This is a genomic window from Gemmobacter sp. LW-1 (assembly GCF_001303875.1).
GTDB lineage: Bacteria > Pseudomonadota > Alphaproteobacteria > Rhodobacterales > Rhodobacteraceae > Gemmobacter > Gemmobacter caeni.
This window is the reverse complement of sequence record NZ_LJSC01000027.1, coordinates 1-53,954: the sequence shown is the minus strand read 5'-3', so window position 1 is coordinate 53,954 and position 53,954 is coordinate 1. Positions and strand designations below refer to the sequence as shown.

Here is a 53,954-nt window from a genome sequence, read left to right as displayed (position 1 = left end):
ACCGCACTGGCGCAGACCGAAGACGACCGCCCGCTGTGGCCCGCTATTGTGCGTGGCTGGCGGCGGCGCTGCCCGAACTGCGGGGCGGGGCCGGTGCTGCGCGGCTATCTGACGGTGCGCGAAAGCTGCCCCGTCTGTCATGAGGCACTGCACCACCAGCGCGCAGATGATGGCCCGGCCTATATCACCATTCTGATCGTCGGGCACATCATGGGACCGGCGCTGCTGTGGGCCTTTGTGAAATGGCGGCCCGATCCGCTGATTCTGGTGTCGATCTTTTCGGTGATCGCGGTTGCGATGACCCTCTGGCTTCTGCCGCGCGTGAAAGGCGCCTTCGTGGCGCTGCAATGGTCGCGGCGCATGCATGGATTCGGCTCAAGTGACTGAGCGGCCAGCCGATACGCCGGTACGGCCTGCGGCAACCGTGGTGCTGACCCGCGCGCGGGCCGGTGGCCCCGAGGTACTGATGGGCCAGCGCGGCGCCGGTGCGGCCTTCATGCCTTCGAAATACGTCTTTCCTGGCGGTGCGGTGGACCGCGCCGATGCTGCCGTTCCGCTGGTCGCGCCGCTGGGTGAGCCCTGTCGCAGTCGGCTGGCCGGAACGGACATCGCACCCGACACGCTGGCCGCCGCCGCAATCCGCGAATTGTTCGAGGAAACCGGCCTGGCTTTGGGCCAGCCCGCCACCTGGGCCGATCCGCCCGCAGACTGGCAGAGCTTCGCCGCGCGCGGTCTGCGCCCCGATGCCTCGGGTTTCCGCTTCATCTTTCGCGCCATCACGCCGCCGGGCCGGCCGCGCCGCTTTGACGCGCGGTTCTTCCTTGCCGATGCCAGCGCCGTTCAGGGCGATGTCGAGGATTTCTCGGCCGCCTGTGACGAGCTTTCGCATCTGCACTGGATCTCTCTGGCCGAGGTGCGGCGGCTGGACCTGCCCTTCATCACCGAGGTCGTCCTGTCTGAAGTCGCCCTTCTGATGCGCGGCGGCCAGCAACCCGGTGTGCCGTTCTTCGACAATTCCGGCACCCGGCCCACCTTCCGGCGGATCACCTAACGCCGGAACGGCCAGAGCGGGTGCGGCACCGGATCTTTTGCCGTCACCAGATAGCGGCGAAACACCTCGGCATAGCTGCGGTAGACATAGCCATCGTTGCGTCGCTGATAATGATCCCGATGCGCGTGATAAAGCGCAGGCAGGGCATACCAGGGCACATTCGGGTGCATGTGATGCACCACATGAAGGTTGTTGTTCAGAAACAGCAGCGCCAGCGGGCCGCGATCTTCAACGATCACGGTGCGCGCGCGCGCAGCCTCATGGGCGCGGTGTTCCAGAAAGGTGCGGATCTTCAGCAGCGCATGGCCGATATAGGCCGCCATCAGATAGGCCCAGCCGCTCATCGGGGCGACCCAGATCCACCAGATCACCGGCACCAGCCCCGCCAGATGCAGCAGCCAGTCGCGGATCACCACCCGGTCGCCACGCAACGCGAGCCCGGCCTCGGTGCGCAGCCACAGCAGATTGCCGATCAGCGGCCCCAGCAGCACCCGCCCAGCGAGGGTGTTGTTCATCTCCAGCAGCCAGCGCGCCGGGCGGGACAGCCGCGCCCAGACCGCCGGGTCGAAATAGTTCGATTCAGGGTCATCATAGGGGTCAGTCAGGATCGGGTCGTGGTGATGCGCCAGATGGGTGTCGCGGAAGCGGCCATAGGGCACGGTCAGGTTCAGCGCCGGGAAGGCCAGCGCCTCGTTGACCAGACGTGAACGGAAGGGATGGCCATGCAGCATCTCATGTTGCAGCGAAGAAAACTGAGCGATGGCAAGCCCGGTCAGCACCACCCCCAGCACGGGCGACAGATCATAGGCCCAGGTCGTGCCCAACGCCCAAAGCACATAGGTCGCCGCCAGCAGCGACAGGGTGATCCATTCAACAGTGCGGGGGGTGTGGCGCATGGCGGCTCCGGTTTTTTCAATGGCTTAGCACCGGGCACGACTTGCGAGAATGCGGAAGATGCGCATGACAAAGTCATCATTATTGATTATACTCACCAATGATGGAAAAGATCGACAAACGCGACCGCGCAGCCCTGTTCCGCACCCGACTGGCCGAGGCCATGTCCGCGCGTCAGATGACGCAGGCCGCGCTGGCGCGCGCGACCGCGGCGGACCGTTCCACCATTTCGCAACTTCTGGCCGATGGGGTGCGACTGCCCAATGCCCAGCTTGCCGCCGATTGCGCGCAGGCTCTGGGGATCAGCGCAGACTGGCTTCTGGGGCTGACCGAACGGCCCGAGCCGCTGGCCGACCTGCTGGCCACGCAACTGACCATGCGCGAGGCGCCACGCGCCCTGTTCGACGAGGCGATCTTCGGCTGGCACCGCGAGGCGGCGGGCTACAAGATCCGGCATGTCCCGGCGACGCTGCCCGACATGCTGAAAACCCGCGCTCTGGTGGAATGGGAATATCGCCCGCAACTGGGCCGCACCGCCGAACAGGCGATCGGCGCCTTCGAGGATCAGCTGGCCTGGCTGCGCACCGCGCAATCGGATTACGAAATCGCCCTGCCGCTGCACGAGATGGAGGCGTTTGCCACCGGCACCGGCTATTACGCCGGGCTTCCGGTTGAGGTACGGCTGGGTCAGATCGAGCGGTTCGAGACGCTGGCGGATCAGCTTTACCCCTCGCTGAGGCTGTATCTCTTTGATGCGCGGCGGGTGTTTTCAGCGCCCGTGACGGTGTTCGGCCCGCTGCTGGCGGTGGTGTATCTCGGCCGCCATTACATCGCCTTCCGGGACCGTGCGCGGGTCGAGACCATCAGCGCGCATTTCGACTGGCTGGTGCGCGAGGCAACCCTGGGCGCCCGCGATTTTGCCGCGTATATGCGCGATCTGCGGACGCGCGTTCAGAACATCTGAAGCCCGGCAAGGCTATAGCCGTTCCAGTCGAGGATTTCGCGCGCAGCCTTCAGCCGGTCGGGCGAGGTTACGCCACCGCGTTCCAGCACAAAGCCCATGCGCCCCGACGGCGTGCCGATGACCAGCGTGCGGCTGTCGGCATCGGCCCACAGCACCCACCACGGTTCGGCCAGCGCACCTTCCGCAGCCTCGAGCTGCAAACGACCGGGCGCAACCAGCCGGGCGTTACCGCGATAGCGCGCGCGCTGCCCGTCAAGGCAAAGATCGGCTTCCACCGGCAGACCCTGCGCGCCCGACGGGCCGAAACTGACCATCCCGCCCCGGCAGCCCCCCGCCTCTGCCGCGAAGGTGCCGACCTGCTGCCAGCGACCGGCAAGACTTGCCGCATCCAGCACAGCGCTGGAATAGATCGGCACCGCCGTGTTGCGAAAGGCGCGTTCCGGCTCCGGTGTTTTGGCACAGGCGGACAGCGCCAGCAGCAGTGCAAACATCAGTCGAGACACAGCGTCACCTCGCGCCCGTCGGCCTGAAGGATGGGGTTGCAGCCGAAAAGCGGCGTGACCGGCGCGCAACTGCGCGAGCGGGCAAGACAGAATCCCTCGCAATCGCTTTCGCGGCTGCATTGCTTGCCCGCGTCCCGCGTGCGCCGCACGCAGGTCCGGGCCTGCGACAGCCCGGCAGCGGACCAGGTGCCCCCCGCCTTTTCGCAACTGATCTGCGCGGCGGTCTTCGCGGCAGGCTCAGGTTGAGGCGCCGTTACAGGCCTGGGCGGTGCGGCGGTGGGAGGCACCCCGGGTTGGGCCTCTGGCGCAGCCTTCGGCGCTGGGTCAGGCGCGGCGGCCGGTTTGACATCTGACGCCGGGGTTGCCGGGGCCAATGTCGTGGTCGTCACCGGACCGCCGGTGATCGCCCCCGGCGCGGCAGTTACCCCAGCTTCAGGCGGCGGCGCAGTCTTGCCGCCCCCAAGCCCCGCAGGCAACTGGCAGGCCGCCAGCAGGCCAATCGTCAACAGCGCTGCAATCCGGCGCATCCCGTCCCCCACTCATCCCGCCCCAATAGGCCCGAAGCCCGGCACGGGCGCAACCCGTTCAGTAAGGCGCAGGGTAAAGACGGTGCAAGGCGTCAATATCGGCCAGAACCTCGTCCGACAGCGTCAGATCTGCCGCACCGATATTGCTTTCAAGCTGCGCAAGTGTCGTGGCGCCGATGATCGGAATGCAGGCAAACGGCCTCTGACGGGTGAAGGCAATCGCCATCTGGCAAGGATCAAGCCCATGATCGCGCGCAAGGCCAAGATAGGCCGAAACGGCAGGAAACACCTGCGCGGTGACACGTCCGCCCAGATCGGGCGTTCGTTCACGCCGCGTGCCTTCGGGCACCACATCCCCGGCATATTTGCCCGACAGCAGCCCCGTTGCCAGCGGCGAATAGGCCAGCAACGGCATGTCCTCCAGCACCGAAAGCTCGGCCCAGTCGGTATCGAACTGGCGGCAGAGCAGCGAATATTCGTTCTGCACGCTGGCCATGCGCGGCAGGTTCTCCATCCCGGCCAGCCGCAGCCATTCAGCCGCGCCCCAGACGCTTTCGTTCGACAGGCCCAGCGCGCGGATCTTGCCTTCAGCCACCAGATCGCCCGCAGCGCGCAGCACTTCGGCCATGTTGTCGCGGATCGCGGCCGGGTCGTCAAAACGCGGCGCATAGCGCCACATCTGGCGGAAGTGATAGCTGCCGCGATTGGGCCAGTGCAGTTGGTAAAGGTCGATGTAATCGGTCTGCAACCGCCGCAACGAACCTTCGACCGCCGTTCGCAAGGTGGCGGCGCTAATCGGCTGATCGGCGCGCACCGTCTTGCCCTTGCCGGTGATCTTGGTCGCCAGAACCACACGCTCACGCCCGCCGCGCGCGGCGAACCAGTTGCCAATGATCGTCTCGGTCCCGCCGACGGTTTCAGCGCTGACCGGGTTGGTCGGGTACATCTCGGCGGTGTCCCAGAAGGTCACGCCGCGCTCTGTCGCCATATCCATCTGGGCAAAAGCCTCGGCCTCGGTGTTCTGGGTGCCCCAGGTCATCGTGCCGAGGCAGAGTTCCGAAACCATGAGCCCGCTGCGGCCCAGTGCAACCTGTTTCATCACGTTTCTCCTTGTCGGGCATCAGCTTAGAGCGGATCGCAGCAGTGGCAAGACCTGCGCCACCTCACGCGCTGTTACAAACTGTGATCATTTCACCCTGTCATCCGGGCGCAATCCGGGCCAACCTGCCCGCCAAGCCCTGCCGGAATGACGAGCCGATGCGCCTGCTGATCTCTTTTGCCGCCCTGTTCCTCGCTGTCGTGCTGCTGCAACTCGGTTCGGGCGGGGTCGCGCCGCTGGACGCGATTTCGGGCGCGAGCCTCGGTTTTTCCACCGAACAGCTTGGCCTGCTGGGCTCGGCCCATTTCTTCGGCTTCTTCATTGGCTGCTGGTGGGCGCCACGGCTTATGGGGTCTGTCGGACATTCGCGCGCCTTCGCGGCCTTCACGGCGGCGGGGACCATCGGCATTCTGGCGCATATGCTGATCGTCGATCCGCTGGCCTGGTCGGTGATGCGGATGGCTTCGGGCCTTTGTGTTGCAGGCTGTTACACGATCATCGAGGCATGGTTGCAGGACAAGGTGACGAACGCGACCCGCGCCCGCGCCATGGGGGTTTACCGGGTGGTGGACATCGCAGGCAGCCTTGGCGCGCAGCTTATGATCGGCGTGCTGGAGCCTGCCTCCTACGTTTCCTACAACCTGCTGGCGCTGCTGTGCTGCTGTGCCATCTTCCCGCTGACCCTGACCCGCAGCGAGGCGCCCCCTACCCCGCTGGCCCCCCGCCTGCGCCCCGGTCTTGCATGGCGCAAATCACCATTGGCCAGCATGGGGGTGGTGGTATCGGGTGTGACCGGCGCAGCCTTTCGCATGGTCGGCCCGGTCTACGGGCTGGAGGTCGGTCTGGGGGCCGATCTCATCGCGCTGTTTCTGGCGGCCTATGTGCTGGGCGGGGCCGTGGCGCAGATCCCGGTCGGCTGGCTCGCCGACCGCTATGACCGCCGGTCCGTGCTGATCTGGATATCGGTCGCGGGCATCTTCGCCTGTGGCGCCACCATCGCTCTGGCGGCCTCCGGCATTTCCGGCGTCTTTGCTGCCGCCGCGCTGTTCGGCTTTGCCACCTTGCCCGTCTATTCCATCTCGACCGCGCATGCCCATGATTATGCCGAGCCGCAGGAACGGGTGGAGCTTTCGGCGGCGCTAATGTTCCTATATGCCGTCGGCGCTATCGCCAGCCCCTATGTCGCCTCGCTGGTGATTGAACATTTCGGGCCGGAAGCGATGTTCGTGATGATCGGAATTGCGCATGCCGGACTGATCGTCTTCGGCTTCGCCCGGATGCGGGTGCGCCCGTCGCAGACCCGCACCGCCTATACCTATGAACCGCGCACGTCATTCCTGATCGGGCGCCTGTTGCGCCGCGACCGCACGGGAGAGTGATCGGCCATTTGCGCCGGATCAACGCGATCGCCCGCCGCCTGTGCCATACTGCCCCCACAAACAGCGACAGGAGGCAGAAATGCAGATTTCCTTTAGTGGCAAGACGGCCCTTGTAACCGGAGCGGGCTCCGGCATCGGCGAGGCCATCGCGCTGGAACTGGGTCGCGCCGGGGCGCGGGTCATTGTGGCCGACCTGCACCCCGATACGGCTGCGGCCGTCGCCGACCGGATCGTCGCGGCGGGTGGACAGGCCCAGCCCGGCGCGGGCGATATCTCGGACCCGGCGGTGGTGGAGCGCCTGGTGGCCGAGGCGGTGGCGGCGGACGGCAGGATCGACCTGCTGGTGAACAACGCCGGAATCGGCGGGCCGACAGCGCCTTTGGGCGAGTATCCGCTGGAGGGCTGGCGACAGGTGATGGGCGTGAACCTTGACGCCGTGTTCTACGGGTTGCGCTTCGCCATTCCCGAGATGCTGAAATCCGGTGGCGGCGCCATCGTCAACATGGCCTCGGTTCTCGGCTCGGTCGGCTTTGCCAATGCGGGCGCCTATGTGGCGGCGAAACACGCGCTGCTGGGGCTGACCCGCACCGCCGCGCTGGAATATGCGGCGAAAGGCATCCGGGTAAATGCCGTCGGCCCCGCTTTCATCGACACGCCCCTGCTGGCCAACCTGCCCAAGGGCGCGAAAGAGGCGCTGGTGGCGGCGCATCCGGTGGGGCGGCTGGGACAACCGGCGGAGGTCGCGGCGCTGACGCTGTTCCTCTTGTCGGATCAGGCGAAATTCATCAACGGATCGTATCACCTGATCGACGGCGGATACTGCGCGCAATAGGCCGAAAGCCCTTTTCCCGCCTCGTCTGCGGCGCTAAACAGCGCCGGAACGGAAAGGCCCGTGGCGCTTGGCGGCGCAGCAATGGAAAGGCCCGCGGCGCAGGATGGTGCCGCAATGGAAAAGGGGACGCGACATGGCTCGGATTCTCATCACTTCGGCTATTCCCTATATCAACGGGATCAAGCATCTGGGCAATCTGGTGGGCAGCCAGCTGCCCGCCGACCTGTTCGCCCGCTACATGCGCGCGCGCGGCAACGAGGTCATGTTCATCTGCGCGACCGATGAACATGGCACCCCGGCCGAGCTGGCCGCCGCGAAGGCGGGCAAGCCGGTCGCAGAATATTGCGCCGAGATGCACGAGGTTCAGGCCGATCTTGCGCGCGGCTTCCGGCTGTCCTTCGACCATTTCGGGCGATCCTCCAGCCAGCGGAACCACAGGCTGACCCAGCATTTCGCGGGGCAGCTGGCTGATCACGGGCTGATCCGCGAAGTTTCGGAAAAGATGATCTTTTCCATCGACGACAACCGCTTCCTGCCCGACCGCTATATCGAGGGCACCTGCCCGAACTGCGGCTATGACAGCGCGCGGGGCGACCAGTGCGACAACTGCACCAAGCAGCTTGATCCGACCGACCTGATCAACCCGCATTCCACGATTTCCGGCTCCACCAATCTGGAAGTGCGGGAAACCAAGCACCTCTATCTGATGCAGCGCGCCCTGCGCGACAGGCTGGAAGCCTGGATCGACAGCAAGGCCGACTGGCCGGTGCTGACCACTTCCATCGCGAAGAAATGGCTGAATGACGGCGACGGCTTGCAGGATCGTGGCATCACCCGCGACCTGCATTGGGGTATCCCTGTGATGAAGGGCGATCAGTCCTGGCCGGGGATGGAGGGCAAGGTCTTCTACGTCTGGTTCGATGCCCCCATCGAGTATATCGCGGGCACCGCCGAATGGGCCGATGCCAATGGCAAGCAGAACGCCGATTGGGAACGCTGGTGGCGCACCGACAAGGGCGCCGAAGACGTGACCTATTACCAGTTCATGGGCAAGGACAACGTGCCCTTTCACACCCTGTCCTTCCCCGCCACGATCCTGGGGTCGGGCGAGCCGTGGAAGCTGGTCGATTACCTCAAGTCCTTCAACTACCTGAACTATGATGGCGGCCAGTTCTCCACCTCGCGCGGGCGCGGGGTGTTCATGGATCAGGCGCTGTCGATCCTGCCTTCGGATTACTGGCGCTGGTGGCTGCTCAGCCACGCCCCTGAAAGCGCCGACAGCGAGTTTACATGGGAGAATTTCCAGGCTTCCGTGAACAAGGATCTGGCCGACGTTCTGGGCAATTTCGTCAGCCGCGTGACCAAATTCGCCAAGTCCAAGCTGGGCGAAGCGGTGCCGGAGGGCGGCGAATTCGGCCCGCAGGAAACCGCGCTGATCGCGGAACTGGGCGCGCGCATCCGCGATTACGAAGGCTATATGAACGCGATTGAGGTCCGCAAGGCGGCGGCCGAGTTGCGGGCGATCTGGGTGATCGGGAACGAATACCTGCAAGCGGCGGCACCGTGGAGCGCGATCAAGACCGATCCGGCTCGGGCCGAGGCGATGATCCGCCTCAGCCTGAACCTGATCCGGGTCTATGCGATCCTGTCGCAGCCCTTCATCCCCGATGCAGCGCAGGCCATGATGGCCGCGATGGGATCAGACGACTGGACCTGGCCCAGCGACGTGCCGGAGGCCATTCGCGCCCTGCCCGCCGGGCACGCGTTCACCGTGCCGGAGAACCTGTTCCGCAAGATCACTGATGAGGAACGCGCCGATTGGCAACAGCGCTTTGCGGGCAAGCGCGAGTGATCGGGACATCATCATCGCCGTCGCAGAAAGCTGGTCACCATCGCTAACGCGTGGTGCAGGGACCGTCAGAAATGGGCGGCCCCGATGTGCTGAGAGCTACAGTTGCCAGAGCCGCTGACCGGAGAGCCTGTTGGGACGGGCAGCAATCGGATTTCGGCGACAGACCGCAGATCAATGGCCCCCAACGTGGGGGCCATGATGGCGGCGCGAACTGGGTCAGATCACCGCGCGCAGTTTTTCCTGGGCCTCTTTCGAGAAGGGGGCAAGGTGGACCGTGGCGCGGATCGTCGTTTGGTCGTGCCGTTCGACATGGGGTTTGCGCGAGCCGCCGCCCACTTCGCCCCAGGTCAGCACGACCTCGGTGCCTGGTTCGGCAAAGGCTTCGTCGACACAGGCCAGTGACAGGAATTCGCGTTCGTTGATGTTGTAACCGCAATATTGCGACATGCCGATCAGCGCGCCATCGGCGCTGCGCAGTTCATCTGCCTGGGGCCAGCCGTAATAGGAGGTGGGCATGTCGATCGCCTTGTAGATCGGCCCGTCGCCGGTCTGAGAGGCGAAGATCCTGGCCACATCGTCATGATGCCAGCGCAGCACGCGCTTGACGCGGCGCGGGGCCTGCATCTGCGCCTCAAGCGCGGCGCGACCGATGAAATCATGGTCGAACTTGACGAAGTTCTCATATCCCAGCGCCGAGGGCGTCCAGTAATAATCCTCGATATCCCGGCTGTAGAGGCTGCCGCCCAACTGCATGTTCGCCTCCCAGCTGTCGGCCGGCAGCCATTCGCGATAGGCGCGCAGCTCGTCGCCGGTATAGATGCCGGGCAGCGGATAGGGAATCCAGCCGTCTTCAAGCGGGGTGGAGTAATAGGTCCGGGTGCCTGCCTGGCGCAGGCCGCGCTTTTCGCCCGCAGCAAGGATCGCATCGCGCACCCGGTCGAGTTCGGCGAAGGGGCCCGAGAGTTCTGCCCCGGCATGTCCGGCCATGCCATGCCGCAGCACATGCACCCGGCAGCCCGCGATGGTGACATACGCGGTGTGGAAGAACCTGATCTCGGGCCAGCCGCCCTCGCAGATCTCGTCCAGAATGTCCCGGGCATTGGGGCCTTCAAGCTGAAAGCGGTACTTCTCGCGCTGGCCGTCCCTGGCGTAGGGTGTGCTCGGATCGAAGCGCATCTGCACGTCATAGCCGCCGGTCTCGCCGTGGAAGCGGACCCAATTCAGAACCGGCATGCCAGAGATGAGTTCGAAGCCCTCTGCCTCGCCATAGTAGTTCAGCACGCAGTCGCCGACATGATGGCCGCGCGGGGTGACGCAGAAATACTGCTTCGCCCGGTCGGTCGAGAGGTTCGAGAAGGTGCAGGGGCTGAGATATTCCAGAAGCTTGCGGGCATCGCGGCCTTTGACGAACAGGACCGGCATGTGATGCGACTGATTGAACAGCACCGCCGTTTCGCGCCAGGCGCGCTGTTCTTCGCGCCAGGTCGTGTATTCGGGGGCGATCAGCGTGGCGAGGAGGCCGGTGCGCGACTTGTGATACTGCGAGATCGTGTCGTTGTAGAGGTGATCAACCAGATCGGGCGTCTGGTCGATCAGGTCCTGAAGCGTTTTCATCTTTCTGCTCCGCATGTCGGGTATGGACGGCTTTTGGGGTGAATTCGGGCATGCATCTTCGATCACACAGCGCCCTTTGGCTGCGCGGTTCGGACCCTGCGCTGCTCCTCCTCTGATCGCGCGGGTGCGGGGTTATCGTGCGGGCAGGATAAGGCAAGACGGGCGAAAACGCAACTTACAAGGAGCATTCCTTGTTTTTGAAGTAGCTGAGAGCGTGGGCAGAATCAGCGCTGCAACCATTTGTTTTTGAAAACTTAAAGCCCGGAAGCCAGCAAGGCGCGCGAGGCGTCACGCCATTGTGCGATGATCTTTTCGCGTTCGTCTCCCTGGGGCAGCCAGGTCTCGGCAAGATAGAGACCGCGCATCAGCACATGCGACAGGTCGACATAGCGCCGGGCGACGGCAGCCTCCTGACCCAGGCGGACCAGGACCTCGGTCCAGACATCGTCGAGCCGCCGCCTCGCATCAAGGACGATCGGGTGGATCACCCCGGCCAGCGCGCTGTCGGCACGGGCGGCGATGAGAAGCTCGATCTGGGCGGCATAGGCGGGGGCGAAGAAGAAGCGTTCCGAAGCGGAAAGGAAGGTGCCGACCGGATCGCCCGCCATGTCCGGGCTTGCGGCCGCTTCGCGCGCTTCGGCCACGGAACGTTCAATGGCATGGTGGCAGGCGGCGGCGATGAGGTCGATCTTCCTGGGATAATAATGCTCAAGCGCCCCGCGCGAAATACCGGCCCGCGCAGCGACCCCGCTTGAGGCGAAGGCGACGTAGCCCTCGGTCGCCAGGATCTCGAGCGCCGTGTCGAGGACCGCGGCCTGCGTCGCCTCGCGCCGTTCGCTTTGGGTACGCCGCCGGCGCGCCGGTTGTTCCGCCATCTTCCCGCCCTTCGCCGAAGCCACCTGCCCCTGCCTAGCGGGACAGGAAGCCGCCGTCGACGGGCAAGTTATGGCCGGTGATCATCGCCGCCGCATCCGAGGCAAGGAACAGGATCGCCGCCGCGACCTCGTCCGCCTCGGCCATGCGGCCAAGCGGCATCGTGGCCTGCATACGCTGCATAAGCGCCGGATCGCTCTCAAGCTTGCCGATAAAGCCGGTGCGCACCCAGGTGGGGGCGACGGCATTGACGCGGATCAGCGGCGCCCATTCATTCGCCATGGCACGGGCCATGCTGGCAACCGCGCCCTTGGTCGCGTGGTAGGACAGGTTCGGGTAGAGCCCGCCGCCCGAGAAGGCGAGGATCGAGGACAGATGCACCATGGCCGCCGGGCGGCCGCGCGCCAGCATGCCGCGTGCGACCGCGCGGGAGACCAGAAAAAGCCCGGTCTGGTTGACGGCGACGACCCGGTCCCAATCGGCCTGCGGCATCTCGGTCGCGGCCATGCGCAGCGCGATGCCAGCCGAATTGACCAGAATGTCGATGCCGTCCAAAGCCGTTTCGGCCTGCACCACGGCAGCCTCGACCTCGTCGGCCCGGGTGACATCGGCGGCAAGCGCCAAAGTCAGCCCCTCGGCCGAGCAAACGGCCCGGACCGCCGCTACGTCGCGATCCAGGATCGCCACCCGCGCGCCGGCCCGGTGAAACAGCCGCGCCGTGGCAAGGCCAATGCCACTCGCCCCGCCTGTGATCAGGGCCGCCCGACCCTCCAGCCGGAACAGGTCCATCACGCCTCGCGCAGCGCGTCGCGCACAGACCTTGCGGCGGCGACCAGCAGGCCCAGATCGACGCTGCCCGCGACGAAGGCATAGCCCCAGGACAGGTAGCGCCGCGCATCAGCCGGATTGGTGGCCAGGATGCCGCCGGGCTTGCCCAGCTTGTGCAGCCGCGCGATGGCGTCTTGCAGCGCGGCCTGCACATCGGGATGGGCCGGATTGCCCAGATGCCCCATTGAAGCCGCAAGGTCCGAGGGGCCGATGAACACGCCATCGACGCCCGGAACCGAGGCGATCTCTTCCAGACGCGCCAGCGCCTCGCCGGTCTCGATCTGCACCAGCAGGCAGATCTCGGCATTGGCGACGCTGAAATAATCCGCGGTCTGGCCATAGCGGCTGGCCCGCGTGCCACCGGCCACGCCGCGGATGCCGTGCGGCGGGTAAAGGCAGGCGGCGACAGCGGCCGCCGCCTCCCCGGCCGTCTGGACGAAGGGCACCAGCAGGGTCTGCGCCCCCATATCAAGCGCGCGCTTGATCAGCACCTTGTCGTTCCAGGCCGGACGCAGCACATGGGCCGAGGGCCCCGCAGAAGCCGCCTGCAGCAAGGGTTGCAGATCGGCCAGATCGACGGCCGCATGTTCGGTGTCGAACAGCAGCCAGTCGAAGCCCAGGAGGCTCAGCGCCTCGGCCGTCACCGCATTGGGGATCGACAGCCAAAGCCCGTGCAAAGCCTCGCCCGCCGCAAGCCGCGCCTTGAAGGCGTTGCGCGGGGCGGAAACCGGGCCGGTGGTCAGCGGGTGATGCGGCAGGCCGGTCATGTGAACTGCACCGAAACCGAGCCGAGCGGGCCGAAATCGGCATGCAGCGTATCGCCCTTTTTCGCATGGACGGGCCGGGTGAAGCTGCCCGACAGCATCATATGGCCGGGTTCCAGCACCGTGCCATACTGGCCGACCTTGTTTGCCAGCCAGGCGATGGCCATGGCCGGATGGCCCAGCACACCCGCCGCAAGTCCGGTCTCTTCGATTTCCGAATTGCGATAGAAGATCGCGCCGACCCAGCGCAGGTCCACATCGGTGGGCCGCACCGGCCGACCGCCCAGAATGATCCCCGCCGCCGCGCCATTATCGGCCACGGTGTCGAAGATCCGGCGCGGTTCGGTCACGCGGGCGTCGATGATCTCGATCGAGGGCACGACCCATTCGGTGGCGCGCATCACGTCGATCAGCCCGATGCCCGGGCCTTTCAGCGGTTCTTTCAGGATGAAGGTCAGTTCGGGTTCCACCCGCGGCACGCAGAAACTGTCGAAGGGCACTTTCGCGCCATCGTTCAGGATCAGGTCGTCGAACATATAGCCGAAATCCGGCTCGTCGATCTTGGATGCCGCCTGCATCGCCTTCGAGGTCAGGCCGATCTTATGGCCGATGATGCGGGCGCCAGCCTTGACCTTGGCCGCCGCCACGGCCGAGGAAATCGCATAGCTGTCTTCAAGTTCGATCTGGGGAAAGCGCTCGGACGGGCGCATGCCCTGCACCTTGCTGCGGTGGCTTTCCAGAAGCGAGGCGACGCATTCCGCCCGCTGGTCTTCGGTCAACATGGGGCTTTCCTTAAAGCTTGATGCAGATGTTGCGGAGTTCGGTGTAGAACTCCATCGAATGGACCCCGCCCTCGCGCCCGATGCCCGAGGCCTTGGCGCCCCCGAACGGCGTGCGCAGGTCGCGCAGGAACCAGCAGTTCACCCAGGAAATCCCCACCTCGACCTGACGGGCGACGCGATGGGCGCGGCCCAGGCTTTCGGTCCAGATCGTGGTGGCAAGCCCGTAGGGTGAGTTGTTGGCCAGGGCGATCGCCTCGTCCTCGGTGTCGAAGGGTTGCAGATGGGTGCAGGGCCCGAAGATTTCCTCGCGGATCACCGGACTGTCTTCCGCCAGGCCGGTCCAGACCGTGGGTTCCACCCAATAGCCACCTTCATAGCCCTGGATCGACGGCACGCCGCCACCGGCCAGGATCTGCGCCCCGCCCTTGGCCGCGCGGTCGTAATAGGACAAGACCTTGGCGCGATGTTCGGTCGAGATCACCGGACCCATGGTCGTCGCGGGATCGAAAGGGTCGCCGAAGCGATAGGCTCGCGCCTTGGCGGCCAGACCCTCGGCCACGCGGTCGAAAATGCCGCGCTGCACATAGATGCGTTCGGTGCCCAGGCAGACCTGCCCGGTATTCGCGAAACAGGCGCGCCCGATCCCTTCCATCGTCTTGTCGAAATCGGCATCATCAAAGATGATCCCGGCATTCTTGCCGCCCAGTTCCAGCGACACCGGCCGCACCCCCTTGGACGAGGCCGCCATGATCGCCTCGCCGGTCGAGGTCTCGCCGGTGAAGGTGATGCCGTTCACGCCGGGATGGCGGGTCAGGAATTCGCCGGCCGAGCCGGGGCCATGGCCATGCACCACGTTATAGACGCCGGGCGGGATGCCGGCGGCATTCATCACCTCGCCCAGAAGCGTCGCGGTGGCCGGGGTTTCCTCGGACGGCTTCACCACCACCGTATTGCCGCAGGCCAGCGCGGGCGCGACCTTCCAGGTCATCAGCAGAAGCGGCAGGTTCCAGGGGCAGACCACCGCGATCACGCCGCGTGGGCCGCGCACGGCATAGTTCAGCGCGCCCGTGCCATCGGGCGTGGCCATCTCGAAGCTTTCATTCGACAGCGTCATCACCTGATCGGCGAAGACGTTGAAATTCGCGGCCCCGCGCGGGATGTCGATATGGCTGGCGATCGAGCGCGGCTTGCCGGTGTCGAGGATCTCGGCGGCCAGGAATTCGTCGAAGCGGGCATTGATCCCGTCGGCCACCTTGCGCAGCAGGGCCACCCGTTCGGCTAGCGCCATCCGGCCCCAGGGGCCTTTCAGCGCCCGTTGCGCCGCGCCCACTGCCTCGTCGACCTGATCGCGGTCGGCGGCGCGCACTTCGCCCAGCACTTCGCCCGTCGAGGGAAAATGGTTGGCGAAGGCCTCGGCCCGGCCGGGGACGAAACGCCCGTCGATGAAGTTCAAAAACTCAGTCATCACGCTCTCCTTGCGGACCTGCTTGCCGGGCGCCTTCAGGGTCGCCTTCGGTCAGGTAGTCCCACATCCGTTCAAAAATCCGTCCGGCCTTGGTCGCCCGTTCGGCTGCGGCCTCAGGTCCGATCACCGGCGCATCAGCGAGGCCCGAGGCCAGCGCCGCCAGTTCGATCCGGCAGGCATCTTCCAGGTAGAAGGCCAGGCCCAACGCCTCGGTCAGGCTGTCGCCCGCCACCACCGCGCCATTGCCACGCATCAGCAGGCCCCGGCTGTCGCCCATGGCGGCGATCGCGCCCTTGGCCTTGGCATCATCGCGCACCAGCTGCGGATCATCCCACAACCCGACGCGTGGGGCAAAATAAGTGCCGAAGCCATGGCGCATTGCAGGCACGCGGCCCAGCGCCGCCAGGGCCATCGCCTGAGGCGACATGAAGCGGATCACGCCGCCCGCCTCGGGCCGCAGCGCATAGATCCGCTGATGCAGCCGCACCTCGCCCAGCACGCCCTCGGGCAGAGGGCCATTCACGGGCACCACGGTGCAGGCCTCGCCCGGGCGGACATGGGCCAGGGGTTTCGACGGCGCGACCAGAAAGTGATCGGCGTCGATCCGGGCCGAGCAATGGCCATAGGCATGGGCCAGCCCTGCCCGCCCCAAGGCCCGCGCCGCGATCCGCACCGTGCGGGCCAGCGTTTCAATCTGCGCCGTCATCATTTCTTGAACGCCGCAATCTGTGGAGCAGAGCCCCAGTGGCAGAAGCCCTTCGGCTCGAAATGGAACTGGCGGTCGCGCCACGCCGGTTCGTCATGGATTTCGCGCACGCCGGTCGAATATTCGAAGGTCATGCCCTCGGGCCCGGTGAAATACAGGAATTCCGCCGAAGAGGTCGGATGCGCGCCGGGGCCGAAGGTGATGTTCACCTGGTTCTCGCGCACGAAATGGAACGAGCGCTGGATGTCGTCAGTCGATCCGACCTGGTGGTTGATGTGCTGGATGCCCGCGCGGTGAAAAGGGAACAGCGCAATGGAATGGTGGATCGTGCCCAGCCGCATCAAAGGCGCATCGCCGATCCGGTCCGACACCCGGGCATTGCAGACCGAGGTCCAGAAATGTTCGTCCCGCGCCAGGTCGGAAGAGCACAGGCCCACATGCGAGAAGCCGGTGATCCCGGCATTGCGGCTGCCGTGATAGTCAAGCCCGGTGGTTTCCGGCCGCAGCACGAATTCGATCACATTGCCGGTCGGGTCGCGGAAGCGGATGAATTCGCGCACCATCCGTGCTTCGCATTCCGCGCGGGTGCCGTAATAGACATCATGGCCCAGCGCTTCCAGCGTGGCGCCGGCTGTGTGCAGATCCTGCGCCGTGCCGATCTCGAAGGCCGTCATCTGATCGGTCGGGTCGCCCTCGAAATAGCACAGCGTATGGGCGCGGGCGTCGGATTTGAAATAGACCGCGCCCTTGCGCCGCTCGGCCACTTCAAGCCCCAGGATATTGACCGCATACCATTCGGCGCCCGCCAGATCGGTTGTGCCCAGGCGGCAATAGACGACATCGCGAAGTTCGATCATCCTTCGGTCCTTCCCTGAAATTCCGGCTGCGTGCTGGGCGAGCCCCAGGCGCAATGCGACCGGGCGGCATCGGCGAATTGGCGCGGGCCGCGGGTTGCGATCTGCGGGCCCTTCTCCATGCCGTGGATATAGGAGAACAGAAGCCCCCCCGGCCCGCGCGTGGTGACGAAACTGGCGCCCGAAGTGGGCTGGCGGCCGGGCCCGGCCACGACGGGCAATTGCAGCTTCTGGAAATGATACCAGTTGCGCATGATGTGATCGCGGGTCGCGACCTCCCAGCTTGCGCCCAGGATGCCGTCCCGCTCCGACGGATAAAGCGCGATGCGGTGATGCGCCTCGTCCAGCGCGAGGAAAACCGCGTCACCGGCATAGTCGCTGACGCGAAGGCCCAGGCCCCTGACCCAGAACTCCTCGCTCGCCGCGATGTCGCGGCAGCACAGCGAGACGGCGGCGAAATCGCTGATCCCGGCATCACGCCCGCCATGATAGGGCCAGCCCGAGGTCAGCGGCCGCCACACCAGCTCCACCGTCACGCCATTCGGCGCGGCGACCGACAGCCCCTGTTTGACCTGCCGCACCGCGCAGGCCTCGGCCGAGAGCCGGGCCGATGGATGGCCCGCTGCGGCCAGCCGATCGGCCAGGGCATCCAGATCCTCGGGTCGCGCCACAGTCAGCGCCACGGCATTACCGTCGCCCCGCGCGCAACACAGCGCATAGTTGCGCGCGTCCGAGCGGAACAGGGCACGGTTGTCGTCGCGGTCCATCGGCATCAGCGCAAAGACATCGGCGGCGAAGGCGCTCGCCGCCTCAAGGTCTTCGACATCGACGCGCAGATAGCGCAGGTCACGATAGGTCATCTTCGTCTCCGCAGGGCTTGGCGGAGGCCGGGCAGGCTGGCGCCCGGCCCCCTAAAGGTCAGTTTGACGCCAATTCGGCTTCCAGTTCGACAAGAAGCGGGGCTTTCACGCGCCAGTCTTCATACCATTTGTCGACCGCCGGGCCGAACCAGGCGCGGTCCACCGTCACGACCGGGACCGGGGTCGTCTTGAGGTCTTCCATGTATTTGTTATCGAGTGCGCCATAGGCGTCGATGATGTCGGTGAAGTTCGCGGTCATGATTTCCTGGATCGCGGCGCGATCTTCTTCGGAGATCGCCTGCCATTTGCGGCCCGAGGCCACGGCGACCATGGGGAACATCATGTGGCGCGAGTCGATGATCGTGCCGGCATGATCGTAATATTTGGTGTTCCAGGTGCCTTCATGGTCCAGCTGCGCGCCATCGACCTGGCCATTGGCCAGCGCATCATAGAGCGCGGGCAGCGGCATCGGCGTAGGGGTCGCACCCAGAAGCGTCCAGAAATCCAGTTCCGGCGCGTTCGGCACGGTGCGAATCTTCTTGCCTGCCAGATCCCCCACATTGGCGATGGTGCCGCGCATGACGACGGTGCGCATCCCGGCCGAGCTCCAGCCCAGACCGACCAGCCCGAACTTGTTCATGTCGGCCAGAAGCTTGCCCGCCGTGGCCCCGCCGAGAACCGTCTTGGCACCCTCGATGTCGCTGACCAGATAGGGGGCAAGAAAGATGCCGTAATTCGGATCGCGGTTGGCGAATTCGCCGACTGTCAGAAAGGCGAAATCCAGCGCGCCGGTCTGCAGCTGCTGCAGCATCTGCGCCTCGGAGCCAAGCTGGCCCGAGGGGAAAAGGCTGATCTCAACCCGGCCTTCCGTCTTTTCCTTGATCGCATCCGCCGCCTTCTGGGCATGGACACTCCATTGATGCGAAGGCGGGGTGATCAGGCCCAGCCGGTATTGTTCCGCCGCGGCCATGCCACCGGACAGCAGAAGCGCCAGCCCCGCCGCCCATCCGATCGTCTTAAACTTCATCTTGTCTTCCTCCCTTGGGCCCGTCAGCGCGGGCCAGCTCCTCCAGAAACGTCAAGACTTGCGGCAGGCGCCGGTCGCGCGCGGCACCGATCTCAGCCACGCTGCGCGGATCGGCCTCCGCCATACCCTGGACCAGCGCGGCGCGGGTTTCGGCATCGAAGCGGGGCGCGCCCAGCGTGTCCCACCAGCGTTCGAATTCCGGGCCCAGCGCGTCGAAAAAACCTTCAAAGCCGCGCGGCCCGCCCGAGACATGGAACACCGCCGAAGGCCCCATCAGGCACCAGCGCGGCGCCAGACCCAGCGTCACCGCATCTTCCACATCGGCAAGTGAGGCCACGCCTTCGCGCACCAGATGCACCGCCTCGCGCCACAGCGCCGCCTGCAGGCGATTGACCAGATGGCCCGGCATCGGCCTGGCCAGGGTCAAGACACGCTTGCCCAGCCCTTCATAGAAAGCGCGGGCCCGCGTCAGCACCTCGGGTGCGGTCGCCGCCCCGCCCGACAGTTCCACCACCGGCATCAGCCAGGGCGGATTGCAGGGATGGGCGATGAACAGGCGCTCTGCGCCCTCCAGCCCTTGTTGCAGGGTCTCGGGCGACAGGCCCGAGGAGGACGAGGCGATCAGCGTCTGCGGATCCAGAAGCGGCAGGATTTCCGTCAGGGCGGCGCGTTTCAGCGCCAGCCGCTCGGGCAGGCATTCCTGCACCAAAGCCGGGGCCGGACCTTGCGGAGCCACCGTGACGCGCGGCAGCGCCGCCCCTTTGTCGCCCATCGCCGCCGTGGCACGGGCCCAGACCTCGTCCAGCCGCGCCTGTGCCGCCGCCATGTCGGGATCGATCACCTGCACGGCATGACCCGCCAGCCCGAAGGCCGCGGCCCATCCCGCCCCGATCAGCCCGCCGCCCAGAACCCAGACCGTCGCCATCACAGCACACCGGGCAGGAAGGTGACGGTCTGCGGGAAACACACCATCAGCAGAATCACCGCCAGCACCGCCACGAAGAAGGGCAGCAGCAGCACCGCCAGCCGTTCGGCCCTGACGCCGCCCATCAGCGCGGCGGTGAACAGGCCCGTGCCGACCGGCGGCGTCAACAGTCCCAGGGTCAGGTTGACGCAGACGACGACGCCGAAGAATACCGGGTCGATGCCATAGACCCCGCTCGCCACCGGCAGCATCACCGGCACGATCAGGATGATCGCGGGGATCGGGTCGGTGACCATACCGATCATCAGCAGCAGGACGTTCAGCATCAGCATGAACACCAGGGGCGAGGCCGTCATCGCCTGCATCGCCGCAGCGACCTGTGCCGGGATGTTCTCGAAGGTGATGACCCAGGAAAACACCGTAGCGGTGGCGATCAGGAACAGCACGATTGCCGAGGACCGCGCGGCATTGCCGAAGGCCACCAGAATGTCGCGCCATTTCAGCTCGCGATAGATGAAGGCGCCGACGATGATCGTGGCGATGCTGCCCAGGGCGGCGCTTTCGGTCGGATGGGCGATGCCGCCCAGGATCGTGCCGATGATCGTCGCCGGGATCAGTGCCGCAGGCAGTGCCTCGGCGATGGCGCGCAGGCGGGCGGGCAGCGGCAGCGACTCGCTGCGGGGAAAATCGTGTTTATGACCAAGCCAGCCGATCACCGCCAGGAAGGCGAGAAATATCAGAATGCCCGGCACGATGCCCGCAATGAACAGATCGCCGATGGGCAGCTGCGCGATGACGCCATAGATGATGAACAGCATCGAGGGCGGAACAATTGGCGCCAGCAGCCCGCCCGCCGCGGTGATCGCCACAGAGACATCGCGCGGATAGCCCTGCTTTTCCATCTCGGGCACCGCCAGGCGGGACATGATGGTGATCTGCGCCACGGTCGAGCCCAGAATCGCCGCCATCATCATGTTCGCGCCGAGATTCACATAGGCCAGCCCCCCCTTGACAGAGCCAAGGATCGCCACGGCCAGCGCCATCAGCCGCCGACCGATACCGCCCACATTCATGAACTCGCCCAGCAGGATGAAAAGCGGCAGCGACAACAGGCCGTAATTTTCAAGCCCGCCGAACAATTGCTGCGGGAAGGATTGCAGAAGGACGGTGTTGCCGCTGACGAAAATGTAGATCAGCGCACAGATCGCCAGGACGAAAGCGATGGGGACCGACAGGATGACAAGTCCGATGAAGCTGCCGCCGACGATCATCGCCCCGCCCCTTTCAGCAGCCGCAGATCAGCCTCGATCTGGGCGAGGCAGTGGATGGTCGCGGTGACGGCAAAGACCGGAAGGATCAGCCAGAACCAGACCTTGCGGACGCCAAGCGTCACGGTCGGTTCCTGATAGATGAAGTTGAAGCTTTGCGCCGCGAAGGCATCCAGCGTTTCGGCAGCGGCAGCGGTCAGCGGATCGAACCAGATCCAGACCATCCACGCCAGTGCCAGAAGGAAGGCCAGCAGGATCAGGTCGGCCAGAAGCCGGAGCAGGCCAGCGGCGCGGGGCGACATCATGTCGGACAAAAGCGTGACCGCGATATGCTGTCGCGCGTCCAGCGCGGCGGCGGCGGCCAGGAAGGCCACGATCACCATCAGGTAGACCGCAAGCTCATCAACCCAGATCAGCGGCACCCCGAGGAAACGGCCGGTCACATTGGCCAGAAGCAGCACGAACAGGAGGAACATCAGCACCCCCGCCAACAGGATTTCGGCCTGCGCCAGCCCGGTGCTGAATCGGGCCAGGGCCGAAGGCGGCCTGACCTGCCCGGCAAGCCCTGCCGATGATTGAACGGTGTTTTCCATATTTTCCTCCCCGTCAGCAGAAAATATTGATATTATAACCATGTCAAACTAAAATTTGATTTTATTGCGATGCGCTCTATGATCGGGTTCACCGCAAGCCCACACTTCAACCCCGGCAGCCCGCATGCAGCAGACGATTGTCCTTCCCCAAGATGCCTTTGAGTCCAGCGACAAGACCCTTGCGGAAAAGGCCTATCGCCTTTTGCGCGAAGATATCGTGGCGGGGCGGCTTGCACCGGGACTGAAGCTGAAGATCGAAATGCTGCGCGACCGCTATGGCCTGGGCGCGGGCCCGCTGCGCGAGGCATTGGCGCGGCTCTCGGGTGACCATCTCGTCACGCTTCTGGGCCAGCGGGGCTGCATTGTGGCGCCGCTTTCGGCGCAGGACGCGCGCGAAATCGGCGAGCTCCGCAAGCAGCTGGAGGCCGAAGCCATCGCGCAGTCGCTGCCGCGCGGCGACCGCGCCTGGGAAGAGCGTCTGATCTCGGCCTGGTATCGGCTGGAACGGCTGGAACGCAGCGCCGAGCCGCGCGACCTGACCGAGTGGGAGGGGCTGAACACCGAATTCCACGAGGCGCTGGTCGGCGCGGCAAGTTCAGTCTGGCTTCTGCGGATGCGCAGCATGATGTACAAGCATCACGAACGCTATCGCCAGTTGTCACGCAGCCGCCCTGCACTGTCGCGAGACGTGCATGAAGAACACCGCGCCCTGTTCGAAAGCGCGATGGACCGCGACGTGCCCCGCGCGATCGAGGTCACCCTCGCCCACATCCAGCGCACGACCGACCGCGTCGTCGCAGCACTTGAAGCCGGAGGGACGGCGCCCACCACGCCGTAACGGGCGACGGGGTGCTGTCAGAGGAAATGCGCTTGCCGACGTGCTGGACGTCCGCTGACCTCGTCGGAAGTCCAGGCGTTCCCCGTTCCACTGTTTCAAGAAAAGCCCGTCGATCATCCGCCTTGCATTGATGCTCTGCTGGCAGCCTTCCAGCGCAGAAAGCCGCCTGCCCACAACGTATCGCCGGGCTTCAGGGGCAACCCGAACCAGGCAAGCGCACCGGCTTCCGGCACGCGGACCTGCCGTGCCGGGTCCGGGCGAACCTTGGTGAGCTGATCTGGGCGTTGCCAGTGCTGATCCAGAACTGGATCGAAAGGGCAAGCCCGCGCCAGTGAACACAATCCGATGGGGCTCCTACGACGCCCACCACGCCGCGCGGGATCTGCTGCTGGAAGCGGCCAGCGAGATGGGCGAGGCGGGCAGCGCTGCGCGTCAGGGCAACCCCATGCTCGCACGCGCAATCGCCTTCGGGGCGGAAGCTGACCTACTCAAAGCGTAGATCTTGTCAAGGCAATCGGGGCGCTGCAACGGCTTGGGTATCAGACAGAACTCCTGTGGTCGCCCGGAAGGGCCGAGAGTCGGCCCTCGCTGCAGTGTTAGCCAAGGTCAGCTATTCCGGACAAAGCGGACGTTGCGCAGCTATTTGCTCTCCTCTGTTAGCTCAAGCTTTGTCCTCAATTCGTCGCTATCCCTAAACCAGAACGTGGTTCCACAGTTGTAAGATGTTACACGGAACTGTTCCGAGGCTTGAGAAAACTCTGCGCCGCGCGAAGCACTGTCAAGATCAAGGGCGGTGATCGCAACCAAGTAGGGGATCTGATAGCCGTCCTTATCTTGTAGAAAACGCAAGTAACGAAGGTCGATGTGATCCACCCGCACACCTATGCGGTCATCTATAACTGCAACTGACAGAACGGGTTGAACAGCCTCCCCCTTCAGCACCTCATCCACTTGGATGTCAAAACGGGCCAGCCTTCTGGAGACGTCCAGTATTTGATAATCGGAGATTCGACCCACCACGACAAGCTCGACGCCCTCCAAGTCTCTAGGAAGTGGCGGCATGTGAGTTCTGCAAGCCGTGGCCATGCCCTAAGTCGCCGCCATCAAGATACTGGCGAAAAGAACCGAGAGTATGGGCTGTCTCATTCGCGTCTTCCCGAAAGCTGGGTATCACTAATGTTTACCCAAGAGGCTCATGGCCGCAATGGGCTTAGGCTGTGTGGAAACTCTTCGCCGAAGACCAGTTAGCTGCTGCGAGGGCAAGGATAGCGCGCCACGCGACGGATTTCGGCAGAGCATGGTTTTGTGCTCTCTTTCAGCCCTTCACCGCTGTCATTAGCCCTCGGATACCAATCAGCGCCACCATCCGCTTGATGTTGTAGGCGAGGACGTTCAGCGCCATTTCGGTTCTCACATTTCTCAGCCGTCGGGTCAGGAAGCGGGTTGCGCCCATCCAGGCCTTGATGGTGCCGAAGGGATGTTCAACCGTGCCACGGCGGACCGTCATCGGCTCTGTCGGTCCGATCAGTCTGGCCCGCGCCGCTTCGATCAGGTGCTCGCGTGCCCATCGCGTGATCCTGCGTTCCTTGCCAGTCGTGCAGCGCGCTTTAATCGGGCAGCCACCGCATTCGCCGGTCCAGTAGCGGCGCAGTTCCAGCCCGTCTTCCTCAGTGGTGTAGCGGTAGGTCAGCGCTTCGCCGGCAGGGCAGCGGTAAACGTCTGCATCAGCCTCGTAGGCGAAGTCGGCCTTCACATACAGGCCCTTGGCCCGGTTGCCCGACGTCTCGGGGCGCGGAATCGTGGTGGTGATTCCTGCCTCGTAGCAGGTCAGGATCTGCCGCCCGCTGAAGTAGCCCTTGTCAGCCAGCACGTGTATCTCGTCGCGGTGAAGCGCCTCTTTCGCAGCGGCGGCCATCGGCACCAAAAGGTCGCGATCATGGCCTTGGTTGGTGACATCGTGTGCGACGATCAGATGCGTCTCGGCATCGACGGCAGTCTGGACGTTGTAACCGACCATGCCGCTGTTGCGGGCACTGGTCGCCATGGCACGGGTATCGGGATCGGTCAGGGATATCTGTCCGTCCGGCGCATCGGCCAGCGCCCGATCCATCGCTTGCAGATGCTGGATGTGCTGCCGGACCCGCCCGTAACGCTTGGCCAGGTGCGCGACTTTCTCGGCTCGGACCTCGCCTTCTTCTTGTCGATCAACGCGGACCATCTCGGCGATGTAGCGCCCGGCGTCCGCCTCCAGATCGGCGATGCGGTTCGCGATCTTGCCCTTGGTGAAGATTCGGTCACGGGAGTTCACCGCCCGGAACTTGCTACCGTCGATGGCAATGCACGCGCCCTTAAGCACACCGATGCGGCGGCACAGTTCCACAAACTGGGCGCAGGTGCGGCGGATGCCGGGCCCATTGTCGCGGCGGAAGTCGGCGATGGTCTTGTGATCGGGAGCGAGGCGGCCGGTCAGCCACATCAGCTCGACATTCCGCCCCGCCTCCCGTTCCAACCCGCAGCTCGACGGGATGCGGTTCAAATAGCCGTAAATGAACAGCTTGAGCATAACAGCAGGATGGTAGCCGGGGCGGCCCGTGCGTGCCGCTGCCGAGCGCACGAAACCAAGGCCCGCCAGATCAAGCTCATCTACGAAGAAATCAACCACCGGACCAGATGATCCTCATGAATCCAGTCATCGAGCCGATCAGGGAAAAGGACCGTCTGTCCACGCGCAACGCCTTCGATGAAACCCGACATGCCGATCCCCCGCAGCTATGCAGAAGCTTAACACAGGCCGGAGTTCGCACACAGCCTCGGCTCTAAGCTGCCATTCGATGCATCGACCATGAAAATCAACTCTGGGCTGTCTTGGCTGTGTTGCACAAATCGGGTGATGGCCGGGCCTCCCCTTTCCCCGGACAGACCTATCCTGCGACCTCTGTAACGGGTGTGCCGAGTGCGGTGAAGCCGTTCAGGACGGCGACACGGACCTGGAACTCTGCCACCTGACGGTCGAAGTCCCGCGCGGACAGGCGCTGCCCGAGAAGCTTGATGCAGTGCATCTTAGTTTCAGCGCGGCTTCGGCGGTGGTAACCGCTCCATCGACGCCAGGTCGTCCGGCCAACCCGCTTCGATGTCCGCAGGATTTCGTTCCGGGCCATGGCTCCCGCAGTGTCGGGTTTCCAGGGTTTGGCGTTCTCGCGGGGCGGGATGATCGCGGCCGCGCGACGGGTGGCGATGGCGTCGTGGCACTTGCGGGTATCGAAGGCACCATCGGCGCTGACGGAGGCGATCTCTTGCTCCGACGGGATCTGGTCGAGCAGTTCGGGCAGCATGGGCGCATCGCCCACGTCGCTGGTGGTGAACTCCGCAGCCCGGATTTCCAGCGTTTGCTCGTCGATCCCGATGTGGATCTTCCGCCAGACGCATCGCTTGCCACCGCCATGCTTGCGGGCGTTCCACTCCCCTTCACCCTCGACCTTGATGCCGGTGCTGTCGACCAGCAGGTGCAGCGGGCCATTCGAACCAGGATAGGGGATGTTGACCTTCAGCATCTTCTGGCGTCGCGACAGCGTGCCGAAGTCGGGCACCGTCCAGTCCAGGCCGATCAGCCGCAACAGGCACTCGACGAACCCGGTCGTTTGCCTGGGCGCCATGCCAAAGAGGACCTTCATCGTCAGGCAGGTCTGGATCGCGGCATCGCCGCAGTCGCGCTGTCGACCACGCTTGCCGGTCGGCGCCGCTTCCCAAGTCATGGCGGGATCAAACCAGATCGTCAGCGAGCCGCGGCGCTTCAGCGCTTCGTTATAAGCTGGCCAGTTCCTGGTCTTGTAGGTCGGGGGCGTTGGCCTGCTCATGCAGTCCAGCTACCACGCCGGATTCACGAGATGAATCCCTCGCGCGATTTGTCCAACAGAGTCGTTTCCGGTCCAAAAACAGGGGTTTCGGGGGCGAAAGACCGGGTGAAATCCCCGTAAGCCATGAAAAGACGTAACTATGAACCGAGTTGAAAAATCCGCGCACGAGTTCCGTGTTTCGCACTTTCCCCGGATTGGCTGAATCGCCCTGAAACAGCCGCTAAGGCCAATTTTTATTGATGTTTTCGGGCGATTGGCAGCTCGGGTCCGGGCGCCAGCGAGGGGGCGGATCACGCTCTGACCACCTGTTTGGCGCAATATTTTCGTCGCGACCGACATGGACGACCCGAAGCCGCCCAGACACGCCACCAGAACCTATCAACCTCGGCAAGCGCCTTATTTTATTGAGGAAAGACGGATGGCGACGGGTAACGACACCTAGCGACGGATGGCGGCGCCCAGTCCCCCGAAAACACCCTTATTTTTTGTCGGGTTACGGTAAGGCGCTCCACGCGGAGCCACACGCATCCTATACGCCAATGGATCAGAAACCGGCGTTGGCAATTTCGCTTTAGGATGAGATTCCCTTCAGAACGGTTCAGACAACCCAAGTAGCCATCACGCGCGACCAGATGCGTAATGTAGCCCAGCGAACCAACAGCACGAAAATCAACGAGCAATGTCGAAGCTATTTTCTCTTATTTTTAAGGGAGATTTAAGTGGTGCCCAGAGCCGGAATCGAACCAGCGACACGCGGATTTTCAATCCGCTGCTCTACCAACTGAGCTATCTGGGCACTGTCAGCCTGTGGCTGCTTGGTGGGGCGGTATTAAGCGAGGGCGCAGGGGCTGTCCAGAGGGTTTTGCGAAAAAAGTTCAGTGCTTCGGCGGTTCTTCGGATGGGACAGCCTCGTCCTCTTCCTGCGCGGTAGCGGGGATCACATAGCCGCCTTTCAGCCAGCGACCGAGATCGATATCGGCACAGCGCTTGCTGCAGAAGGGGCGGTACTTTTCTTCCGCAGCCTTGCCGCAGATCGGGCAGCTCATGCCCGATCCTCCAGCAGGGTGGCCAGCGGCGCGCGGTCGCGTTTGCGCACCAGTTCGAACAGACCCAGCGTGGTCCATCCGGAGAGACTGGTCTCGGCCGCCTCACCCTTGAATGCCGCGCGCAACACCTGTTCCAGAACGGCACGGTCCTTCTTCGGCATCGGCGCGAAATCGACCACCACCTGCCCGCCAAAGCCGCGCAGACGCAACTGGCGCGGCAAATCACGCGCGGCGGCCACATTGGCCTTCAGCGCAGCTGCGGGCGAGGTATCGGGGCCGGTGTTCACATCCACCGCCACCAGCGCACGGGTCGGCTCGATATACATATGCGCGCCAGCAGGCAGCGCAACGCGGGGGGTCAGCGCGCGGTCCAGCATCTCCGCCACGCCATGCGACCCGAAACTGCCTGCGTTGTCGTCAAAATCATCCGGAACCGGATCGCACCAGTCGCGCCACGCGGTTTCATGCGCGGTCGCGCCCTCGACCAGAAGCTCGGGCTGGCCGTCAACATCAGACAGCACCGCAACGGCAAGCTCGCGCATCGCGAGAATGTCCTCGGCGATCTCGGCCTCGTCAGCGCCTTCGCAGGCGGAGCGCAGGATCAGCCCGAGGTCACGGGGGGCGCCCTCCATCCCCGCCTGCGCCAGCGCGTCGAGGTCGGCACGCAGATCCTCGTCGCGGATGCGACGGCTGATGTTCAGCCCCGGTGCGCCGGGGGTAATGATCGCGTAGCGGCTTTTAAAGAGCAGGCGCGCCGCTACGGGCACCGCCTTGCCCGGCTCCGCCGTGCCCGACACCTGCACCAGCAGCGGCTGGCCAGGCGCGAGACCCGACACCTGCCGCAGGAACCCCGAACGGCCATCCGGCAGGCGCAGGAACACCCCGCCCTGCCCTTTCACCGGCCGGTCGACGATGCCACGATAGATGGCACCGGGCAGCGGTGTATCATCTGCCGGGTCGATAAGGAAATCCTCAAGCTGACCATCGACGATCAGCGCCGCCGCCTCGCGGTCGCCAATCCGGTCCAGCGCGATCGTGCGGCCTTTCATGCCGTCTCTCCATAAAGGGGGTAGCCCGCAGCGGCCAGCAGCGCGGCGGTTTCCGCGACTGGCAGGCCGACCACGCCAGTGAACGAGCCGGAAATCCACGGGATGAAGGCACCGGCGAGGCCCTGAATGGCATACCCCCCCGCCTTGCCCTGCCATTCACCCGAGGCGAGATAGCTGTTCAGTTCGACATCCGAGAGGCGCTTCATCTTCACATCGGTCACGACCTCGCGCGACCAGAGCCGCGCCCCGCGCCGCACCGCGACAGCGGTGATCACCTGATGACGACGCCCGCCCAGAAGGGTCAGGAAAGCCGCCGCCTCACCCGCATCCGCAGGCTTGCCGAGGATACGGCGCCCCAAAGCCACGGTCGTATCAGCGCAAAGCACGATGTCATCGGGGTCTGCCGCCACCGCAGCCGCCTTTTCGCGGGCCAGACGCGCGCAATAGGGGCGCGGTAGTTCGCGGGGTTTCGGGTCTTCGTCGATGTCAGGGGGCAGAATCGCGTCAGGCACGACACCAAGCTGCGCCAGAAGATCTTTCCGGCGCGGGCTGGCAGAACCGAGGATCAGCTTCACTTGAAGCGATAGTTGATGCGGCCCTTCGACAGGTCGTAAGGGGTCATTTCCACCTGCACCTTGTCGCCTGCCAGAACACGGATGCGGTTCTTGCGCATCTTGCCTGCCATCGTCGCGATCAGTTCATGGCCGTTTTCCAGCTCGACCTTGAACGTCGCATTGGGCAGGAGTTCCTTCACGACGCCGGGGAATTCGAGCAGTTCTTCCTTGGCCATGGTCACTCCAAATAGGTATCGCCCGCGATCCATGCGCAGGCATGGGCGCTAGATGCGCCTCTTTCCCCTGATTTTCAAGGGGGAATTGGAGTTGTCCTGAAACTAGGTGCGAATGACGCCCCGTTCAACCCGTGCGCCCTGCTCATGCCAGTGCAGGTTGTTCAGCACGCCGCCATTACGGCGGACATCGGCCACCGCCTCCAGTGAGACATCGGCGAAGGCCCAGCCGGGCTGGTTGAGCGGGGTCTGCGCGAAGATCCCGTCATCGGGAAATCCGATATCCGGCGGGCCATAGATGGCGGCGGCGCCGACGTTCTCATCCACCGCCGGGCAGAAATCACACAGGCCCACGGTGGGGGAATGGACGACAATACACTGGTTCTCCAGCGCCCGCGCCATGGCACCGACCTTGACGCGGGTGAAGCCCCGGAACGTGTCGGTGCAGGAGGGCGCCAGCAGGATTTCGGCCCCTGCCTCAACCAGAGCACGCGACAGCAGGGGAAATTCGCTGTCATAACAGATGACCACACCGATGCGGCCCAGCGGCGTATCAAACAGAGCCAGCCCCTGCCCCGGATCGACGAACCATGTTTCACGCTCGAAGCGCGTCATGATCTGTTTGTCCTGATGGCCGAGGATGCCCGAAGGCCCATAGAAAGTGGCACGGTTCACCGGGCGCGGCCGGCCAGGCAGGAACACCGGGCCGGAAGCGCCGAGGATATGCAGCCTGTGCTGCGCCGCCAGATCGGCGTGCAGCGCATCGACCTGCGGCTTCCAGCGGGCGACCTCGTGCAGGCAGGCCTCCAGATCCGCAGCGACGTCGCGGCCGCCAAGGCTGCCCAGTTCCATCGCCCCATATTCAGGAAAGACCAGAAGCTGCGCTCCTTCAGCGGCGGCCCGCGCCACCCATTCCGTGACCTTGGCGGCATAGGCATCAAAGCTGGCAAAGAAATCCAGCGGATAAGCGGCAGCGGCGATCTTCATGGTCTCTCTTTCCTGTCGGAGGAAGGCGTCAGAGCGCCCGCATCCAGAATTGCAGCGGCTTGCGGCTTTCTTCGGTATCACCGACATCCTTCCACGAAAACGCGGCAAGCGCACCCGGCAACGGCGCATAGCCGCGCTTCGTCCAGAAGGCGTCATTGGTACGGAAGGCAACCGGCCGCATCGGATGGTCGTCCGGCCGCTTTACCGAACAGAAGGCCACATGGCTGCGGCCAAGCTGGCGGGCATGGGCCTCGCGTGCATCGAAGAAAGCATGTCCCAGCCCCTGCCCGCGCCAGGCGGGCAACAGCACCGATTCCGCGCAATAGAAAATCTGCTCCAGCGGCACGCCCGCCCCGGCCAGCGCCGCGCCGAAATCCCCGGCGTGATCCTCCATCGGCGTGCCGGTCGAGGCGCCGACCAGCCGCGCACCATCGAAGGCCCCCACCAGAATGGCACCAGGGCTGTCGCGATAGGTTTGCAGGTAATCGCGCTCATACTCCAGCGAGCCATCATACAGATACGGCCAGTCGCGGAACACGGTGATCCGCAACCGCGCCACATCGTCCAGCGCCGCATCCAGTGCGGCGCCGGTCAGAACGCGAACCTCGGTCATGCCGAAACCTGTGCGATCCAGTCGTTCAGGTTGTAGAAGGTGGTCACCCGCGAAATCTTGCCATCCCGCAGGTCGAAGAAGGCACCTGCGGGCAGGATGTATTTCTGGCCTTTGGCCTCGGGCAGGCCCGGATCGGTTTGCAGATATTCGCCATGCACCGTGAACTCGGCCGCGCCACGGGTGCCTGCCTCGTTCACGAAGATTTCCATGTCCTTCAGCTCTTCCCGGTAGCTGACACCCATATGCGAGCAGAACTCGGCGAATTTTTCCATACCGCGGCGGATACCGCCCTCATTCACGCGGTGTTCGATGTCATCGGTCAGGCAGGCCATCATGCCTTCGGGGTTCGCTGCATTGAAGGCGGCGTAATAGGCTTTGATCGTGGTGCGGCTCATCTTGGCTCTCCGGTTGGTCCTGTGATTTTCGGCGCAGCCTGCACCGAAACTTCGGCCGCGCCAATGCCCAGCCGGACCTCCCACAGCGCTTTTGCGACACCGCGCCAGGCATGTTCACAGCAGCGTGAGATGAAAGTGAACGTTCACTCACGTCGAATAATGAGCGCGAAAAATGTGGCCTAATCGCCGCCGCTCAATCCGCCTATCTCCACTGCATGAGAGGCGACGCCGCTCAGACAAACACTCAACCAACGGAGATCGTTATGAAAACCCTCGCAACTGCCCTGACTGCCGCCCTTGTTCTGGGTGGTGCCGCCTATGCCGCCGACAGCAACGAACGTGGTGCTTCGCTGTCCGTTTCGACCAAGAACGTGACCAAGGTCGAAACCACCGCCGGCGAACTTTACTCGACCCGCGATCTGATCGGCTACCGCGTTTCCGCCGACACTCCGGTCAGCGTGACGCTGATCCCGTCGAGCGGCCAGGTTGATCGCCCCAGCCGGAACGACTGATCCGATGCGGCGGGAAACAGGGCGCCTGTGGTAACACGGGCGCCCTTGCCTATTCCAACAGCCGCCACCGTCAATCTGGCATTTTGTGCATACGCGCACAGAAGCACGCCGCCAGCCGCGTCACATTCCTGTTTCAATTTCCCCGGCCAATCCCCATCTCTCCGTCCATTGAAGGCCGCTGCTGCGGCACACACTGGATCGGACCCCCGATGGATACCGCTGTACTGCAAACTTACCTTCATATCGTGGATGAGGGCAGTTTCGCCGCCGCCGCCCGCCGCATGGGAATATCGAAAAGCCTGTGCAGCAAGTATATTTCCGATCTGGAAGACAGCCTTGGCACACGGTTGCTGACCCGCTCCACCCGGTCGGTGCGACCCACCCCCGTCGGGCGCGAATATTACCAGAAAATCCGCGATGTCATGGGCCAGCTTCAGGCTGCCAATGAAAGCGTCAAACGGCTGTCCGCCCATCCCAGCGGCCCTCTGCGCATCGGATCGCCGGTGTCTTACACACTCAAGGTGCTTGGCCCGCATATCATGCGCTTTATCGAGGCGCATCCCGACATCCAACTGGAGGCGGTGCTGGACGACCGCCACAGCGATGTGATCAGCGAGGGCTTCGATGCCGTCATCCGCATCGGTGAACTGGGCGATTCCAGCCTCTATGCCCGCCGCCTGCATTCGGCGCGCATCCTTGTCGTGGCCTCACCCGACTATCTGACCGAACACGGCACACCCGAACGGCCGGAGGATCTTCTGGCCCATCGCTGCCTGCATTATTCCAACCTGCGCGGCGCCGGAACCTGGCCCTTCCGCGATGGCTCCGAGACACTTTATCAGAAGATCCAGCCCGCCTTTTCCACCAACAGCGCCGAAATGATGCGCGCGGCGGTGCTGGAAGGGCGCGGCGTGGCCCTGCTGCCCGAGTTCATGATCGAGGAGGAACTGCGCAGCGGCACGCTGGTGCCGGTGCTGGCCCGCTTCGCCCTGCCCGACCTGCCGGTCAATCTGGTCTATCCCTCGCGCAAGAACATGACGGCAGCGCTGAAAGCGTTTCTGGATTTCACCGCCGGGCTGAAGCTGGAGGGGTGAAATCCTGCGCGCCCGGCTCGCTTGGCGGACCGAACCGCGCCACCATGCGGTCGCGGATCATGTCACGCGCCTGACGATAGGCGGCCAGCTTTGCCTCGCGTGTATCGCCGATGGCGGTCGGGTCCACGATGGGCCAAAACTCGACATCCAGATGAAAGAACCGCGTCAGCGTCAGCGCCATACGCTGACTGGCCGGGGAAAGTGCGACGATCAGGTCGAACTGCGACAGGTCATCCCCCCATTCCTGCATTTCCTCGAAGGAGCGCGAACGGTGGCGACTGAGTTCAATCCCCATCTCCTTGCAGACCGCAACGGAAAAGCCGTCGATCTCCATATCATTGCGCACCCCGGCGGATTGCACATAGGCGCGCTGCCCATAGAGCTTTTTCATCAGCCCCTCGGCCATGGGCGAGCGCACGGCATTATGATCGCAGCAGAACAGAACCGAAGAGGGAAAGCTGCCGCTCAAGATTACCCCCAGTGCAGGACGCAGATCAGGGTGAACAGGCGGCGGGCCGTCGCGGTATCGACATCGGCCTTGCCTTCCAGGCGTTCCTGCAACACGCGGGCGCCCTCGTTGTGGATGCCGCGGCGCGCCATGTCGATCGCCTCGATCTGGCTCGGCGGCAGGCGCTTCACCGCGTCGAAATAGCTTTCGCAGATCTGGAAGTAATCCTTCACCACCTGCCGGAACGGCCCGAGGCTCAGGTGAAACTCACCGATCTTCGCTTCGTTCTCGGTCGCGATGTCGAACACCAGACGGCCATCGCGGATCGCCAGCGCCAGCCGGTAGGGACCGGGCGGCACATCGCGCCCGTCCCGCACCGGCAAGCCGAAGCTGTTTTCCTCCAGAAGATCGAACACCGCGACACGGCGTTCCTGCTCGATGGCGGGGGTGGCGGCTTTCAGGCCGCTTTCGTCGATCTCGATATGGCAGATGCGGTTCGTCATGGTCGGTCCTGAGAAGGCTTGGACCGTGATGCCCGAGACGGCCCTTCGGTTCAAGGTTGAACTGCCCGGGCCCGGCCCGGTACCGCCCGGATCAGCCGTTCAGCCGGTCCAGACGTGCCCGCACCGACAGGCCATGAGCCTGAAGGCTTTCGGATTGCGCCAGCCGCTCCGCCGCCGGACCGATGGCCGCCAGCGCCTCGGGTGTCATGCGGGCAATGGTCGTGCGTTTGACGAAATCCAGCACTGACAGGCCCGACGAAAACCGCGCCGACCGGGCAGTGGGCAGAACGTGATTCGGGCCTCCGACGTAATCGCCGATGGCCTCGGGCGTCCAGTGGCCAAGAAAGATGGCTCCGGCGTGAGTGATTTTCCGGCTCAGCGCCTCCGCGTCCGCCACGCAAAGCTCAAGATGCTCCGGCGCCACGCGATTGGACAGCGCCGCCGCCTCGTCCAGATCGCGGGTCACGATGACCGCGCCGAAGTCGCGCCAGCTTGCACCCGCGATCTCGCGCCGCTCCAGCACCTGAAGCTGCCGCTCAACCGCTTCGGTCACAGCGCGGGCAAGCCCCGCATCCGGTGTCACCAGAATGGCCTGTGCGGATTGATCATGCTCCGCCTGGCTGAGCAGATCGAGCGCGATCCAGTCGGGATCGCCACCCGCATCCGCAATCACCAGAATCTCGGACGGCCCGGCGATCATGTCGATGCCGACCTTGCCAAAGACCCGGCGCTTTGCAGCGGCCACGAAGGCATTGCCAGGGCCGGTGATCTTGTCGACCGGCTGAATCGTCGCCGTGCCATAGGCCAGCGCGGCAATCGCCTGCGCGCCGCCGATGCGGTAAACCGTATCCACCCCGGCCAGTTGCGCCGCCAGCAGCACCAGCGGATTGACCGCGCCGCCCGGCGTCGGGCAGGCGATGACCAGCCGCTCCACCCCCGCCACCTTGGCCGGGATCGCATTCATCAGAACCGAGGACGGATAGGAGGCAAGCCCGCCCGGCACATAAAGCCCCGCCGCCGAAACCGGCGTCCAGCGCCAGCCCAGCGTGGCGCCGCTGGCATCCTGCCATTCGGCATCCTCGGGCATCTGGCGGCTGTGATAGGCGCGGATGCGTTCGGCCGCCAGTTCCAGCGCCGCGCGATCCTCGGCCGAAACCCTGGCGATCTCGGCGGCCATTTCTTCGGGGGAAAAGACCAGCGTTTCGGGCGTCAGCTCCAGCCGGTCGAATTTCGCGGTGAGGTCGATCACCGCCGCATCGCCCCGCGCCCGCACATCGGCGATGATCCCCGCGACCGTCGCATCGACATCGGGGCTATCCTCGCGCTTCATGCCCAGAAGGGCGGTGAAGGCGGTTTCGAAACCGGCATCGGCGGTATCAAGGAACTGGGGCATGGGGCGGCTCCGCTTGGGATATGAGCAGAGCCTTAGCCTGCGCGGCGCGGCGCCTCAAGCCGGGGGCAGGAAAATGGCGGCTCTGCCCCCGCTGTTGTATTTCCTTACACCTGATACACGGTTTCAAAATATCTGATACCAGGTGAGACCAGCCGAAATTTGCCGGGATCAGGTTTCTTTTGCCGTCGTTAGCTGTCGTCAGGTGTCGCTGTCTGTCGCGGGTTTCTGGTGAAGGTGGCGGTTTTTCTGCCACCAGTCGCTCAGGCTGGACCGGCTGACCCAGAGGTCGGGCGGGAAGTTGAGGGTGATGAGGGCGCTGATTGCGCTGAGCGAATGGCGTTCGATGTGGTCCAGCACAAAGGCGCGCAAGGCTGCATTCCGGTCGATCCTTGAGGCACGCGCGCTCATACGAGTCGCCCCTCCTTGAGCCATTTCCTGACCGACTGGTCGGTAACGCGCAACTGTCGCGCGATATTGGCGGCGGACTGCCCCTTCCAAGACAGATAGGCGGCCAGCCATCGCTTCGCGAGAGGCACACGCCTCTGCGACCGATGGGCATTTGCCCCAAGCATCCGCGCCTTTTCGGGGCCGACCAGCGCTTCAAGCTGGGAGCGGCCCTTGGGATCAACCGAAAGGGCCAGTTTGGCGCCACCGAAAGTCAACAGGAACTCGACGGCGAGGTCTATTCCCAGAATATTGACATAGGGTGCGACCTGCGCGGTGGGGCGCGGCGAAGGGGGACCAAGCGGGTTCATCTGTCACTCTTCCGGTGGGGGATAGCATCCCTCTGGCCGGGATACATTCCGGCCAGAGGAGAGGCCGTGCGGGCCGTCATCCGCACGGCTTCCGATACGGTCCCTGCACGGCCCGTATCGGAATGGCTCAGTCCGCGAGCGATCCGGGCTTGAGGCCGAGTTGCGCGCAGATTGCCGCTTCTTCGCCGATCACGGCGCTGCCCCGCGGCGTGATTTCGATATGCGGGATGGGGCGTGTCAGATGCGCCCAAGGTGCGGGCGATTTGGCAAGGAAGGTGTCGAAGCTCGCCGGGTCTTCCATGCAGAGCGCCGTGGCCCATTCTCGCATGGCCGGGGTGATATAGCCCTCTCTGAAGGCCCACTCCACCTTCCGCGAGGCCTCCTCTTCGCGCATTGTGGCAATCCGGCCATTCCGGTCCGCAAGCAGATCCTGCACCGCCCCGATGGGAACGAAACGGGCGGGGTTCGGGCGGTCGGAATTCAGGCGCTCCGGGGCCTTAACCTTGCCCGAGGTCAGCGCGGCCAAAAGCGTGGTCAGAATCGCCGCCGCATCGCTTTCAGGGGACATCCCCAGTGCCTCGGCCAGCTTGGGCAGAAGTTCTGCAGGCGCTTCCTTTGCGGAGCTCTTCGGCGCTGTGTCATTCTTGTCGGGGGCAGCCATATCGAGTTCCTCACTTGCAAGTGCTGTCAGGTAGAGATTGGGGTTGTGAACAAGGCCAGCCCCCTTGAGTCGAGAAACCTGCCTTGTGAGCCGGTTGAACAGAAAGGACGGGCTGAGATAGCGGTATTCGCGCCGCGCGATCATCTCGCGCGCCGTGGCCGTCCATTCGACACGCCCCCAGAGGCCACTTTCCTCCGCCCGCAACTCCTTGATCCATCCCGCAGCCGGAACAGGGCCATTCGTGACCGGCCGGTCGTTCTGATGTTCGTAGTCGATGGGCAGATCGACGCCCCGCGACTGGAAATCACGCATCAGCGCTTGCGGGTCGGGCAGTTCGAACTGGCGGCCGTCACGGGTCATCTTGCGGCCAGCCGGGAAGAGGTGAACCCATTCCGGCACGGTGCCGTCAGGCGTGAATGCCCGGTCGCAGGTGGCAAGGCACAGGTCCGACATCACATCGCACCGCGTGTCACGGCTTCGTCAAAACGCACCCAGACCGTTCCGTCCGCGATGCTGTCAACGGTGCCCGCAGGCGAGCGGCTGGCGGAGCCATCGGTTTTTGCGACGGTCTGATCGTCCACGATGTAACAAAGCTGGCTGACATCGGCTTGGGTGATGGCATCCCCCGCGCCGGAATTGGCAAAACCGAAGATGCCTGACCGGCACGAAACCACCGCCGCGCCGGCGGCACCGGCGCTGTTGTCTACAGTGGCCTCGGCCCGACCGATGCCCACGCATCCGGGCGCAGTGGCCCCCCTGGTCACGAAGCCTGCGGCATTGCGCATCAGCAGGCCGCCCTTCCAGACCTTAACGGCAGCGGCAAGCAGTTCGACACGCATGTCACCGCGCAGTTGCGTGGTATTGCGCTCGGAAGTCAGGGCAGCCATGGCTCAGCCTTTCACATAGGGGGTGACGATGAGCTGCGCCGTATTGGCCCAGACGTTTGACCCGCCGCTTGCCGTCAGTTGCGCATTGAGGATTTGCAGGGCGGCAGTTTCCAGTTGGGGCGGCACCACCAGAATGGTTGGTTTCACCCCAAGGATGCGCCCGCCATCGGCACGAAAATCCATCATGGCCGCGCGGGCGGCGGCATAGTTCCCGTCATTAAGTTCCGCTTTCGACCCGAAGGCCAGTTGCCACAGGCCAAAGCCCGCATTCACCCGCGCCCGCACACCATAGAGGTATTCGTCGTGCATGAAGACATGCGGGTCGTTGCTGTCGGTGATGGCCTGAAACTCGTAACCCGCCCGCTCCTGCCAGATGATCGGGCGCAGGGCACGCGACGCATCCAGAAGGAACCACGGCGGGTCGGTCCCGTCCTGCATGTTGCTGACCGCGACCTTTTCCTCGCCGATTTCCAGTTCATGGCTTTCGGAAAAGAAGGTCGTGCCGTCGAAACAGGCGGCGTTGAAGCCGTCTTTCAGAAGGCTGAACACCAGTTCTTCGGGGTGACGGCGCGCGAAGGTGCCCATTTCCGCGAACATCGGCTTGAAGAGGCCCAGCCGGTCATCCTCGACATCGACCCGCTTGACAGAAACCGTGCTTTCGAAGGTCCGGTTCTCGATCCTGAAGCCATAGGCGGCGAGGTTCTTCACATGACGCGGCCCGACCCATTCCCGCAACTGAGGAAACTGGCCGATCCAGCCATAGCTTTCCTCGCGCGACGAACTGGGCACGGTCATGGCGATCTTGTCATAGTGGGTTTCCGTCGCGGCAAAGGCATCGCTGTAGACGGTTTTGAAGCCCCGGAACGCGAGGTCCAGCGTGGCGCTGTTGATGATCATGTGTGGCTCTTTACTGACGGCAAATGCTGGGAAAAGGTGCCATCAGCGGAAGGTGCAAACCATCCGCTGCGATACGCGGATGAGTTTGGTGGGCGCGCGTGACAGGGGTCGAACCTGAATCGATCCGCCTTGCGACGAACCCCCCTTACCGGTCGGGCACACCGCGCGCCCAGAAGAAGTCTAGTGTTTTTGCGCCTTTCTGAACAGGGCGTTGGACAGGTCGCAGCGCACTTGAAAAATTAAACGGGTTTCCGGCGAAATTAAACGGGGTCCGCGTCTATCGGGTGTCGGGTGGCCCCGGCGAAGGAGAGGCCTCAGCGGCGCGCTCCGGCGCTCTGCACGGCATAGCAAAAAGGCGGCGCCTTTCAGCACCGCCCCACACTTGTCGCCACCTGGTCAGGACACACGCCGCTTCGGTCGGGCCTTCCATGCCTTCAGGGCCGTGATGGCCTTACGCGCCGCGTCCATCGTCAGGAAGCGCATCGAATGCACCTTGTGATACTTCAACAGCCATCCAGCCAAAGCGGCATCGTCGCAGTCCCGCGTGTCATGCAGTTCGCGCCAGAGTTCGCGGATCAACTCGATCTGGGCAAAGGTCGCCATGCCGGGCCGGTTGCCATAGCGCGGCGCACCCTTGCCGGTCGGGCGAAAGCCGCAGTATTCGGCAAAGCCCATGATCGCTTCAAAGCCGGGTGTATCCAGTTCGGTCGAACTGGTGACGCCCGCGATCCGCACCAGCACCTGCCGGTAATCCGGCTTTTCACTCGGGTTTCTGGCCCCGGCTTGGCAAGTTGAACTACTTCTGCCATTCTTTCCTCCGTTCAAAGGATGCGGGCTTGCCCGCGTTGAATGGCCCGATGGGCGGTGCAACACCCATCGGGCCTACTTTCCGAACAGGCGCTCAGGGTCAAACCCGATAGCCTGTTCCAGATTGTGAAGCATCTCCGCCGTCAGCGCCGATTGCGCCTTTGGTTGCTTTTCCGGCGCGGCGGCGCGGTTCGGCTGCAAGCCGCCAAAGCGCGCGCCAACCACCTTGGACGGCGGTGCCGGGGCTGCCTCTGCCTCGCCCGCACCAAGATCGGCCAGCGCTGCGGCAAAGGCGGCATCGTCCAGATATGTGTTTGCCTTATCCGCCTGCCGCACCGCATCCCGCGCGGCCTTGCGGTTTTTCGCCGCCTCGCGCGCGCCTTCAACGCTGCCGTAAACGCCCGCTTTAACCGGCATTATATCCTTGCAAATCAGCCGCCCGGTGTCAGCAAAGGCGACGGCCGGGGCCTCGAAATCATCGGGATCGCGGCCGATCAGGATTTGCCCCTTGCCATGCCAGCGCAAGAGTGCGGCCTGTGTGTCGGGGTCGCCATAGGTCCATGTCGCGATTTGAACGCGCCCCCAGCGGTCTACGGATGCGGGCGTGTAGATCAACCCGGCATAGTAAAGTTGCTGCGCTGTCGGCTTGCGCAAAACGCGGTCGGTGAGACCCGCCCGAAACATCTGTTCGTAAGACCGGCCGCGTGCGCCTTGGCCCTTGCGGCCTTCCTCACGGTTGTGGCGGGTAATTTCACGCTCGATCACCGCAAGGGCAACGGCCAGAGCTACCGGCTGCACCGATTTGCCCGGCGTGGCCCCCGGCACATGGCCTGCATGGGCGCCCCGAAACTCTGGCCGGTCGTCGATCACGCGGGAAAGAGTGGCAAAAGTGCGCTCTGCGATCTTGGCTTTCGCGTTCTTCGGGATTGCGAACTTTGTCTCGATACCAAGGTGATAGCAGACGCCAAGCGGCTTTACGCCCGGCTTGGCAGCGCCTTTGCCGCGCCATTTGAAATCCGCGCCACCCGCGACCAGATGCCCGGCAAAGGCCGAACCGTTGTCAGTATACAGCCTGTCAAAGATGCTGTGTTCACGGCAAACGTTGCGGATCAACCTCGCCGTCGCCACCGCGTTTTCGGATGCGGCCAACTCATAGCCAAGCACATAGTTCGACGCCACGTCGATCAAGGCCAGCATCACCGGCCGGACCGGCTTGCCATCCCCGAAATCCACCCAGAAATCTTGCGTCCGGCCATCCAGAGAAACCCATTCCAGTGACCGTATCGTCGTCTTGTCGCGCCGGATCGGCTGGGCCAGACGCTTGATAGCCTCTTCGGTGCCATGACGCGCGGCCAGCTTTTCGGCCTCGGGCATGGCATCCCAGCGCCGCCAGACCGTGATATACTTCGGCCATGCCCAACCGCGCCTTGCTGCCACGTCGCGCACATCGCGCCATGCCTGCTTGAGCGGAAAATGCGGCCCGGCATCCCGGATCGTCGTCAGGAAATACGCCCAAGCCTCGGCCGAAAATTCGGCGGGCGGTTTGCCCATGCGGCTATGAGACGGAAGCAGCGCAGGCGCGAAATTCACCGGATCGACCCCGGCAACAGTGCGCAAGATGCGTCGCAGTGTCATCTTGTCGGTCCCATCCACACCGAATTTGGCACGCGCCTGATCGGCCAGTTCCGAGGTCAGGCCCCGCCCTTCGGACGCCCCGCCAGCAGTCAGATACCGGACAATCTCGGCCTTGCGCAGCGCCGTTGCCTGCATCACAGGCGTTGCCGCAGCAAAACGATCATGGGCCGCGTCGTCATATTCCCCGGCAGGCAGGCCCGCCGCTTCGATTTGGCGAGCCTCCCATGAGCGGCGCTCGGGCTCTGGAAGATGCAGAATGTTCACAAGCTCTGGCTTGCGGCCATCCGACTCGCGAATCGTAGTCGGAACATTCAATTTGCTCATCCATCGGGATGCGGCGCTTCGGTCCTGCGGAATTCTACCTAGTCCAAGAATGCTGACGATTCCGACAACCGGACCAACGCTTGCGGGAGCGATTAATGAGGAGCGATCAGGGTTGGCTGACCTTATCATTCACGCGGCACCCCCCGTGAACCGGGCTTTGATCGGACGAGCCTTCAGACCGAGATCGACAGCGATTCGATGACTGACTCCATGGCGGCAAGCAAGCTGTCCTTGCAAAACAGCGTAGACAGTGCGGGGCTTGTAGCCCCGGCTTTCCGCCCATGCTCTGATCGAAATGCCCTCAGCGATGAACTGTTTGCGGACAACCTCAATATCCATGAGGATCTGATGGCATTCAGATCTCTGTCCCATGGGCGCATCCTGTGTTACACGTTAGCGAAACACTGATAGAGGTATGTCACGATAGTGAAAACATCAAGGAGAATTTTCGATAGCGAAACAATGAGAGCTATCGGTGAGCGCCTGCGAGAGGTCCGAGGTGAGCGGACCCTCGCTGAATTCACACAACGCCTTGGCCTCGCCCGGACAACGTGGTCCAACTACGAAGCGGGCCGTCGTCTTCCCAGCCATGAGGTCATGCAACTCCTGGAACGGGTCGAAGGCGTGCCTCCCGACCGCATCCTGCCTTCCGCGGAACTCACCCGGACCGTTCTCTCCAGAGGAAGCGATGACTGGTGGAGCTACATCCCTGTGTTGTGGCTTTTCTCAAGACTTAAGGGCGCGCGCCCTTTTGCCTCTGATTCCGATGAACTGACATGGTGGGCGGAGCATCTGCCAGCCCTTGCTGACGAGTTTGCTCACAGGACATTTGAGTTGGCAGAGAAGCGCGACCTGTCTCTAGATGATGCCGCCCACCAAGTCTGCGCATACTTGCAAGCAAGGACGCCTGACGAACTATTTCAATTCGTCGACAGCAAAGAATAGATCGTGGATCGTGGGCAAAATTGCCCACGACTTCGAAATAGGCCCCATTGATTTCATTGAATATTTTCTGCGCCAGCAGAACGCGATACCGTCCACCTCCGCCCAAACGGCCCCGATAGTATCAAACCTATTGAAAAATCCACCCCATAACCTATTGAAAACAAAGGGCCGAAAAATCGGCCGGTATCAAACCTTTTGAAAGCCGTCACCCGCGTCTGCGGCGCTCCCCCGGGATATTTGGGCCAAGATAAATCAGGCGCCGTGATCGGGCATCTTGCCCGAGGGCGCGGTGTAGGGCCGGGTCACATCCCGCAGCGCGACATCCAGCGTTTCGACCTCCAGCGCGATGGCGCCATCGCCGGCCAGCGTCAGGATCAGCCGGCCTGTGCCGTCCACGCCCGGCTCGAAGGTGATGTCGAGCAAGGACAGAATTGTGTCACGGTCGCTGCGGTCAATGCCCTGTGATCGAACCGCCTGCACGTCGCGCACCAGCAGCATGGCACGCACCCGTTCGTAAGGCCGCCCCGCCGCCTCGGCCGCCGCGCGGTCTTCCCAGCGGAAGCGGTTGAGCAGGATGGCAAATTCACGCCGCGACCGCGCGAAGGTCATGTCGGTGATCGGAAAGACCGCATCCTGCACCAGCGAGGCCAGAACCTTCAGATCCTCGCCATCCGCCGCCCCGAGCCACAGCGGACCTTCATCGGCATCTTCAAACCGCGCGTCAGCCATCAGCCTGCAATCCGTTCGATCTGTGCCCCGCAGGCACCGAGTTTTTCTTCGACATGCTCATAGCCGCGGTCGAGGTGATAGACCCGGCTGACCACGGTTTCGCCTTCGGCTGCAAGCCCGGCAAGAATCAACGAGACGCTGGCGCGCAGGTCGGTGGCCATGACCGGGGCGCCGCGCAGTTTTTCGACGCCAGTGACGGTCGCATGGCCCCCGTGCACATCGATGCGTGCCCCCATGCGGATCAGTTCGGGTGCGTGCATGAAGCGATTCTCGAAGATTTTTTCTTCCAGAACCGAGGTCCCCTCGGCCGTGCACAGAAGCGCCATCATCTGCGCCTGAAGATCGGTGGGGAAACCGGGGAAAGGCTCGGTCGTCACATTGACCGCCTTCACCCGGCCATTCTTGCGCGCGACCTTCAGGCCGGTTTCGGTTTCGGTCACCGAAACCCCCGCCTCATCCAGCTTTTCAGCAAAGGCGCCAACCAGATCCAGCCGCCCGCCCAGGCATTCGACCTCGCCACCGCAGATCGCGGGGGCCAGCATATAGGTGCCGAGTTCGATGCGGTCTGTCACCACCGGATGCGTGGCGCCGCCCAGCCGGTCGACACCCTGGATCGTAATGGTTTCGGTGCCTTCGCCCTCGATCTGCGCGCCCATGCGGCGCAGGCAGTGTGCAAGATCCACGATTTCCGGCTCGCGCGCGGCATTCTTCAGCACGGTTGTGCCCTTGGCCAGCGAGGCCGCCAGCAGGGCGTTTTCGGTCGCGCCCACGGAAACGAAAGGAAACTCGACCACGGCGCCCCTGAGCCGCCCGCCTGGTGCCCTGGCGTGGACATAGCCGTCGCGGAGGTCCAGTTCAGCCCCCATCGCCTCCAGCGCCTTCAGGTGCAGGTCCACCGGCCGCGCCCCGATCGCACAGCCTCCCGGCAGCGACACGACGGCATGGCCATCCCGCGCCAGCATTGGCCCGAGGACAAGGATCGAGGCGCGCATCTTGCGCACGATGTCATAATCCGCAGTGTGATTGTCGATCCGCCACGAGGACATGGACAGCACCTTGCCGCCCTGAAGGCTCGCGACTTCGGCCCCCAGCGATTGCAGAAGTTGCGTCATGGTGCGGATGTCCGACAGGCGCGGCGCATTGGTCAGCGTCAGCGGCTCTTCCGTCAGCAGGGTCGCGGGCATCAGCGTGAGACAGGCGTTCTTCGCCCCCGCGATCGGGATCGTCCCGCGCAGTTCACCCCCGCCCCTGACCAGAATCGAATCCATCGCGCTGCCTCACTCTTTCTCGTTATCATCTTGCGCCGCCCGCGCCCGGGCCTGCGCCTTGCGCCGCGCCATGTTCGCTTTCAAAGCCGCTTTCAGCCGATCCTCGCGCGAAAGCTCGGCCGTCCGGGCTTTCGCCGCAGGCTTCACAACACGGGAAGACGGGAGAACGGGATCGTCAGGCTGGCTCATAAGCTCTCTGTTAGCGCAGGCATAAAAAAGGGTCCAGATTGCGCTTGCACATGTCCGCGAATACGTCTATCTCCCCGCCACGCCCGGCAGTAAGACGCCGAAGCGAAGGCAAAAGCCCCGGTTGGCTGCGGTAGCTCAGTGGTAGAGCACTCCCTTGGTAAGGGAGAGGTCGAGAGTTCAATCCTCTCTCGCAGCACCATTTATCAGTTTAAAATCAAATACCTGCAAGCAGACGGTGTTTTGATCTGCCCGTTCGGCGGTTCGATTTCCGGCACTCCGTTCATTGCCGCATGTTCGGCTCTGATTACTCTCTGCTTCGAATGTGCGAAGCGTCAGACGCTCCCCTATCAGGCACGGATACCCAGCGCGACAGGGTCGCATCCTGCCGCACGGATGCGCCCGATCAGCTTCGGCAGGAAGGGGCGGCGCGCGTCGATATTGCGGCGGCGCAGGAACCACAGCAGGAATTGCGCAAAGGGCCAGCGGGTCGTCATCGCGTTGTCCAGCGCGGCGGGCCAGTCCCCGGCGCGCTTCACCGTCACCGCGCAGTGATGCAGTTCACTTTGCCCGAAAAACACCGCCGGCACGCCATGCAGCATCCCCTCCAGCCCGACGGAGGAGGAGATAGAGACCGAAACCGCCGCGCCCGCGAGAATATCATGCAGATTGGCCCCGGTGATCTGCACACCCGCAACGCCGGTCAGTCGGCGCAGAATCGCCTCGGTCTCGGGCCCGCTGTTGCGGGGATGCGGTTTCACAACCAGCATCCGCCCGTTCCGATGCGCCAGCACGGCATCGACCATTTCCGCCGCCGTCATGTGGCGCGCACGTTCCACCGGATCGGACAGGTCTTGCAGGAACAGCGCGATATGCCCGCCGGGGAAGGCCGCCTGCGCCTCCGGCTGGACATGCCGCGACCGGCGCGGCCTCACATATTGCGCGCGCAAATCGGCCAGAAAATCGGCCGCGCGATCCTCGGGCACCATATCGGGCCGGAACCTTGCCCGCATCGTGCTGCTTTCAAAGAAGATCCCCTCGGGATCGGCATAGAAGAAGCGGTCCAGATAGGCGGTGCCCAGAGTCAGCGCCTGCCCCCGCCCCACCGCCGCCGCATGAACCAGATCCAGATGCCCGCCCTCCGGCCCCGCGCGCAGACGGTCAATATCGCGGTGACAAAGCTCGACGCGCGCGCCAAGCCCCGCCAGCCCCTCCAGCGCACGGCGATAGAATTGCGGCATCCGCGCGGCCCCGTTGTCGAGCATATGGGCAGGCAGGTGCAGGCGGATGCGGGCGTCGGTCATGGCCTTTTTCTAGCCCGCATCTTGCGCCTCGCAAAGCGGCAAGCCTTGACATTCGCGCCGCCCTGCCCCATCTGCGGCAGGTCCGACACCCGGCCGCGTGAGCCTGAACGGGGTGCGGCAATGGTTCCCACAAGTCACGCAGGGGCACCGCGGTTCGACGGTGAACGGGGGTTCCCCCGGCACGAGGCGACCCGCCACCCCTCGCGGATGCCCGTTGCGGCATCCCGATGACTATTGGAACGACTTATGACGACTTTCGCTGATCTCGGCCTTTCGCCGAAGCTCCTCAAGGCGCTGGAAGGCACCAGCTTCACCACGCCGACGCCGATTCAGGCGCAGGCCATTCCGCAGGTGATGAAGGGGCGCGACCTGATGGGTCTGGCGCAGACCGGCACCGGCAAGACCGCCGCTTTCGGCCTGCCGCTGCTGCACCGCCTGCTGGACATCACCCACCCGCCGGGGCCGCGCAATGTGCGCGCCCTGATCCTGGCCCCCACGCGCGAACTGGTGCAGCAGATCTATGACCACATCTTCGCCTTCACCAAGGGCACGCCGGTCAAGCTGACCATGGTGGTCGGCGGCGCCTCGATCAACAAGCAGTCCGAACGGCTGGCCAAGGGCACCGATGTGCTGATCGCCACCCCTGGCCGGCTGATCGACCTCTTGGAGCGCGGCGACGTGCGGCTGGACAGCTGCGGCTATCTGGTGCTGGACGAGGCCGATCACATGCTGGACATGGGTTTCATCCATTCGCTGCGCCAGATCGCCAAATTCCTGCCGCTGCGCCGCCAGACCCTGCTGTTCAGCGCCACCATGCCGAAAGACATCGAGGAAATCGCCGATACCTATCTGCGCAATCCGGTCCGCGTGCAGGTCTCGCCCCCCGGCAAACCGGCGGAAAAGATCGTGCAGGGCGTGCATTTCACGCCGCAGGGTGACAAGGCAAAGCTCTTGGAAAGCTATCTGCAAAAGCATCCGGGAGAGGCAGCCATCGTCTTTGCCCGCACCAAGCATGGTGCCGACAAGCTGGCGAAGCTGCTGGTGACCTGGGGCTTCAATGCGGTAGCGATCCACGGCAACCGCAGCCAGAACCAGCGCGAGCGCGCGCTGGCCGATTTCCGCGAGGGCACGATGGATGTGCTGGTCGCCACCGATGTGGCGGCGCGCGGCATCGACATCCCCACCGTGCGGCACGTCTATAACTACGACATGCCGAACGTGCCGGAAAACTATGTTCACCGCATCGGCCGCACTGCGCGGGCGGGTGCCGGTGGCAGCTCGGTCAGCTTCTGCGCGCCGGCCGAAATGGACGAACTGAAACAGGTCGAGACGCTGCTGAAAAAGACCGTGCCTGTCATCGGCGGCGCGCCCTGGGCGATGGATGCGGTGAAAGAAGCCAATGCACTGAAGGTCGCGCGGGCGCAGCAGAACCAGCAGCGGCGCGGCGGCGGCGGGCGTCCGCAAGGGCAGAAACAGGGGCAGAAACCGCAGGGGCAGAAACCTTCGGGCGGCAAACCGGCGGCCAAGCCCGGCGGGGCCCGTCCGCAGGGGCAGAAACCGGCCCGCAAGGCGGCGGGCGGCTCTGCCCCGCCCCGTCGGCCCGCACGCGGCTGACAGATGCAAAAGGCCGGGCATGCAGCCCGGCCTTTTCTTATTTCGTGCGGCCAAGGGCTCAGTGTCCGGCTTCTTCCTCAAGATTGAGCTTCATTTCCAGCAACACCTGCTGGATTGCCAGTGTTTCGCGCAGCAGGCGCTTGGCCTCGTTCACCGAAATACGACCGTCGGCGATGGCCGTGTTGTATTCCGCCATCAGCATCCCGAACCTTTGCGCCAGCGCCACCACATCCGAATTGATGCCGCCCGACTGCGCATTGCGGCGTTCCGCGTCATAGCTGAAGGTGATGCCGCGCAGTTCCGCCAGCGCCGAGGTCACATGCGGGTAGCGCGCCGCCGCCTCCAACTGGGCCACGACGTCAATGGGCATGAAACGGTCGCTGTGTTCGTCCTGTTCGGAATAGTAGCGCCCGATGGTGGCCTTGGACTTGCCGGTGAGGTCGCAGGCCGCTTCGATTCCCACGTCCTTCACCAAGGCTTCGGTGTGTTTTTTCAGATAGGACTCGATAGACATGAAACCCGCTAATCCTTCCACATCCCCCATTTGGGGGAAATCACTGTTTCTTTTCCCATTAATCGGACGGCAGGGGTTTGTCATTCATAATCCAGTTCCGGCGAGCCCGGAACCTTGATGAGTGAGCTTCCGGCGTCCCCAGCGCCGGAGCGGGTGGGGGTCCGCCGTGCCAAGGTCTCACGGGGAAACCGGCCGGGAAACCGGAAGGTTGTGCGGCGGACCCGTCAGTTCCGAGTGTTGTCGCCCTTCCCTCGTGGGCGCGACGTAACGAGTATGGCGGTCCGCCGCATATGCCTTCTGTTCGTCCGGGTGGGCGCTGGCCACGTCAAATCCACCTCCCGGCGTGCCCCCACCCCCTCTGTTTCTGGGGAGGTCTTGTTGTCCGGTGCGGGTGCCGTCACGGCACCCGGGTACGAGTATCAACAGTGACCCTGTATCAGTGCGACGGCCCCGCTTGTGACAGGCGGGGCTTTTCGCTATCGGGCGGCATGGCCAAGCTTTACTTCCACTACTCGACGATGAACGCGGGCAAATCCACCGCGCTTCTGCAAGCCTCTCACAACTACCGAGAAGGGGGCATGCAGACTTATCTGCTGACCGCGCGGCTCGACGACCGCGCGGGAACCGGCCGCATCGCCAGCCGTATCGGCATTGGCGAAAGCGCCGACATGTTTGGCTCCGCTGATGACATGTGTGCTCTGATCGCGACCCGGCTGGGGCGCGGCCCGGTGGCCTGTGTCTTCATCGACGAAGCACAGTTCCTGACCAAGGCCCAGGTCTGGCAACTGGCGCAGGCGGTGGACGATCTGGGCGTGCCGGTGATGTGCTACGGCCTACGGGTGGATTTTCAGGGCAACCTGTTCCCCGGATCGGCAGCACTTCTGGCCTGGGCCGATGAAATGCGCGAGGTGCGCACGATTTGCCATTGCGGCAAGAAGGCCACCATGGTGGTGCGCCGTGCCCCGGATGGCAGCGCGCTGCGCGATGGCGACCAGGTGCAGATCGGCGGTAACGAGACCTATCAGAGCCTGTGCCGCCGTCACTGGCGCGCCGCCATGGGGGATACCGACGCCTAGCGCCGCGCCCGCAGGGCAATCATCACCCCCGCGGCCGCGATCAGTGCCATACCCGCCAGCGCCAGCAGGCTTTGCGTCTCGCCCCAGATCAGCCAGCTCCACCCCGCCGAGGCGGGCAGGATCACATATTCAAAGACCGATACGCGGCTCGCTTCGGCCAGTTGATAGGCCTTGATCATCATGCCCACCCCCAGCAGCGAACCTGCTGCCTGAACCAGCGTCCAGAACAGGAAATCCGCCGAAGGCCAGACCGGGCCGCGCAGCACGAAGCCCGCGGTGCCCTCGGGCACCTCCACCGGCACCAGTGTCAGGACTGCCATGCCGATCAGGCCGAAAATCCCCAGCGCGGCAAAGAAGCCGCCCAGCAGAGTTTCCGCCGTTTCCCCGTCGCACCACTCCCGCGTGGCGATATTGCCCAGCGCGTAAAGCGCGCCAGCCAGCACCGGAAGGAAAGCGGCCACGCTGGCGCCACGCATCGCCTCCGGGCCCAGCACCATGACCACCCCGGCAAAGCCCACGGCCACCGCCAGCACCCGCACCGGACCGTTGGGGTGGCCATAGATGAAGCGCGAGATCAGCAGGACGAAGATAGGTGCGGTGAATAATCCTGCCGCTACCTGTGCCACAGGCAGGAAAGCCAGTGCGCCGAAATAGATTACCATGCCACTGCCATGAATGGCCGACCTCGCCACCACCGCCCGCAGGTTGCGGGGTCGCAGCCGCAGGCGCAGCGGCACCATCAGCGCCAGCAGGATCGCCCAGGCCATGACCGAGCGCGTCGCATGAAACTGCCACAGCCCGCCATCCGCCGCGATCAGGCGCACGAAATTGTCGGTGAAGCCGATCAGCATGGCATAGACCAGCACCATCCCGGCGGCAGCCAGGGTGCGGTCCGGGCTGCGGTCGGTTGCCGCAGCCATGTTAGCGGTAGTCATCGCGCAATTCCTTTCTTCCCCTCTTTTCAATGCCCTGAACCCGCCGCAAACTGCGCGCCGGAAAACGACATGTTCCGCCAGTTCGGGAGGAGAGCGCGCTATGGGTTGGCTGGTTGACGAGACCGGACTGGAAAAGAATGCCGCGAACCATGTGGCGCTGACGCCGCTGTCGCATCTGAAGCGCGCCGCCGACGTGCATGCCGGACGCACCGCTCTGGTCTGGAAATCGACGCGGCGCAGCTATGCCGAATATCTCGACCGCACGACCCGCCTCGCCTCTGCCCTGGCCCGTCGGGGAGTGGCACCGGGCGATGTGGTGGCGACGCTTCTGCCGAACATCCCGCAGCAGGCCGAGGCGCATTTTGGCGTGCCCGCCTGCGGGGCGATCATCAATACGATCAACACCCGGCTGGATGCCGATACGGTGGGCTATATCTTCGGCCATGCCGGCGCGAAGATCGTGCTGGTCGATACCGCGCTGCTGCCGCTGGCCGAGGCCGCTATCAAGAAGATGGAGGGCTCCGCGCCGCAGATCATCGAAGTCTGCGACCGCGAGGCGGGTTTCACCCCCGGCGGGCATTATCTGGAATACGAGGATCTGCTGGCCGAAGGCGACCCGGAGTTCGACTGGGTTTTGCCCGAGGATGAATGGGAAAGCCTTGCCATCAACTATACCTCCGGCACCACGGGACGGCCAAAGGGTGTGGTCTATCATCATCGCGGCGCCTATCTGGCGACCATGGCCAATGTCATCGCCTGGCGGATGCAGCTTTTCCCCAAGGTGCTGACCATCGTGCCGCTGTTCCATTGCAACGCATGGGTGCAGCCCTGGCTGGTGCCGATGATGGGCGGCACGCTGGTCTGTTGCCGCGACGTGACCGCGAAAGCGATCTATGACGCCATCGCCGATGAAGGCGTCACCCATTTCGGCGGCGCCCCCATCGTGCTGAACACCATCATCAACGCGAAAGACGCAGACCGCCGCGCCTTTGATCATGTGGTCGAGGTCTTCACCGCAGGCGCCCCGCCGCCTGCCGCCACACTTGCCGCCATCGAACCGCTGGGTTTCAATGTCACGCAGGTTTACGGGCTGACCGAAACCTATGGCCCCGCCACCGAATGCCTGTGGCAACCGGAATGGGACGACAAGACGGGCGAAGACCGCGCTGCCTTCAAGGCCCGCACCGGTGTGCCGATGGCCATGCTGGAGGCGGCCGAGGTGCATGACACCCACGGTGTGCCGGTGCCGCGCGACTCGGCCCATCTGGGCGAGATCGCCATGCGCGGCAACATGGTGATGAAGGGCTATTACAAGAACCCGCAGGCCACTGCCGAGGCGTTCAAGGGTGGCTGGTTCCGCTCGGGCGATATCGCGCTCCAGCATCCCGACGGCTATATCAAGATCACCGACCGCGCGAAGGACATCATCATCTCGGGCGGCGAGAATGTCAGCTCGGTCGAGGTCGAGGGCGCGCTGATGCACCACCCGGCGGTCAGCCTGTGTGCCGTGGTCGCCAAGCCGGATGCGAAATGGGGCGAGGTGCCCTGCGCCTTTGTCGAGCTGAAATCCGGCGCCGAAGCGACAGAGGAAGAGCTGATCAAGTTCTGCCGCGCACGTCTGGCAGGCTTCGCCACCCCCAAGGCGGTGGTGTTCTGCGAGTTGCCGAAAACCTCGACCGGCAAGATCCAGAAGTTCGAGTTGCGCGCCGTGGCCAAGCTGATGGCACAGCAACAGGGCGTAACGGCGTGACGCCACGCTCCGAAGGTGCGGACGAGGCGGCGGCGATCGGCCGGTTGATCACCGATGCCTTCGCCACCGCCGCCCATTCCGATGGCAATGAGGCCGAAATCGTGGCCGCATTGCGGGCTTCGGGTGATCTGCTGCTGTCGCTGGTCTGCGAGGATGGCCATGGCCTGACCGGCCATATCGCAGCCTCGCCCGTCACCATCGGCGGCACGCCGGGCTGGGCCTGTATCGCGCCAGTCTCCGTCGCACCGCATTGCCAGCGACAGGGTGTCGGCCATGCTTTGATGCAGTCCGCGCTGGCAACCTTGCAGGCGCAGGGACATGGCGGCGTCGTGGTCCTTGGCGATCCGGCCTATTACGGGCGCTTTGGCCTTGTGGCTGACGCGGCCCGTCACATTCCGGGCGTGCCTGCAGAATATGTGCTGTCGCGGCCCTTCAGCAGCCCGGCCCCGACCGGCGAAATCCGCTTTGCCCCGGCCTTTGGACCCGTCTGAACCGAGGCGGTTGTGACCACGGGACAATCCCGATAAGCTGGGCTGAATAGCGGCAAGAAGGCCATCAATGCGCACGACGGCGCTGAAGCAGTATCAGAAGCTTGAAAGCCCGGGGCTATGGCGTGAAGCGCCGGAAATGCAACGGCGCGAGGTGATCGTGGCCTTCGGCGAGGCCTCGCTGACGCTGTCCGATCCGCGCACCGAAGCCGCCCTGTCGCACTGGTCGCTGCCCGCAGTGGAGCGGCTGAACCCCGGCGAGATCCCCGCCCTGTTCGCCCCCGGTCAGGACGCGCTGGAAACGCTTGAACTGGACGACCCGACCATGATCGCCGCACTGGAGAAGGTGCGGCACACCCTTGCCACCGCTCGCCCCCGGCCGGGACGGCTGCGGGGTTCGCTTTTGCTGGCAGGGACTGCGCTGGTCTTGCTGGCGGGGGCGGTTTTCGTGCCCGGAGCGATGATCGACCACACCGCCGCCATGGTGCCGCCGACGATGCGGAAATCCATTGGCCGCACCGCTCTGGCGGATCTGTCCCAGGTCGCCGGGGCGCCCTGTTCCGATGTGTCGGGCCTGTCGGCGCTGGAAAAGCTGTCGGCGCGCCTGTTCGGGGAAAACCCGCCGCAGCTTGTCGTGCTGCGGGACGGCACCGCCCTGTCGCTGCATTTGCCGGGCCGGATCATCGCATTGCACCGCTCGCTGATCGAAAACCAGAACAGCCCGGATGTCGCCGCAGGTTTCGCGCTGGCCGAGGCCGAGCGTATCAGCGAAACCGATCCCATGCTGCCCCTGCTGGAATATGCCGGGGTGCGGGCAACCTTTGGCCTGCTGACCACAGGCCGCCTCGCACCCGGATCGGTGCAGGGCTACGGGCGGCTGGTCCTGACCGAGCCGCCCTCGGAAGTGGATACCGAGCATTTGCTTACTCGCTTTGCCGAGGCGGGCGTCGCCAGCACCCCCTATGCCCGCGCGGTGGACCCCAGCGGTGAGAGCGTGCTTCGGCTGATCGAGGCCGATCCTTTCGCGCAGGAGGCAGCCCCTCCGCTGCTGAAGGATGGCGACTGGATCAGCCTTCAGGCGATCTGCGCCGAATAGCCCCGGACAGCGAATAGCCGCGGACAGAAAGACGCCCCCGACCGGAACGGCGGGGGCGCAGGGTTATTCTGCCCGTTTTTTGCCTGCTCAGAATTACCGGATGAACGCGTCGCCGAAGCCCGCGCGGCGAACCGCCCCAAGGGCAGCCTGCGCCGAGGCCGCATCCCCGAAGGGCCCGGCCAGAACGATCTGAAGCGGTTTGCCGCTCTTGTTGATGCGCGAGGTGCCGACCGGCAGGCCCGCTGCCCGCAGACGCGCCTTGGCACCTTCGGCATTGGCAGGCTCGCCAAAGGTGCCGATCTGCACGAACATCCGCCCCGCGCGTGCCTGAACCGGTGCCTTGGCCGTGCCCATGCTGGAAACCTGAACCTTTCGGACGGGTTGCACCTTGTTCTTGGACGAAACGACGACAAGGCGACGGGTCTGGCGCGGCGCCTGATCGGCAACCAGTTCAGCCGGCACATCGCGGGTCCAGATCTGATCCTGCGCCGCCTGACCGGACGCCGTCCCGACACCACGATAGGGATTCAGACGGTCATCCTTCCACGCGGATTTATAGCCCTTCGGAACCGGAAACTCATCCGTGACCTCTGCCGAGCGCAGGATCACCGTGGCGCGGTCGGAGCTGCCGATGTCATTCACGCTCAGCGTGCCGCGGCTGACAACCGTCCCCGCCGGCTCGGTCAGCCCCGCGCCCAGACGCGGCCCGTTCCCCAGCGCAACTTTGGAATAGATCGGCGCATGAGCGCCATTCAGTGTCCCGTCCCCACGGGTACACAGCACGGCCGTGCCGCCATTGGACAGCGCGTAAAGCTTCGGCACCGGAGCCGAGGCATAGCAGGCAATCTTGCGGCCGCCCGGCGCGGCGGCGAGGCTTGGCACGGTCGTTGGCGCAGCTGCGGCG

At 64.3% G+C, this 53,954-nt stretch carries 59 protein-coding genes, 3 tRNA genes and 1 pseudogene (1 of these 63 running past the window's edge); 16 read left to right on the top strand and 47 right to left on the bottom strand.

The features are described 5' to 3' along the window. Window positions 1-387: the 3' portion of a DUF983 domain-containing protein gene (locus AO684_RS04470; RefSeq protein ID WP_054301544.1), read on the top strand. The gene continues 3 nt to the left of window position 1, outside the view; only the last 387 of its 390 coding nucleotides appear in the window; its start codon lies off the left edge, out of view; its stop codon occupies window positions 385-387. Continuing rightward, entirely contained in the window at window positions 365-1,051 is a 687-nt protein-coding gene (locus AO684_RS04465) for an NUDIX hydrolase (RefSeq protein WP_054301543.1), read from the top strand. Before AO684_RS04470 ends, AO684_RS04465 begins: the two co-directional genes overlap by 23 nt. On the opposite strand, the gene AO684_RS04460 is transcribed toward AO684_RS04465, so the two are convergent. After that, a complete protein-coding gene (locus AO684_RS04460) occupies window positions 1,048-1,947 on the bottom strand; it encodes a fatty acid desaturase (protein ID WP_054301542.1) in 900 nt (299 codons plus the stop codon). The genes AO684_RS04465 and AO684_RS04460 overlap by 4 nt on opposite strands. A gap of 98 nt (window positions 1,948-2,045) precedes the next feature. On the opposite strand from AO684_RS04460, the gene AO684_RS04455 reads away from it, so the two are divergent. After that, the gene (locus AO684_RS04455; RefSeq protein WP_054301541.1) at window positions 2,046-2,909 is read left to right on the top strand and encodes a helix-turn-helix domain-containing protein; all 864 of its coding nucleotides are present in this window, start codon (window positions 2,046-2,048) and stop codon (window positions 2,907-2,909) included. Here AO684_RS04455 and AO684_RS04450 read toward each other — a convergent pair. Genes AO684_RS04450 through AO684_RS04440 form a run of 3 tightly spaced genes read right to left on the bottom strand, consistent with a single transcriptional unit; the run spans window position 2,897 to window position 5,038 of the window. After that, window positions 2,897-3,412: a lipocalin family protein gene (locus AO684_RS04450; protein ID WP_054301540.1), complete on the bottom strand. Its 516-nt coding sequence runs from the start codon at window positions 3,410-3,412 to the stop codon at window positions 2,897-2,899. The genes AO684_RS04455 and AO684_RS04450 overlap by 13 nt on opposite strands. Continuing rightward, complete coding sequence (locus AO684_RS04445; protein WP_054301539.1) at window positions 3,400-3,939, bottom strand: hypothetical protein; 540 nt, start codon at window positions 3,937-3,939, stop codon at window positions 3,400-3,402. The genes AO684_RS04450 and AO684_RS04445 overlap by 13 nt, the downstream gene beginning before the upstream one ends. 58 nt (window positions 3,940-3,997) lie before the next feature. Then, window positions 3,998-5,038 carry an aldo/keto reductase gene (locus tag AO684_RS04440; protein WP_054301538.1) on the bottom strand — a complete coding sequence of 347 codons (1,041 nt, stop codon included), beginning with the start codon at window positions 5,036-5,038 and terminating at the stop codon, window positions 3,998-4,000. A gap of 158 nt (window positions 5,039-5,196) precedes the next feature. Between AO684_RS04440 and AO684_RS04435 the strand changes: the two genes are divergently transcribed. From AO684_RS04435 to metG, 3 genes are all read left to right on the top strand, one after another. Further along, window positions 5,197-6,417 (top strand): MFS transporter, encoded by a 1,221-nt coding sequence (locus tag AO684_RS04435; protein WP_054301537.1) that lies wholly within the window; start codon window positions 5,197-5,199, stop codon window positions 6,415-6,417. Window positions 6,418-6,496: 79 nt separating this feature from the next. Next, complete coding sequence (locus AO684_RS04430; protein ID WP_054301536.1) at window positions 6,497-7,249, top strand: SDR family NAD(P)-dependent oxidoreductase; 753 nt, start codon at window positions 6,497-6,499, stop codon at window positions 7,247-7,249. Window positions 7,250-7,382: 133 nt separating this feature from the next. Continuing rightward, complete coding sequence (metG, locus tag AO684_RS04425; protein WP_054301535.1) at window positions 7,383-9,101, top strand: methionine--tRNA ligase; 1,719 nt, start codon at window positions 7,383-7,385, stop codon at window positions 9,099-9,101. A gap of 216 nt (window positions 9,102-9,317) precedes the next feature. Here the strand turns inward: metG and AO684_RS04420 are convergent, their stop codons facing one another. The 13 genes from AO684_RS04420 to AO684_RS04360 form a co-directional block, all read right to left on the bottom strand. Further along, entirely contained in the window at window positions 9,318-10,715 is a 1,398-nt protein-coding gene (locus AO684_RS04420) for an aminomethyltransferase family protein (RefSeq protein ID WP_200907792.1), read from the bottom strand. 254 nt (window positions 10,716-10,969) lie between these two features. Beyond that, window positions 10,970-11,590 (bottom strand): TetR/AcrR family transcriptional regulator, encoded by a 621-nt coding sequence (locus tag AO684_RS04415; protein WP_054301533.1) that lies wholly within the window; start codon window positions 11,588-11,590, stop codon window positions 10,970-10,972. A gap of 34 nt (window positions 11,591-11,624) precedes the next feature. Then, on the bottom strand, window positions 11,625-12,377 hold the full coding sequence (locus AO684_RS04410) for an SDR family NAD(P)-dependent oxidoreductase (RefSeq protein ID WP_054301532.1): 753 nt from the start codon (window positions 12,375-12,377) through the stop codon (window positions 11,625-11,627). Continuing rightward, window positions 12,377-13,183 carry an HpcH/HpaI aldolase/citrate lyase family protein gene (locus tag AO684_RS04405; RefSeq protein ID WP_054301531.1) on the bottom strand — a complete coding sequence of 269 codons (807 nt, stop codon included), beginning with the start codon at window positions 13,181-13,183 and terminating at the stop codon, window positions 12,377-12,379. The genes AO684_RS04410 and AO684_RS04405 overlap by 1 nt, the downstream gene beginning before the upstream one ends. Next, window positions 13,180-13,962 carry a 2-oxo-hepta-3-ene-1,7-dioate hydratase gene (locus AO684_RS04400; RefSeq protein ID WP_054301530.1) on the bottom strand — a complete coding sequence of 261 codons (783 nt, stop codon included), beginning with the start codon at window positions 13,960-13,962 and terminating at the stop codon, window positions 13,180-13,182. Before AO684_RS04400 ends, AO684_RS04405 begins: the two co-directional genes overlap by 4 nt. Window positions 13,963-13,972: 10 nt before the next feature. Further along, window positions 13,973-15,427, bottom strand: a complete 1,455-nt coding sequence (locus tag AO684_RS04395; protein WP_054301529.1) for a 2-hydroxymuconic semialdehyde dehydrogenase — start codon at window positions 15,425-15,427, stop codon at window positions 13,973-13,975. After that, entirely contained in the window at window positions 15,420-16,133 is a 714-nt protein-coding gene (locus AO684_RS04390; protein WP_152968345.1) for a class II aldolase/adducin family protein, read from the bottom strand. The genes AO684_RS04395 and AO684_RS04390 overlap by 8 nt, the downstream gene beginning before the upstream one ends. Beyond that, window positions 16,133-16,990, bottom strand: coding sequence for a VOC family protein (locus tag AO684_RS04385; protein WP_054301527.1), 858 nt, complete (start codon window positions 16,988-16,990; stop codon window positions 16,133-16,135). Before AO684_RS04385 ends, AO684_RS04390 begins: the two co-directional genes overlap by 1 nt. Next, the gene (locus tag AO684_RS04380; RefSeq protein ID WP_054301526.1) at window positions 16,987-17,847 is read right to left on the bottom strand and encodes a VOC family protein; all 861 of its coding nucleotides are present in this window, start codon (window positions 17,845-17,847) and stop codon (window positions 16,987-16,989) included. The genes AO684_RS04385 and AO684_RS04380 overlap by 4 nt, the downstream gene beginning before the upstream one ends. Before the next feature lie 58 nt (window positions 17,848-17,905). Next, a complete protein-coding gene (locus tag AO684_RS04375; RefSeq protein ID WP_054301525.1) occupies window positions 17,906-18,874 on the bottom strand; it encodes a TRAP transporter substrate-binding protein in 969 nt (322 codons plus the stop codon). After that, window positions 18,864-19,799 (bottom strand): 3-hydroxyacyl-CoA dehydrogenase family protein, encoded by a 936-nt coding sequence (locus AO684_RS04370; protein WP_054301524.1) that lies wholly within the window; start codon window positions 19,797-19,799, stop codon window positions 18,864-18,866. The genes AO684_RS04375 and AO684_RS04370 overlap by 11 nt, the downstream gene beginning before the upstream one ends. After that, entirely contained in the window at window positions 19,799-21,070 is a 1,272-nt protein-coding gene (locus AO684_RS04365) for a TRAP transporter large permease (RefSeq protein WP_054301523.1), read from the bottom strand. The genes AO684_RS04370 and AO684_RS04365 overlap by 1 nt, the downstream gene beginning before the upstream one ends. Further along, a complete protein-coding gene (locus AO684_RS04360) occupies window positions 21,067-21,660 on the bottom strand; it encodes a TRAP transporter small permease (RefSeq protein ID WP_054301522.1) in 594 nt (197 codons plus the stop codon). The genes AO684_RS04365 and AO684_RS04360 overlap by 4 nt, the downstream gene beginning before the upstream one ends. Before the next feature lie 124 nt (window positions 21,661-21,784). Between AO684_RS04360 and AO684_RS04355 the strand changes: the two genes are divergently transcribed. Next, entirely contained in the window at window positions 21,785-22,498 is a 714-nt protein-coding gene (locus AO684_RS04355; protein WP_054301521.1) for a GntR family transcriptional regulator, read from the top strand. 639 nt (window positions 22,499-23,137) lie between these two features. On the opposite strand, the gene AO684_RS04350 is transcribed toward AO684_RS04355, so the two are convergent. The 11 genes and pseudogenes from AO684_RS04350 to AO684_RS04300 form a co-directional block, all read right to left on the bottom strand. After that, window positions 23,138-23,560: a hypothetical protein gene (locus AO684_RS04350; RefSeq protein ID WP_054301520.1), complete on the bottom strand. Its 423-nt coding sequence runs from the start codon at window positions 23,558-23,560 to the stop codon at window positions 23,138-23,140. A gap of 253 nt (window positions 23,561-23,813) precedes the next feature. Next, a pseudogene (locus AO684_RS04345) lies at window positions 23,814-25,252 on the bottom strand (IS1182 family transposase). 167 nt (window positions 25,253-25,419) lie between these two features. Further along, complete coding sequence (locus tag AO684_RS04340) at window positions 25,420-26,352, bottom strand: IS5 family transposase (protein WP_054301519.1); 933 nt, start codon at window positions 26,350-26,352, stop codon at window positions 25,420-25,422. Window positions 26,353-27,072: 720 nt separating this feature from the next. Continuing rightward, a tRNA-Phe gene (locus AO684_RS04335) sits at window positions 27,073-27,148 on the bottom strand. 79 nt (window positions 27,149-27,227) lie between these two features. Next, entirely contained in the window at window positions 27,228-27,398 is a 171-nt protein-coding gene (gene yacG, locus AO684_RS04330) for a DNA gyrase inhibitor YacG (protein ID WP_054301518.1), read from the bottom strand. Beyond that, window positions 27,395-28,447 carry a ribonuclease E/G gene (locus AO684_RS04325; protein ID WP_054301517.1) on the bottom strand — a complete coding sequence of 351 codons (1,053 nt, stop codon included), beginning with the start codon at window positions 28,445-28,447 and terminating at the stop codon, window positions 27,395-27,397. The genes yacG and AO684_RS04325 overlap by 4 nt, the downstream gene beginning before the upstream one ends. Then, window positions 28,444-29,022, bottom strand: coding sequence for a nucleoside triphosphate pyrophosphatase (locus tag AO684_RS04320; RefSeq protein ID WP_054301516.1), 579 nt, complete (start codon window positions 29,020-29,022; stop codon window positions 28,444-28,446). The genes AO684_RS04325 and AO684_RS04320 overlap by 4 nt, the downstream gene beginning before the upstream one ends. Further along, the gene (infA, locus tag AO684_RS04315) at window positions 29,019-29,237 is read right to left on the bottom strand and encodes a translation initiation factor IF-1 (protein ID WP_054301515.1); all 219 of its coding nucleotides are present in this window, start codon (window positions 29,235-29,237) and stop codon (window positions 29,019-29,021) included. The genes AO684_RS04320 and infA overlap by 4 nt, the downstream gene beginning before the upstream one ends. A 102-nt stretch (window positions 29,238-29,339) precedes the next feature. Beyond that, the gene (locus tag AO684_RS04310; RefSeq protein WP_054301514.1) at window positions 29,340-30,221 is read right to left on the bottom strand and encodes a carbon-nitrogen hydrolase family protein; all 882 of its coding nucleotides are present in this window, start codon (window positions 30,219-30,221) and stop codon (window positions 29,340-29,342) included. Window positions 30,222-30,249: 28 nt separating this feature from the next. Continuing rightward, window positions 30,250-30,834 (bottom strand): GNAT family N-acetyltransferase, encoded by a 585-nt coding sequence (locus AO684_RS04305; protein ID WP_054301513.1) that lies wholly within the window; start codon window positions 30,832-30,834, stop codon window positions 30,250-30,252. Beyond that, window positions 30,831-31,229 (bottom strand): ketosteroid isomerase-related protein, encoded by a 399-nt coding sequence (locus tag AO684_RS04300; protein ID WP_054301512.1) that lies wholly within the window; start codon window positions 31,227-31,229, stop codon window positions 30,831-30,833. Before AO684_RS04300 ends, AO684_RS04305 begins: the two co-directional genes overlap by 4 nt. A 263-nt stretch (window positions 31,230-31,492) precedes the next feature. Here AO684_RS04300 and AO684_RS04295 point away from each other — a divergent pair, with 263 nt between their 5' ends. Further along, on the top strand, window positions 31,493-31,741 hold the full coding sequence (locus AO684_RS04295) for a hypothetical protein (RefSeq protein ID WP_054301511.1): 249 nt from the start codon (window positions 31,493-31,495) through the stop codon (window positions 31,739-31,741). Between the two features lie 209 nt (window positions 31,742-31,950). Next, window positions 31,951-32,835: a LysR family transcriptional regulator gene (locus tag AO684_RS04290; protein ID WP_054301510.1), complete on the top strand. Its 885-nt coding sequence runs from the start codon at window positions 31,951-31,953 to the stop codon at window positions 32,833-32,835. On the opposite strand, the gene AO684_RS04285 is transcribed toward AO684_RS04290, so the two are convergent. From AO684_RS04285 to AO684_RS22560, 12 genes are all read right to left on the bottom strand, one after another. After that, window positions 32,807-33,241 carry a low molecular weight phosphatase family protein gene (locus tag AO684_RS04285; protein ID WP_229825420.1) on the bottom strand — a complete coding sequence of 145 codons (435 nt, stop codon included), beginning with the start codon at window positions 33,239-33,241 and terminating at the stop codon, window positions 32,807-32,809. The two genes, AO684_RS04290 and AO684_RS04285, sit on opposite strands and share 29 nt — an antisense overlap. A gap of 65 nt (window positions 33,242-33,306) precedes the next feature. Next, window positions 33,307-33,786: a UPF0262 family protein gene (locus tag AO684_RS04280; protein WP_054301508.1), complete on the bottom strand. Its 480-nt coding sequence runs from the start codon at window positions 33,784-33,786 to the stop codon at window positions 33,307-33,309. Window positions 33,787-33,877: 91 nt separating this feature from the next. After that, window positions 33,878-35,179 (bottom strand): histidinol dehydrogenase, encoded by a 1,302-nt coding sequence (gene hisD, locus AO684_RS04275; protein ID WP_054301507.1) that lies wholly within the window; start codon window positions 35,177-35,179, stop codon window positions 33,878-33,880. Window positions 35,180-35,377: 198 nt separating this feature from the next. After that, a complete protein-coding gene (locus tag AO684_RS04270; RefSeq protein ID WP_054301506.1) occupies window positions 35,378-35,587 on the bottom strand; it encodes a hypothetical protein in 210 nt (69 codons plus the stop codon). Beyond that, window positions 35,584-35,934, bottom strand: a complete 351-nt coding sequence (locus AO684_RS04265) for a helix-turn-helix domain-containing protein (protein WP_054301505.1) — start codon at window positions 35,932-35,934, stop codon at window positions 35,584-35,586. The genes AO684_RS04270 and AO684_RS04265 overlap by 4 nt, the downstream gene beginning before the upstream one ends. 127 nt (window positions 35,935-36,061) lie before the next feature. Then, window positions 36,062-37,048 (bottom strand): phage protease, encoded by a 987-nt coding sequence (locus tag AO684_RS04260; protein ID WP_054301504.1) that lies wholly within the window; start codon window positions 37,046-37,048, stop codon window positions 36,062-36,064. Then, window positions 37,048-37,482: a hypothetical protein gene (locus AO684_RS04255; protein WP_054301503.1), complete on the bottom strand. Its 435-nt coding sequence runs from the start codon at window positions 37,480-37,482 to the stop codon at window positions 37,048-37,050. Before AO684_RS04255 ends, AO684_RS04260 begins: the two co-directional genes overlap by 1 nt. A 3-nt stretch (window positions 37,483-37,485) precedes the next feature. Then, window positions 37,486-38,379 carry a Mu-like prophage major head subunit gpT family protein gene (locus AO684_RS04250; protein ID WP_054301502.1) on the bottom strand — a complete coding sequence of 298 codons (894 nt, stop codon included), beginning with the start codon at window positions 38,377-38,379 and terminating at the stop codon, window positions 37,486-37,488. Window positions 38,380-38,468: 89 nt separating this feature from the next. Continuing rightward, window positions 38,469-38,547: transfer RNA gene (locus AO684_RS21525), tRNA-OTHER, on the bottom strand. 228 nt (window positions 38,548-38,775) lie between these two features. Then, window positions 38,776-39,120 (bottom strand): regulatory protein GemA, encoded by a 345-nt coding sequence (locus tag AO684_RS04245; RefSeq protein WP_054301501.1) that lies wholly within the window; start codon window positions 39,118-39,120, stop codon window positions 38,776-38,778. Between the two features lie 141 nt (window positions 39,121-39,261). Further along, entirely contained in the window at window positions 39,262-41,136 is a 1,875-nt protein-coding gene (locus AO684_RS04240) for a transposase domain-containing protein (RefSeq protein ID WP_161805986.1), read from the bottom strand. Window positions 41,137-41,274: 138 nt separating this feature from the next. Further along, window positions 41,275-41,484: a hypothetical protein gene (locus AO684_RS22560; protein ID WP_054301567.1), complete on the bottom strand. Its 210-nt coding sequence runs from the start codon at window positions 41,482-41,484 to the stop codon at window positions 41,275-41,277. 123 nt (window positions 41,485-41,607) lie between these two features. Here AO684_RS22560 and AO684_RS04230 point away from each other — a divergent pair, with 123 nt between their 5' ends. Next, complete coding sequence (locus AO684_RS04230) at window positions 41,608-42,090, top strand: helix-turn-helix domain-containing protein (RefSeq protein ID WP_054301499.1); 483 nt, start codon at window positions 41,608-41,610, stop codon at window positions 42,088-42,090. Between the two features lie 252 nt (window positions 42,091-42,342). Here the strand turns inward: AO684_RS04230 and AO684_RS04225 are convergent, their stop codons facing one another. The 3 genes from AO684_RS04225 to AO684_RS21990 are packed head-to-tail and all read right to left on the bottom strand — an operon-like array spanning window position 42,343 to window position 44,276. Beyond that, a complete protein-coding gene (locus AO684_RS04225) occupies window positions 42,343-42,819 on the bottom strand; it encodes a DUF2948 family protein (RefSeq protein ID WP_054301498.1) in 477 nt (158 codons plus the stop codon). After that, the gene (gene murA / locus AO684_RS04220) at window positions 42,819-44,087 is read right to left on the bottom strand and encodes a UDP-N-acetylglucosamine 1-carboxyvinyltransferase (RefSeq protein WP_054301497.1); all 1,269 of its coding nucleotides are present in this window, start codon (window positions 44,085-44,087) and stop codon (window positions 42,819-42,821) included. The genes AO684_RS04225 and murA overlap by 1 nt, the downstream gene beginning before the upstream one ends. A gap of 9 nt (window positions 44,088-44,096) precedes the next feature. After that, window positions 44,097-44,276, bottom strand: a complete 180-nt coding sequence (locus AO684_RS21990) for a hypothetical protein (RefSeq protein ID WP_054301496.1) — start codon at window positions 44,274-44,276, stop codon at window positions 44,097-44,099. Window positions 44,277-44,400: 124 nt separating this feature from the next. On the opposite strand from AO684_RS21990, the gene AO684_RS04210 reads away from it, so the two are divergent. Then, window positions 44,401-44,475: transfer RNA gene (locus AO684_RS04210), tRNA-Thr, on the top strand. 148 nt (window positions 44,476-44,623) lie between these two features. On the opposite strand, the gene AO684_RS04205 is transcribed toward AO684_RS04210, so the two are convergent. Next, window positions 44,624-45,577, bottom strand: coding sequence for a hypothetical protein (locus AO684_RS04205; RefSeq protein WP_054301495.1), 954 nt, complete (start codon window positions 45,575-45,577; stop codon window positions 44,624-44,626). A 246-nt stretch (window positions 45,578-45,823) separates the two neighbouring features. Here AO684_RS04205 and AO684_RS04200 point away from each other — a divergent pair, with 246 nt between their 5' ends. After that, on the top strand, window positions 45,824-47,191 hold the full coding sequence (locus tag AO684_RS04200) for a DEAD/DEAH box helicase (RefSeq protein ID WP_054301494.1): 1,368 nt from the start codon (window positions 45,824-45,826) through the stop codon (window positions 47,189-47,191). 58 nt (window positions 47,192-47,249) lie between these two features. Here the strand turns inward: AO684_RS04200 and AO684_RS04195 are convergent, their stop codons facing one another. Then, window positions 47,250-47,705, bottom strand: coding sequence for a hypothetical protein (locus tag AO684_RS04195; protein WP_054301493.1), 456 nt, complete (start codon window positions 47,703-47,705; stop codon window positions 47,250-47,252). A 488-nt stretch (window positions 47,706-48,193) separates the two neighbouring features. Between AO684_RS04195 and AO684_RS04190 the strand changes: the two genes are divergently transcribed. Beyond that, entirely contained in the window at window positions 48,194-48,781 is a 588-nt protein-coding gene (locus AO684_RS04190; RefSeq protein WP_054301492.1) for a thymidine kinase, read from the top strand. Here AO684_RS04190 and AO684_RS04185 read toward each other — a convergent pair. Then, window positions 48,778-49,716 (bottom strand): DMT family transporter, encoded by a 939-nt coding sequence (locus AO684_RS04185; RefSeq protein WP_235451206.1) that lies wholly within the window; start codon window positions 49,714-49,716, stop codon window positions 48,778-48,780. The two genes, AO684_RS04190 and AO684_RS04185, sit on opposite strands and share 4 nt — an antisense overlap. 100 nt (window positions 49,717-49,816) lie before the next feature. On the opposite strand from AO684_RS04185, the gene AO684_RS04180 reads away from it, so the two are divergent. The 3 genes from AO684_RS04180 to AO684_RS04170 all read left to right on the top strand — a co-directional run bounded on the left by AO684_RS04180 (window position 49,817) and on the right by AO684_RS04170 (window position 53,050). Next, the gene (locus AO684_RS04180; protein WP_054301490.1) at window positions 49,817-51,466 is read left to right on the top strand and encodes an AMP-binding protein; all 1,650 of its coding nucleotides are present in this window, start codon (window positions 49,817-49,819) and stop codon (window positions 51,464-51,466) included. Beyond that, on the top strand, window positions 51,463-51,957 hold the full coding sequence (locus tag AO684_RS04175; RefSeq protein ID WP_054301489.1) for a GNAT family N-acetyltransferase: 495 nt from the start codon (window positions 51,463-51,465) through the stop codon (window positions 51,955-51,957). Before AO684_RS04180 ends, AO684_RS04175 begins: the two co-directional genes overlap by 4 nt. A gap of 67 nt (window positions 51,958-52,024) precedes the next feature. Beyond that, window positions 52,025-53,050 (top strand): hypothetical protein, encoded by a 1,026-nt coding sequence (locus AO684_RS04170; RefSeq protein WP_054301488.1) that lies wholly within the window; start codon window positions 52,025-52,027, stop codon window positions 53,048-53,050. A gap of 93 nt (window positions 53,051-53,143) precedes the next feature. Here the strand turns inward: AO684_RS04170 and AO684_RS04165 are convergent. Continuing rightward, window positions 53,144-53,954 (bottom strand): SPOR domain-containing protein (locus AO684_RS04165; RefSeq protein WP_161805985.1); only part of this gene is annotated, 811 nt, incomplete at its 5' end.

Bases quoted from the DNA above. Each gene is read 5' to 3' on its own strand.
- AO684_RS04465 (WP_054301543.1), top strand. From the start codon at position 365: ATGGATTCGGCTCAAGTGACTGAGCGGCCAGCCGATACGCCGGTACGG.
- AO684_RS04460 (WP_054301542.1), bottom strand. From the start codon at position 1,947: ATGCGCCACACCCCCCGCACTGTTGAATGGATCACCCTGTCGCTGCTG.
- AO684_RS04455 (WP_054301541.1), top strand. From the start codon at position 2,046: ATGATGGAAAAGATCGACAAACGCGACCGCGCAGCCCTGTTCCGCACC.
- AO684_RS04445 (WP_054301539.1), bottom strand. From the start codon at position 3,939: ATGCGCCGGATTGCAGCGCTGTTGACGATTGGCCTGCTGGCGGCCTGC.
- AO684_RS04440 (WP_054301538.1), bottom strand. From the start codon at position 5,038: ATGAAACAGGTTGCACTGGGCCGCAGCGGGCTCATGGTTTCGGAACTC.
- AO684_RS04435 (WP_054301537.1), top strand. From the start codon at position 5,197: ATGCGCCTGCTGATCTCTTTTGCCGCCCTGTTCCTCGCTGTCGTGCTG.
- AO684_RS04430 (WP_054301536.1), top strand. From the start codon at position 6,497: ATGCAGATTTCCTTTAGTGGCAAGACGGCCCTTGTAACCGGAGCGGGC.
- metG (WP_054301535.1), top strand. From the start codon at position 7,383: ATGGCTCGGATTCTCATCACTTCGGCTATTCCCTATATCAACGGGATC.
- AO684_RS04420 (WP_200907792.1), bottom strand. From the start codon at position 10,715: ATGAAAACGCTTCAGGACCTGATCGACCAGACGCCCGATCTGGTTGAT.
- AO684_RS04415 (WP_054301533.1), bottom strand. From the start codon at position 11,590: ATGGCGGAACAACCGGCGCGCCGGCGGCGTACCCAAAGCGAACGGCGC.
- AO684_RS04410 (WP_054301532.1), bottom strand. From the start codon at position 12,377: ATGGACCTGTTCCGGCTGGAGGGTCGGGCGGCCCTGATCACAGGCGGG.
- AO684_RS04405 (WP_054301531.1), bottom strand. From the start codon at position 13,183: ATGACCGGCCTGCCGCATCACCCGCTGACCACCGGCCCGGTTTCCGCC.
- AO684_RS04400 (WP_054301530.1), bottom strand. From the start codon at position 13,962: ATGTTGACCGAAGACCAGCGGGCGGAATGCGTCGCCTCGCTTCTGGAA.
- AO684_RS04395 (WP_054301529.1), bottom strand. From the start codon at position 15,427: ATGACTGAGTTTTTGAACTTCATCGACGGGCGTTTCGTCCCCGGCCGG.
- AO684_RS04390 (WP_152968345.1), bottom strand. From the start codon at position 16,133: ATGACGGCGCAGATTGAAACGCTGGCCCGCACGGTGCGGATCGCGGCG.
- AO684_RS04385 (WP_054301527.1), bottom strand. From the start codon at position 16,990: ATGATCGAACTTCGCGATGTCGTCTATTGCCGCCTGGGCACAACCGAT.
- AO684_RS04380 (WP_054301526.1), bottom strand. From the start codon at position 17,847: ATGACCTATCGTGACCTGCGCTATCTGCGCGTCGATGTCGAAGACCTT.
- AO684_RS04375 (WP_054301525.1), bottom strand. From the start codon at position 18,874: ATGAAGTTTAAGACGATCGGATGGGCGGCGGGGCTGGCGCTTCTGCTG.
- AO684_RS04370 (WP_054301524.1), bottom strand. From the start codon at position 19,799: ATGGCGACGGTCTGGGTTCTGGGCGGCGGGCTGATCGGGGCGGGATGG.
- AO684_RS04365 (WP_054301523.1), bottom strand. From the start codon at position 21,070: ATGATCGTCGGCGGCAGCTTCATCGGACTTGTCATCCTGTCGGTCCCC.
- AO684_RS04360 (WP_054301522.1), bottom strand. From the start codon at position 21,660: ATGGAAAACACCGTTCAATCATCGGCAGGGCTTGCCGGGCAGGTCAGG.
- AO684_RS04355 (WP_054301521.1), top strand. From the start codon at position 21,785: ATGCAGCAGACGATTGTCCTTCCCCAAGATGCCTTTGAGTCCAGCGAC.
- AO684_RS04350 (WP_054301520.1), bottom strand. From the start codon at position 23,560: ATGCCGCCACTTCCTAGAGACTTGGAGGGCGTCGAGCTTGTCGTGGTG.
- AO684_RS04340 (WP_054301519.1), bottom strand. From the start codon at position 26,352: ATGAGCAGGCCAACGCCCCCGACCTACAAGACCAGGAACTGGCCAGCT.
- yacG (WP_054301518.1), bottom strand. From the start codon at position 27,398: ATGAGCTGCCCGATCTGCGGCAAGGCTGCGGAAGAAAAGTACCGCCCC.
- AO684_RS04325 (WP_054301517.1), bottom strand. From the start codon at position 28,447: ATGAAAGGCCGCACGATCGCGCTGGACCGGATTGGCGACCGCGAGGCG.
- infA (WP_054301515.1), bottom strand. From the start codon at position 29,237: ATGGCCAAGGAAGAACTGCTCGAATTCCCCGGCGTCGTGAAGGAACTC.
- AO684_RS04310 (WP_054301514.1), bottom strand. From the start codon at position 30,221: ATGAAGATCGCCGCTGCCGCTTATCCGCTGGATTTCTTTGCCAGCTTT.
- AO684_RS04305 (WP_054301513.1), bottom strand. From the start codon at position 30,834: ATGACCGAGGTTCGCGTTCTGACCGGCGCCGCACTGGATGCGGCGCTG.
- AO684_RS04300 (WP_054301512.1), bottom strand. From the start codon at position 31,229: ATGAGCCGCACCACGATCAAAGCCTATTACGCCGCCTTCAATGCAGCG.
- AO684_RS04295 (WP_054301511.1), top strand. From the start codon at position 31,493: ATGAAAACCCTCGCAACTGCCCTGACTGCCGCCCTTGTTCTGGGTGGT.
- AO684_RS04290 (WP_054301510.1), top strand. From the start codon at position 31,951: ATGGATACCGCTGTACTGCAAACTTACCTTCATATCGTGGATGAGGGC.
- AO684_RS04285 (WP_229825420.1), bottom strand. From the start codon at position 33,241: ATGGCCGAGGGGCTGATGAAAAAGCTCTATGGGCAGCGCGCCTATGTG.
- AO684_RS04280 (WP_054301508.1), bottom strand. From the start codon at position 33,786: ATGACGAACCGCATCTGCCATATCGAGATCGACGAAAGCGGCCTGAAA.
- hisD (WP_054301507.1), bottom strand. From the start codon at position 35,179: ATGCCCCAGTTCCTTGATACCGCCGATGCCGGTTTCGAAACCGCCTTC.
- AO684_RS04270 (WP_054301506.1), bottom strand. From the start codon at position 35,587: ATGAGCGCGCGTGCCTCAAGGATCGACCGGAATGCAGCCTTGCGCGCC.
- AO684_RS04265 (WP_054301505.1), bottom strand. From the start codon at position 35,934: ATGAACCCGCTTGGTCCCCCTTCGCCGCGCCCCACCGCGCAGGTCGCA.
- AO684_RS04260 (WP_054301504.1), bottom strand. From the start codon at position 37,048: ATGTCGGACCTGTGCCTTGCCACCTGCGACCGGGCATTCACGCCTGAC.
- AO684_RS04255 (WP_054301503.1), bottom strand. From the start codon at position 37,482: ATGGCTGCCCTGACTTCCGAGCGCAATACCACGCAACTGCGCGGTGAC.
- AO684_RS04250 (WP_054301502.1), bottom strand. From the start codon at position 38,379: ATGATCATCAACAGCGCCACGCTGGACCTCGCGTTCCGGGGCTTCAAA.
- AO684_RS22560 (WP_054301567.1), bottom strand. From the start codon at position 41,484: ATGGATATTGAGGTTGTCCGCAAACAGTTCATCGCTGAGGGCATTTCG.
- AO684_RS04230 (WP_054301499.1), top strand. From the start codon at position 41,608: ATGAGAGCTATCGGTGAGCGCCTGCGAGAGGTCCGAGGTGAGCGGACC.
- AO684_RS04225 (WP_054301498.1), bottom strand. From the start codon at position 42,819: ATGGCTGACGCGCGGTTTGAAGATGCCGATGAAGGTCCGCTGTGGCTC.
- murA (WP_054301497.1), bottom strand. From the start codon at position 44,087: ATGGATTCGATTCTGGTCAGGGGCGGGGGTGAACTGCGCGGGACGATC.
- AO684_RS21990 (WP_054301496.1), bottom strand. From the start codon at position 44,276: ATGAGCCAGCCTGACGATCCCGTTCTCCCGTCTTCCCGTGTTGTGAAG.
- AO684_RS04205 (WP_054301495.1), bottom strand. From the start codon at position 45,577: ATGACCGACGCCCGCATCCGCCTGCACCTGCCTGCCCATATGCTCGAC.
- AO684_RS04200 (WP_054301494.1), top strand. From the start codon at position 45,824: ATGACGACTTTCGCTGATCTCGGCCTTTCGCCGAAGCTCCTCAAGGCG.
- AO684_RS04195 (WP_054301493.1), bottom strand. From the start codon at position 47,705: ATGTCTATCGAGTCCTATCTGAAAAAACACACCGAAGCCTTGGTGAAG.
- AO684_RS04190 (WP_054301492.1), top strand. From the start codon at position 48,194: ATGGCCAAGCTTTACTTCCACTACTCGACGATGAACGCGGGCAAATCC.
- AO684_RS04185 (WP_235451206.1), bottom strand. From the start codon at position 49,716: ATGACTACCGCTAACATGGCTGCGGCAACCGACCGCAGCCCGGACCGC.
- AO684_RS04180 (WP_054301490.1), top strand. From the start codon at position 49,817: ATGGGTTGGCTGGTTGACGAGACCGGACTGGAAAAGAATGCCGCGAAC.
- AO684_RS04170 (WP_054301488.1), top strand. From the start codon at position 52,025: ATGCGCACGACGGCGCTGAAGCAGTATCAGAAGCTTGAAAGCCCGGGG.